The 55,410-nt window shown below is 62.0% G+C and carries 56 protein-coding genes, 1 tRNA gene and 1 pseudogene (2 of these 58 running past the window's edge); 23 read left to right on the forward strand and 35 right to left on the reverse strand.

The window, feature by feature from the left end; all coding sequences use genetic code 11:
* The 7 genes from pheT to QU481_RS04210 all read right to left on the reverse strand — a co-directional run.
* A protein-coding gene (pheT, locus tag QU481_RS04180) for a phenylalanine--tRNA ligase subunit beta (RefSeq protein ID WP_289828631.1) crosses the window boundary here: on the reverse strand, positions 1-14 show its 5' portion. It extends 2,344 nt beyond the left edge of the window; 14 of the gene's 2,358 nt are visible here — the first part of the coding sequence; its start codon is at positions 12-14; its stop codon lies off the left edge, out of view.
* 20 nt (positions 15-34) lie between these two features.
* The gene (pheS, locus tag QU481_RS04185) at positions 35-1,018 is read right to left on the reverse strand and encodes a phenylalanine--tRNA ligase subunit alpha (RefSeq protein WP_289828632.1); all 984 of its coding nucleotides are present in this window, start codon (positions 1,016-1,018) and stop codon (positions 35-37) included.
* A 127-nt stretch (positions 1,019-1,145) separates the two neighbouring features.
* A complete protein-coding gene (gene rplT / locus QU481_RS04190; protein ID WP_289828633.1) occupies positions 1,146-1,502 on the reverse strand; it encodes a 50S ribosomal protein L20 in 357 nt (118 codons plus the stop codon).
* A gap of 11 nt (positions 1,503-1,513) precedes the next feature.
* On the reverse strand, positions 1,514-1,711 hold the full coding sequence (rpmI, locus tag QU481_RS04195) for a 50S ribosomal protein L35 (RefSeq protein ID WP_289828634.1): 198 nt from the start codon (positions 1,709-1,711) through the stop codon (positions 1,514-1,516).
* A gap of 152 nt (positions 1,712-1,863) precedes the next feature.
* Positions 1,864-2,388, reverse strand: a complete 525-nt coding sequence (infC, locus tag QU481_RS04200) for a translation initiation factor IF-3 (protein WP_289828635.1) — start codon at positions 2,386-2,388, stop codon at positions 1,864-1,866.
* A gap of 33 nt (positions 2,389-2,421) precedes the next feature.
* Entirely contained in the window at positions 2,422-4,323 is a 1,902-nt protein-coding gene (thrS, locus tag QU481_RS04205) for a threonine--tRNA ligase (RefSeq protein ID WP_289828636.1), read from the reverse strand.
* A gap of 188 nt (positions 4,324-4,511) precedes the next feature.
* A tRNA-Val gene (locus QU481_RS04210) sits at positions 4,512-4,588 on the reverse strand.
* 141 nt (positions 4,589-4,729) lie between these two features.
* On the opposite strand from QU481_RS04210, the gene tgt reads away from it, so the two are divergent.
* From tgt to QU481_RS04245, 7 genes are all read left to right on the forward strand, one after another.
* Positions 4,730-5,842 (forward strand): tRNA guanosine(34) transglycosylase Tgt, encoded by a 1,113-nt coding sequence (gene tgt / locus QU481_RS04215; protein ID WP_289828637.1) that lies wholly within the window; start codon positions 4,730-4,732, stop codon positions 5,840-5,842.
* A 141-nt stretch (positions 5,843-5,983) separates the two neighbouring features.
* Positions 5,984-6,301: a preprotein translocase subunit YajC gene (gene yajC, locus QU481_RS04220; protein WP_289828638.1), complete on the forward strand. Its 318-nt coding sequence runs from the start codon at positions 5,984-5,986 to the stop codon at positions 6,299-6,301.
* 59 nt (positions 6,302-6,360) lie between these two features.
* Positions 6,361-8,202, forward strand: a complete 1,842-nt coding sequence (gene secD / locus QU481_RS04225; RefSeq protein WP_289828639.1) for a protein translocase subunit SecD — start codon at positions 6,361-6,363, stop codon at positions 8,200-8,202.
* Between the two features lie 48 nt (positions 8,203-8,250).
* Positions 8,251-9,186, forward strand: a complete 936-nt coding sequence (gene secF, locus QU481_RS04230) for a protein translocase subunit SecF (protein WP_289828640.1) — start codon at positions 8,251-8,253, stop codon at positions 9,184-9,186.
* 96 nt (positions 9,187-9,282) lie between these two features.
* Positions 9,283-9,933 (forward strand): DedA family protein, encoded by a 651-nt coding sequence (locus QU481_RS04235; protein WP_289828641.1) that lies wholly within the window; start codon positions 9,283-9,285, stop codon positions 9,931-9,933.
* The gene (mutL, locus tag QU481_RS04240; RefSeq protein WP_289828642.1) at positions 9,930-11,813 is read left to right on the forward strand and encodes a DNA mismatch repair endonuclease MutL; all 1,884 of its coding nucleotides are present in this window, start codon (positions 9,930-9,932) and stop codon (positions 11,811-11,813) included. Before QU481_RS04235 ends, mutL begins: the two co-directional genes overlap by 4 nt.
* Before the next feature lie 1,084 nt (positions 11,814-12,897).
* Entirely contained in the window at positions 12,898-13,599 is a 702-nt protein-coding gene (locus QU481_RS04245; protein WP_289828643.1) for an ion channel, read from the forward strand.
* Between the two features lie 132 nt (positions 13,600-13,731).
* Here QU481_RS04245 and QU481_RS04250 read toward each other — a convergent pair whose 3' ends face one another.
* The 7 genes from QU481_RS04250 to QU481_RS04280 form a co-directional block, all read right to left on the reverse strand.
* On the reverse strand, positions 13,732-14,934 hold the full coding sequence (locus QU481_RS04250; protein ID WP_289828644.1) for an ammonium transporter: 1,203 nt from the start codon (positions 14,932-14,934) through the stop codon (positions 13,732-13,734).
* Positions 14,935-15,296: 362 nt separating this feature from the next.
* Complete coding sequence (locus QU481_RS04255; RefSeq protein ID WP_289828645.1) at positions 15,297-15,983, reverse strand: glutathione S-transferase family protein; 687 nt, start codon at positions 15,981-15,983, stop codon at positions 15,297-15,299.
* Positions 15,984-16,008: 25 nt separating this feature from the next.
* Positions 16,009-16,548, reverse strand: coding sequence for a cysteine hydrolase family protein (locus QU481_RS04260; protein WP_289828646.1), 540 nt, complete (start codon positions 16,546-16,548; stop codon positions 16,009-16,011).
* Between the two features lie 69 nt (positions 16,549-16,617).
* Positions 16,618-17,082, reverse strand: a complete 465-nt coding sequence (locus tag QU481_RS04265; protein WP_289828647.1) for a GyrI-like domain-containing protein — start codon at positions 17,080-17,082, stop codon at positions 16,618-16,620.
* The gene (locus QU481_RS04270; protein ID WP_289828648.1) at positions 17,079-17,474 is read right to left on the reverse strand and encodes a DUF488 domain-containing protein; all 396 of its coding nucleotides are present in this window, start codon (positions 17,472-17,474) and stop codon (positions 17,079-17,081) included. The genes QU481_RS04265 and QU481_RS04270 overlap by 4 nt, the downstream gene beginning before the upstream one ends.
* A 214-nt stretch (positions 17,475-17,688) precedes the next feature.
* Complete coding sequence (locus QU481_RS04275; RefSeq protein WP_289828649.1) at positions 17,689-18,126, reverse strand: nucleoside deaminase; 438 nt, start codon at positions 18,124-18,126, stop codon at positions 17,689-17,691.
* Positions 18,127-18,396: 270 nt separating this feature from the next.
* Positions 18,397-18,579, reverse strand: a complete 183-nt coding sequence (locus QU481_RS04280; RefSeq protein WP_289828650.1) for a hypothetical protein — start codon at positions 18,577-18,579, stop codon at positions 18,397-18,399.
* Positions 18,580-18,737: 158 nt separating this feature from the next.
* On the opposite strand from QU481_RS04280, the gene sbcB reads away from it, so the two are divergent.
* The 3 genes from sbcB (at position 18,738) to mprA (ending at position 21,786) form a co-directional block, all read left to right on the forward strand.
* The gene (gene sbcB / locus QU481_RS04285) at positions 18,738-20,159 is read left to right on the forward strand and encodes an exodeoxyribonuclease I (protein ID WP_289828651.1); all 1,422 of its coding nucleotides are present in this window, start codon (positions 18,738-18,740) and stop codon (positions 20,157-20,159) included.
* 107 nt (positions 20,160-20,266) lie between these two features.
* Positions 20,267-21,205 (forward strand): tRNA (adenosine(37)-N6)-dimethylallyltransferase MiaA, encoded by a 939-nt coding sequence (gene miaA / locus QU481_RS04290; RefSeq protein WP_289828652.1) that lies wholly within the window; start codon positions 20,267-20,269, stop codon positions 21,203-21,205.
* A gap of 59 nt (positions 21,206-21,264) precedes the next feature.
* Positions 21,265-21,786: a transcriptional repressor MprA gene (gene mprA, locus QU481_RS04295; RefSeq protein ID WP_289828653.1), complete on the forward strand. Its 522-nt coding sequence runs from the start codon at positions 21,265-21,267 to the stop codon at positions 21,784-21,786.
* Between the two features lie 168 nt (positions 21,787-21,954).
* On the opposite strand, the gene QU481_RS04300 is transcribed toward mprA, so the two are convergent.
* From QU481_RS04300 to QU481_RS04315, 4 genes are all read right to left on the reverse strand, one after another.
* Positions 21,955-23,928, reverse strand: coding sequence for an APC family permease (locus QU481_RS04300; RefSeq protein ID WP_289828654.1), 1,974 nt, complete (start codon positions 23,926-23,928; stop codon positions 21,955-21,957).
* A gap of 366 nt (positions 23,929-24,294) precedes the next feature.
* Complete coding sequence (locus tag QU481_RS04305) at positions 24,295-24,555, reverse strand: hypothetical protein (protein ID WP_289828655.1); 261 nt, start codon at positions 24,553-24,555, stop codon at positions 24,295-24,297.
* A 271-nt stretch (positions 24,556-24,826) separates the two neighbouring features.
* The gene (locus tag QU481_RS04310) at positions 24,827-25,171 is read right to left on the reverse strand and encodes a RidA family protein (protein WP_289828656.1); all 345 of its coding nucleotides are present in this window, start codon (positions 25,169-25,171) and stop codon (positions 24,827-24,829) included.
* Between the two features lie 138 nt (positions 25,172-25,309).
* Positions 25,310-26,491 (reverse strand): DesA family fatty acid desaturase, encoded by a 1,182-nt coding sequence (locus QU481_RS04315; RefSeq protein ID WP_289828657.1) that lies wholly within the window; start codon positions 26,489-26,491, stop codon positions 25,310-25,312.
* Between the two features lie 134 nt (positions 26,492-26,625).
* Between QU481_RS04315 and QU481_RS04320 the strand changes: the two genes are divergently transcribed.
* Positions 26,626-28,206 (forward strand): YdgA family protein, encoded by a 1,581-nt coding sequence (locus tag QU481_RS04320; RefSeq protein ID WP_289828658.1) that lies wholly within the window; start codon positions 26,626-26,628, stop codon positions 28,204-28,206.
* Positions 28,207-28,294: 88 nt separating this feature from the next.
* On the opposite strand, the gene bfr is transcribed toward QU481_RS04320, so the two are convergent.
* Together bfr and QU481_RS04330 are read right to left on the reverse strand one after the other, a co-directional pair.
* Positions 28,295-28,765, reverse strand: a complete 471-nt coding sequence (bfr, locus tag QU481_RS04325; RefSeq protein ID WP_289828659.1) for a bacterioferritin — start codon at positions 28,763-28,765, stop codon at positions 28,295-28,297.
* 162 nt (positions 28,766-28,927) lie between these two features.
* A complete protein-coding gene (locus QU481_RS04330; RefSeq protein ID WP_289828660.1) occupies positions 28,928-29,128 on the reverse strand; it encodes a (2Fe-2S)-binding protein in 201 nt (66 codons plus the stop codon).
* Positions 29,129-29,221: 93 nt separating this feature from the next.
* Between QU481_RS04330 and QU481_RS04335 the strand changes: the two genes are divergently transcribed.
* The 3 genes from QU481_RS04335 to mnmA all read left to right on the forward strand — a co-directional run bounded on the left by QU481_RS04335 (position 29,222) and on the right by mnmA (position 31,447).
* A complete protein-coding gene (locus tag QU481_RS04335; protein ID WP_289828661.1) occupies positions 29,222-29,668 on the forward strand; it encodes an NUDIX hydrolase in 447 nt (148 codons plus the stop codon).
* A 157-nt stretch (positions 29,669-29,825) separates the two neighbouring features.
* Positions 29,826-30,374, forward strand: a complete 549-nt coding sequence (locus QU481_RS04340; RefSeq protein ID WP_289828662.1) for a hypothetical protein — start codon at positions 29,826-29,828, stop codon at positions 30,372-30,374.
* A complete protein-coding gene (gene mnmA / locus QU481_RS04345; protein ID WP_289828663.1) occupies positions 30,371-31,447 on the forward strand; it encodes a tRNA 2-thiouridine(34) synthase MnmA in 1,077 nt (358 codons plus the stop codon). Before QU481_RS04340 ends, mnmA begins: the two co-directional genes overlap by 4 nt.
* A gap of 121 nt (positions 31,448-31,568) precedes the next feature.
* Here the strand turns inward: mnmA and QU481_RS04350 are convergent, their stop codons facing one another.
* Together QU481_RS04350 and QU481_RS04355 are read right to left on the reverse strand one after the other, a co-directional pair.
* Positions 31,569-32,288, reverse strand: coding sequence for an intradiol ring-cleavage dioxygenase (locus tag QU481_RS04350; protein ID WP_289828664.1), 720 nt, complete (start codon positions 32,286-32,288; stop codon positions 31,569-31,571).
* Positions 32,289-32,307: 19 nt separating this feature from the next.
* On the reverse strand, positions 32,308-32,817 hold the full coding sequence (locus QU481_RS04355) for a Spy/CpxP family protein refolding chaperone (protein ID WP_289828665.1): 510 nt from the start codon (positions 32,815-32,817) through the stop codon (positions 32,308-32,310).
* A 217-nt stretch (positions 32,818-33,034) separates the two neighbouring features.
* Between QU481_RS04355 and QU481_RS04360 the strand changes: the two genes are divergently transcribed.
* Entirely contained in the window at positions 33,035-33,721 is a 687-nt protein-coding gene (locus tag QU481_RS04360) for a response regulator transcription factor (protein WP_289828666.1), read from the forward strand.
* Between the two features lie 61 nt (positions 33,722-33,782).
* Complete coding sequence (locus tag QU481_RS04365) at positions 33,783-35,180, forward strand: sensor histidine kinase (protein WP_289828667.1); 1,398 nt, start codon at positions 33,783-33,785, stop codon at positions 35,178-35,180.
* 117 nt (positions 35,181-35,297) lie between these two features.
* On the opposite strand, the gene QU481_RS04370 is transcribed toward QU481_RS04365, so the two are convergent.
* The gene (locus QU481_RS04370; RefSeq protein WP_289828668.1) at positions 35,298-36,239 is read right to left on the reverse strand and encodes a LysR substrate-binding domain-containing protein; all 942 of its coding nucleotides are present in this window, start codon (positions 36,237-36,239) and stop codon (positions 35,298-35,300) included.
* A 126-nt stretch (positions 36,240-36,365) separates the two neighbouring features.
* On the opposite strand from QU481_RS04370, the gene QU481_RS04375 reads away from it, so the two are divergent.
* From QU481_RS04375 to QU481_RS04390, 4 genes are all read left to right on the forward strand, one after another.
* Positions 36,366-37,517: a methionine aminotransferase gene (locus QU481_RS04375; protein WP_289828669.1), complete on the forward strand. Its 1,152-nt coding sequence runs from the start codon at positions 36,366-36,368 to the stop codon at positions 37,515-37,517.
* Positions 37,518-37,528: 11 nt separating this feature from the next.
* Entirely contained in the window at positions 37,529-38,359 is an 831-nt protein-coding gene (locus QU481_RS04380; protein ID WP_289828670.1) for a carbon-nitrogen hydrolase family protein, read from the forward strand.
* A gap of 62 nt (positions 38,360-38,421) precedes the next feature.
* Positions 38,422-39,195 carry a transporter substrate-binding domain-containing protein gene (locus QU481_RS04385; RefSeq protein WP_289828671.1) on the forward strand — a complete coding sequence of 258 codons (774 nt, stop codon included), beginning with the start codon at positions 38,422-38,424 and terminating at the stop codon, positions 39,193-39,195.
* 108 nt (positions 39,196-39,303) lie between these two features.
* The gene (locus tag QU481_RS04390) at positions 39,304-40,686 is read left to right on the forward strand and encodes an FAD-binding oxidoreductase (protein ID WP_289828672.1); all 1,383 of its coding nucleotides are present in this window, start codon (positions 39,304-39,306) and stop codon (positions 40,684-40,686) included.
* A 113-nt stretch (positions 40,687-40,799) separates the two neighbouring features.
* Here the strand turns inward: QU481_RS04390 and QU481_RS04395 are convergent, their stop codons facing one another.
* Together QU481_RS04395 and uvrA are read right to left on the reverse strand one after the other, a co-directional pair.
* The gene (locus QU481_RS04395; RefSeq protein ID WP_289828673.1) at positions 40,800-41,240 is read right to left on the reverse strand and encodes a VOC family protein; all 441 of its coding nucleotides are present in this window, start codon (positions 41,238-41,240) and stop codon (positions 40,800-40,802) included.
* A gap of 77 nt (positions 41,241-41,317) precedes the next feature.
* Positions 41,318-44,143: an excinuclease ABC subunit UvrA gene (gene uvrA, locus QU481_RS04400; protein WP_289828674.1), complete on the reverse strand. Its 2,826-nt coding sequence runs from the start codon at positions 44,141-44,143 to the stop codon at positions 41,318-41,320.
* A gap of 229 nt (positions 44,144-44,372) precedes the next feature.
* Here uvrA and QU481_RS04405 point away from each other — a divergent pair, with 229 nt between their 5' ends.
* Both QU481_RS04405 and QU481_RS04410 read left to right on the forward strand, forming a co-directional pair.
* Positions 44,373-45,734 carry an MFS transporter gene (locus QU481_RS04405; protein ID WP_289828675.1) on the forward strand — a complete coding sequence of 454 codons (1,362 nt, stop codon included), beginning with the start codon at positions 44,373-44,375 and terminating at the stop codon, positions 45,732-45,734.
* On the forward strand, positions 45,735-46,244 hold the full coding sequence (locus tag QU481_RS04410) for a single-stranded DNA-binding protein (RefSeq protein ID WP_289828677.1): 510 nt from the start codon (positions 45,735-45,737) through the stop codon (positions 46,242-46,244).
* 110 nt (positions 46,245-46,354) lie between these two features.
* Here the strand turns inward: QU481_RS04410 and QU481_RS04415 are convergent, their stop codons facing one another.
* The 4 genes and pseudogenes from QU481_RS04415 to QU481_RS04425 all read right to left on the reverse strand — a co-directional run bounded on the left by QU481_RS04415 (position 46,355) and on the right by QU481_RS04425 (position 47,143).
* Complete coding sequence (locus QU481_RS04415; RefSeq protein ID WP_289828679.1) at positions 46,355-46,525, reverse strand: type 2 periplasmic-binding domain-containing protein; 171 nt, start codon at positions 46,523-46,525, stop codon at positions 46,355-46,357.
* Positions 46,522-46,647 (reverse strand): hypothetical protein, encoded by a 126-nt coding sequence (locus QU481_RS04420; protein ID WP_289828680.1) that lies wholly within the window; start codon positions 46,645-46,647, stop codon positions 46,522-46,524. The genes QU481_RS04415 and QU481_RS04420 overlap by 4 nt, the downstream gene beginning before the upstream one ends.
* An 80-nt stretch (positions 46,648-46,727) precedes the next feature.
* Positions 46,728-46,934: pseudogene (locus tag QU481_RS23830) on the reverse strand (LysR substrate-binding domain-containing protein); the annotation flags it as partial.
* A complete protein-coding gene (locus tag QU481_RS04425) occupies positions 46,889-47,143 on the reverse strand; it encodes a hypothetical protein (protein ID WP_289828681.1) in 255 nt (84 codons plus the stop codon). The gene QU481_RS04425 and the pseudogene QU481_RS23830, both read right to left, overlap by 46 nt.
* Before the next feature lie 344 nt (positions 47,144-47,487).
* Here QU481_RS04425 and QU481_RS04430 point away from each other — a divergent pair, with 344 nt between their 5' ends.
* Entirely contained in the window at positions 47,488-48,228 is a 741-nt protein-coding gene (locus QU481_RS04430) for a CDP-diacylglycerol diphosphatase (RefSeq protein ID WP_289828683.1), read from the forward strand.
* A 198-nt stretch (positions 48,229-48,426) separates the two neighbouring features.
* Here QU481_RS04430 and QU481_RS04435 read toward each other — a convergent pair whose 3' ends face one another.
* The 6 genes from QU481_RS04435 to tssM form a co-directional block, all read right to left on the reverse strand.
* Positions 48,427-48,891: an OmpA family protein gene (locus QU481_RS04435; RefSeq protein ID WP_289828684.1), complete on the reverse strand. Its 465-nt coding sequence runs from the start codon at positions 48,889-48,891 to the stop codon at positions 48,427-48,429.
* Between the two features lie 75 nt (positions 48,892-48,966).
* A complete protein-coding gene (locus tag QU481_RS04440; protein WP_289828685.1) occupies positions 48,967-49,464 on the reverse strand; it encodes an Hcp family type VI secretion system effector in 498 nt (165 codons plus the stop codon).
* A gap of 56 nt (positions 49,465-49,520) precedes the next feature.
* Positions 49,521-51,005: a type VI secretion system contractile sheath large subunit gene (gene tssC / locus QU481_RS04445; protein ID WP_289828687.1), complete on the reverse strand. Its 1,485-nt coding sequence runs from the start codon at positions 51,003-51,005 to the stop codon at positions 49,521-49,523.
* A gap of 3 nt (positions 51,006-51,008) precedes the next feature.
* Positions 51,009-51,521 carry a type VI secretion system contractile sheath small subunit gene (gene tssB / locus QU481_RS04450; RefSeq protein ID WP_289828688.1) on the reverse strand — a complete coding sequence of 171 codons (513 nt, stop codon included), beginning with the start codon at positions 51,519-51,521 and terminating at the stop codon, positions 51,009-51,011.
* Between the two features lie 39 nt (positions 51,522-51,560).
* The gene (gene tagF / locus QU481_RS04455; protein ID WP_289828689.1) at positions 51,561-52,580 is read right to left on the reverse strand and encodes a type VI secretion system-associated protein TagF; all 1,020 of its coding nucleotides are present in this window, start codon (positions 52,578-52,580) and stop codon (positions 51,561-51,563) included.
* A 14-nt stretch (positions 52,581-52,594) separates the two neighbouring features.
* Positions 52,595-55,410: the 3' portion of a type VI secretion system membrane subunit TssM gene (gene tssM / locus QU481_RS04460; protein ID WP_289828690.1), read on the reverse strand. The gene runs 967 nt beyond the window's last position; only the last 2,816 of its 3,783 coding nucleotides appear in the window; its start codon lies beyond the right edge, outside the window — the gene reads right to left on this strand; the stop codon is at positions 52,595-52,597.

Raw genomic sequence — 55,410 nt, forward strand, 5'->3', positions numbered from 1 at the left:
TCAGAAAATTGCATTGTTCTTTACCCTGCCGCGCTCAGTTGAACTGTTTCAGGAAAGTGAGATCGTTGTCGAAGAACAGGCGCAGGTCGTTGACCCCGTAGCGCAGCATCGCAAAGCGATCGAGGCCGAAGCCGAAGGCGAAACCGGTGTATTTTTCCGGATCGATGTTGACGTTGCGCAGCACGTTCGGGTGCACCATGCCGCAGCCGCCGATTTCCAGCCAGCCGCGCTCGCCCAGCACGTCCACCTCGGCCGACGGCTCGGTGAACGGGAAGAACGATGGACGGAAGCGCACCTGGAGGTCGTCGCGCTCGAAGAAGCGGCGTAGCCAGTCGGTGATCACCGCCTTCAGGTCGGCGAAGCTCACGCCCTCTTCCACCCACAGACCTTCCATCTGGTGGAACATCGGCGAATGGGTCGCGTCCGAGTCGACGCGGTAGACGCGGCCTGGGGCTACGATCTTGATCGGCGGCTCGTTGTTGAGCATGTAGCGCACCTGGATCGGCGAGGTGTGCGTGCGCAAGAGATTGCCGCCCTCGACGTAGAAGGTGTCGGCCATCGCGCGGGCCGGGTGATTCTCGGGGATGTTCAGCGCCTGGAAGTTGTGGAAGTCGGTCTCGATCTCCGGACCGTCAGCCACTTCGAAGCCCATCGAGCGGAACAGCTCGCTGATGCGCTCCAGCGTCAGCGTCACCGGGTGCAGGCCGGACGGCAGGCTACCACGGCCCGGCAGGGTCACGTCGAGCGCCTCGGCGGCGAGCTGCGCTTCCAGCTTGGCGCTGTTGATCGCGTCGCGGCGGGCATTGTGCGCGTCGGTAAAGCGCTCCTTAGCGACGTTGATGGTGGCGCCGGCGGCCTTGCGTTCCTCGGCCGGCAACTTGCCCAGCTGCTTCAGTAGCTCGGTCAGCTCGCCGCTCTTGCCCAGATAGCGAGCCTTGACTTGTTCCAGTTCGACGAGGTCGGTAACGCCGGAAAGCGCCGCCAGACCCGACTCGACAATTGCGTCCACGTTCTGCATGAGTCGTTCCATATAGTGGAGAAGGCTTGCCACAAGCGCGTACGCCTCGAGCAAGCCATCTCGGTCAAATCAGGGTCAAACCAAAAAAAAGGGAGGCGACAAGGCCTCCCTTTTTAATTTCCAGCGATTAGGCGAGGCTTGCTTTGGCTTTTTCCACGATTTGGGCAAAAGCCGGCTTGTCGAACACTGCCATGTCAGCCAGGACCTTACGGTCGAGTTCAATCGCGGCTTTCTTCAGGCCGTTCATGAACTTGCTGTAGCTCAGACCGCACTCGCGAGCCGCCGCGTTGATACGGGCAATCCACAGTTGACGGAACTGACGCTTGCGCTGACGACGGTCGCGGTAAGCGTATTGACCCGCCTTCATCACCGCCTGTTTGGCGATGCGATAGACGTTCTTGCGACGGCCGCGATAGCCTTTCGCCAGGGCCAGGACTTTCTTGTGACGAGCGCGAGCGGTTACACCGCGTTTAACACGTGGCATTGTTTAACTCCTTAAGCGTAGGGCAGCATTTTAGCGACAGACGCCATATCGCAAGCACGTACCATGGTGGTACCGCGCAGCTGGCGTTTGGTCTTGGTGGTCTTCTTGGTCAGAATGTGACGTTTGAAGGCGAACGAACGCTTCACACCACCATTGCCCAACACTTTCAAGCGTTTTTTCGCGCTCGACTTGGTTTTCATCTTCGGCATGGAAAAGCTCCTGCAGAATTTTCTTAGATTCGGCGCTGGGTGATCTTGCGATACTTGAAACCCATGCACCACGCTTTTCGCCGCCCGAATCGGGCAGCACAAAATCAACACGGCAGGTCACCCTGCCGTGCCAAGTCGATGATTATACCCGATTATTTCTTCTTCGGGGCAACCATCATTACCATCTGACGACCTTCCAGGCGCGGGAACTGCTCGACCGTGCCGATCTCGGCCAAGTCGGCCTCGACACGCTTGAGCAGCGCCAGGCCGATGTCCTGGTGAGCCATCTCACGACCGCGGAAGCGCAGCGTGATCTTGGCCTTATCGCCGTCGGTCAGGAAGCGGACCAGATTGCGCATCTTGACGTTGTAGTCGCCATCGTCAGTGCCCGGACGGAATTTCACTTCCTTGATCTGGATCTGCTTCTGCTTCTGCTTGGCTTCGTGCTTTTTCTTGGACGTTTCGTACTTAAACTTGCCGTAGTCCATCAGCTTGGCCACCGGAGGCTGCGCGGTCGGGGAAATCTCCACCAGATCGACATCCTTCTCTTCGGCCAACGCCATTGCTTCACGCAGACTCACGATACCGAGCTGCTCGCCTTCTGTGCCTACCAGACGGAGTTCGCGGGCGGTAATTTCGCCGTTGATCCGTGCTTCGCGTTCCTGAGCTATAGCCAAATCTCCTATTACTTATTCATCAAGCCTGCCGCCTTACGCTGCGGGCAATTCTGCCTTAAGACGCTCAACAAAGCCGTCCAGCGTGAGTTGCCCGAGGTCCTCGCCGCGGGCACGTACGGCAACCAAACCGCCTGCCTTTTCCTTGTCGCCCACGATGATCTGGTACGGCAGCTTTTGCAGGCTGTGTTCGCGAATTTTATAGCTGATCTTCTCGTTTCTCAAGTCGAGCTCGACGCGGAAGCCTTGTTTTTTCAGCGCTTCCGCAATGCTGGTGGCGTAATCAGCCTGCGCTTCAGTGATATTCATCACCACCAACTGCACCGGAGCCAGCCATACCGGGAAGGCCCCGCCGAAGTTCTCGATCAAGATACCGAGGAAGCGCTCCATCGAGCCAACGATCGCACGGTGCAGCATCACCGGCGGCTTGCGGGTGTTGTCTTCGGCGACATATTCCGGCCCCAGGCGTTCCGGCAGCACGAAGTCGAGCTGCAGAGTGCCGCACTGCCAGGAACGGCCGATCGCGTCCTTGATGTGGTATTCCACCTTCGGACCGTAGAAGGCGCCCTCGCCCGGCAACTCCTCCCACTCCACGCCGCAAGCGGTCAGCGCAGCGCGCAGGCCGGCTTCAGCCTTGTCCCACACCTCTTCGGAACCGGCACGCTTTTCCGGACGCAAGCTCAGCTTCACCGCCACATGCTCGAAGCCGAAATCGTCGTAGACGCTCATCGCCAATTTGTGGAAGGCCTTCGCCTCGTCGATCAGCTGATCTTCGGTGCAGAAGATGTGCGCATCGTCCTGGGTAAAACCGCGCACACGCATCAGGCCGTGCAGCGCCCCGGACGGCTCGTTGCGGTGACAGGCACCGAATTCGGCCAGGCGCAGCGGCAGGTCGCGGTAGGAACGCAGGCCGCTATTGAAGATCTGTACGTGGCCCGGACAGTTCATCGGCTTCACCGCGTAGTCACGCTTTTCCGACTCTGTGGTGAACATGTTGTCGCGATAGTTTTCCCAATGACCGGACTTCTCCCACAGACTGCGGTCCATCATCAGCGGGGTGCGCACTTCCTGGTAGCCGGCCTCGGTCAGACGGTTGCGCATGTACTGTTCGACCGACTGCCACAGCGACCAGCCCTTCGGATGCCAGAACACCATGCCCGGCGCCTCGTCCTGCATGTGGAACAGGTCAAGCACCTTGCCGAGGCGACGGTGGTCGCGCTTCTCGGCCTCCTCCAGCATGAACAGGTACTGCTCGAGGTCTTCCTTCTTGGCCCAGGCAGTGCCATAGACGCGCTGCAGCATCTCGTTCTTGCTGTCGCCGCGCCAGTAGGCACCAGCCACCTTCATCAGCTTGAACACCTTCAGCTTGCCGGTGGACGGCACGTGCGGACCGCGACACAGGTCGGTGAAGTCACCCTCCTTATAAAGGGACAGCACCTCACCCTGCGGGATCGACTCGATGATCTCGGCCTTGTAAGCCTCGCCGATCGATTTGAAGTAGGCGATTGCCTCGTCGCGCGGCAACTCGTAACGCTCGACCGGAATGTCCTTCTTCGCAAGCTCGGCCATCTTCTTCTCGATCGCCAGCAGGTCTTCCGGGGTGAACGGACGCTTGTAGGCGAAGTCGTAGTAGAAACCGTTTTCGATTTCCGGCCCGATGGTCACCTGCGCCTCAGGGAACAGCTCCTTCACCGCATAAGCCAGCAGGTGGGCAGTGGAGTGGCGGATGATCGACAGACCGTCGGCGTCCTTGTCGGTGACGATCGCGAGGTCGGCATCGTTCTTGATCAGGTATGAAGTGTCGACCAGCTGGCCGTCGACCTTGCCGGCCAGCGCAGCGCGGGCCAGACCAGCACCGATCGAGGCGGCAACATCGTGGACGGTGACCGGTTGCTCGAAGGAGCGGATGGAACCGTCGGGCAGGCGAATGTCAGGCATGTCAAACTCCAGCTATCAATGAGCACGTTGTCGCACGCGCTAGCAAAAAGGGCAAAAAAAAAGTGCGGCACGAGCCGCACTTTTTCGTCTTTCAGGGTCTTTGGAGCAAAACCCCGCATGGCTCGTCACCGGGCGATACGGGTAGTGGTAGTTCGGAATTTCATTCCGCTTGCTCCATCGATAATGTTTGGTAGGCACGATTGGACTCGAACCAACGACCCCCACCATGTCAAGGTGGTGCTCTAACCAGCTGAGCTACGTGCCTGCAATCAGCAGAGGACGCCATCTTAAACACGCCACAGAACAAATGCAAGCCCTTTTTCACAAGACAGGCGATGCCCGGCGCATTCGGTTATACTAGCACGCTGATTTTCTTCACCAATTCTCGAACATTTCAACGTCAAACATGTTGCAGTTTACCGTACACAAGACCTCCGGCGGTGCCCGCCGTGGCACGCTGGTGCTCAATCATGGCGTCGTGGAGACCCCGGTTTTCCAGCCGGTGGGTACCTACGGCTCGGTCAAGGCGATGAGCCCGCTGGAGCTGAACGAGATCGGCGCGCAGATCATTCTCGGCAATACCTTCCACCTGTGGTTGCGTCCGGGCCTGGAAATCGTCGAGCAGTTTGGCGGTCTGCACGAGTTCATCGGCTGGGACAAGCCGATTCTGACCGACTCGGGCGGCTTTCAGGTGTTTTCGCTGACCGATATGCGGAAGCTGACAGAGGAAGGCTGCACCTTCCAGAGCCCGGTGAACGGCGACAAGCTGTTCTTGTCGCCAGAGGTGTCGATGAAGATCCAGACGGTGCTCAACTCGGACATCGTGATGCAGCTGGACGAATGCACGCCGGGCCAGGTCGACCACAAGACCGCACGCGACTCGTTGCAGATGAGCCTGCGTTGGGCCGAGCGCTCGCGCCGCGCCTTCAACGATCTGAAGAACCCGAACGCGCTGTTCGGCATCGTGCAGGGCAACCTTTACACCGATTTGCGTCAGGAGTCGCTGGAGGGGCTGATGCAGATCGGTTTCGACGGCATCGCGATCGGCGGGCTGTCGGTCGGCGAGCCGAAGCCAGAGATGTACCGCATGCTCACCGAGCTCAAGGACATGCTGCCGCCCGAGAAGCCGCACTATCTGATGGGCGTGGGCACGCCGGAGGACTTGGTGCACGGCGTCGCCAACGGCATCGACATGTTCGACTGCGTGATGCCGACCCGCAATGCGCGCAACGGCTGGATCTTCACCCAGTGGGGCGACGTCAAGATCAAGAACGCCAAGCACAAGGACGACAAGCGTCCGCTCGACGAAGCCTGCGGCTGCTACACCTGCCAGCACTTCAGCCGCGCCTACCTGCACCATCTGCATCGCGTCGGCGAGATTCTCGGCGCGCGCCTGAACACCATCCACAACCTGTACTACTACCAGGAACTGATGCGCGAGATTCGTCAGGCGATTGAGGATGACCGTTTCGAGGACTACCGCGCCGAGTTTGCGATGAAGCGCGCGCGCGGCGCATAAGGCATCCGAACCATCGTCGCCGATCACAGTCTGACAAGGCTTTCGGCCAACTTTCAGGCTGGTTGGAAAACCCGGGGCCGGTCGCTACAATGCTCGGCTCCGGATCATCGACAACGACGAATCAATAAGAGAGGGATACACATGTTTATTACCCCGGCATTCGCCAACACCACCGTGGGTGGCCTCGACCTGATGGGCTTCCTGCCGATGGTCGTGATCTTCGTGCTGTTCTGGTTCCTGCTGGTGCGCCCGCAGCAGAAGCGTGCCAAGGAACATCAGAAGATGCTGTCCGAGTTGCTCAAAGGCGACGAAGTGATCACCCAGGGCGGCGTAGCCGGCCGAGTCACTAAGTCGGGCGAACAGTTCATCACCGTTGAAATCGCCAATGGCGTCGAAATCAACGTACAGCGCGGCGCGATCACCGCCAAGCTGGAAAAAGGCACCCTCAAGTCTCTGTAACCCGCGCCGGGGTCGCCGACAAGATCGGCGACCCCGTGCCTTATGGATATCCTTAATCCATGAACCGCTACCCGCTCTGGAAATACATCGTCATCGTGGTGGCGCTGATCGTTGCGACGATCTACACGCTACCGAACTTCTTTGGCGAAACCCCGGCGGTCCAGATCTCCAGCTCCCGACAGTCGATCCCGGTCGACACCGCGCTGATGGGCCGCATCGAAGACGCACTCAAGGCCAACAAACTGACCCCGGATGGTATGTATCTGGATGGCAGCAGCCTGAAGGTCCGCTTCAAGGACACCGACACCCAGATCAAGGCACGCGATGTGATCCAGCAGACGCTGGGGGACAACTACATCATCGCGCTGAACCTGTTGGCCGCGTCGCCGACCTGGATGTCGCAGATCAAGGCCAACCCGATGTTCCTGGGCCTGGACCTGCGCGGCGGCGTGCACTTCCTGCTGCAAGTCGACATGAAGGCCGCGCTCGACAAGACGATGGAGCGCTACTCCGGCGACATCCGCCGCGAGCTGAAGAACAAGCAGGTACGCTATGGCACGATCACCCGCGCCGGCAACACACTGGTGCTGCAGCTGCGTGACAAGGAAACGCTGAACAACGCGGCCGACATCATCGCGCGCCAACTGCCGACCCTGACCCAGAACAGCGACGACACCAGCTATAAACTGACGCTGACGCTGAAGCCGGAAGAGATCACCCGCCTGCAAAGCGACGCGGTGAAGCAGAACATCACCACCCTGCACAACCGGGTGAACGAGCTGGGCGTGGCCGAGCCGATCATCCAGCAGGCTGGCGCCGACCGCATTGTGGTGCAATTGCCGGGCGTACAGGACACCGCCAAGGCCAAGGACATCCTCGGCCGCACCGCGACGCTGGAAGTGCGCATGGTCGAAGACGACCCGGCCAAGATGGCCGAAGCGATGGCCGGCAATGTGCCGGTGGGCTACGACCTCTTGGACGAGCTGACCCCGCGCGGCCCGACCAAGATTCTGGTGAAGAAGGACGTCGAGCTGACCGGCGACAACATCAACGACGCGCAGCCTGGCTTCGATCAGAACGGCGCGCCGGCGGTGAACATCAACCTCGACTCGGCCGGTGCGTCGATCTTCCGCCAGGTGACTGGTGAGAACATCGGCAAGCGCATGGCGATGATCCTGGTCGAAAAAGGCAAGAGCGAAGTGGTGACCGCGCCGGTGATCCGCAGTGAAATCGGCGGCGGTCGCGTGGAAATCTCCGGCAGCATGAACGCCGCCGAAGCCAACGACGTGGCGCTGCTGCTGCGCGCCGGTTCGCTGGCCGCTCCGATGCAGATCATCGAAGAGCGCACCATCGGCCCGAGCCTCGGCAAGGATAACATCGACAAGGGCTTCCACTCGACGATGTGGGGCTTCGCGGCGATCGCGGTGTTCATGTTCATCTACTACCGCGTGTTCGGCGTGATCTCGGCACTGTCGCTGGGCTGCAACCTGCTGTTCCTGGTGGCGATCCTGTCGATGCTGCAGGCGACGCTGACGCTGCCTGGTATCGCGGCGATCGCGCTGACGCTGGGTATGGCGATCGACTCGAACGTGCTGATCAACGAGCGGATCCGCGAGGAACTGCGCCATGGCTTCCCGCCGGCATCGGCGATCCAGGCCGGCTACCAGCACGCGTGGGCGACCATCATCGACTCGAACGTCACCTCGCTGATCGCGGGTCTGGCACTGTTGATCTTCGGCTCCGGCCCGGTGCGCGGTTTCGCCGTGGTGCACTGCCTCGGCATTCTGACCTCGATGTTCTCGTCGGTGTTCGTGTCGCGCGGCCTCGTCAACCTGTGGTACGGCCGCAAGCGCCGACTGGCCTCGATCTCGATCGGCCAGATCTGGAAACCGCAACAGTAAGCCAACGGGGCCGGCTCCATGCCGGCCCGATGTAGCGCAGAGGACATCATGGAGTTTTTCCGCATCAAACGGGACATCCCGTTCATGAGCTACGGCCGGCTCACCACCACGATCTCGCTGGTGACCTTCGTGCTGGCCGTGGTCTTCCTGGTCATCCGTGGCCTGAACTTCTCGGTGGAATTCACCGGCGGCACCGTGCTCGAGGTGCAGTATGCGCAGGCCGCCGAGCTAAGCGACGTGCGCCACCGCCTCGACAAGCTCGGCATGGGCGACGTTGCCGTGCAGAACCTCGGCACCAGCCGTGACGTGATGATCCGCCTGCCGAACAAGGGCAACCGCTCTTCGGCGCAGCTGTCCGAGCAGGTGATGCAGTACCTGAAAGACGGCAACACCCAGGTCGACCTGCGCAAGGTCGAGTTCATCGGCCCGCAGGTGGGCCAGGAGCTGGTCACCCACGGTCTGACCGCGGTGATCCTAGTGTGCATAGGCATCATGATCTATCTCGCGGTGCGCTTCGAATGGCGCTTCGCAGTGGCAGCGATCATCGCCAACATGCACGACGTGGTGATCATTCTCGGCTGCTTCGCGTTCTTCCAGTGGGAGTTCTCGCTGACCGTGCTGGCCGGTGTGCTGGCGGTACTGGGCTACTCGGTGAACGAGTCGGTGGTGGTATTCGACCGGATCCGCGAAAACTTCCGCAAGCCGGCAATGCGCGGCAAGACCGTCGCCCAAGTGATCGACAACGCGATCACCTCGACGATGAGCCGGACCATCATCACCCACGGCTCGACCGAGGCGATGGTGCTGTCGATGCTGATCTTCGGCGGTGCGGCGCTGCACGGCTTCGCCACCGCGCTGACCATCGGCATCATCTTCGGCATCTACTCGTCGGTGCTGGTCGCCAGCCCGATCGTGATGTGGCTGGGCCTGTCGCGCGAGAATCTGATCAAGCCGCCAAAACAAAAACAGGAAGCGGTTGTCTGAGCTTCCAGGGCGTCACTGGCCGGCTTGTCCGGCCAGTTTTGCATCCGCCGCCCTTTCGGCCAACATAACAATCCTCACCGTCATCCACGCGAGCCTATGGACGCCATCACCTTTCTGATCGACTTCATCCTGCATATCGACAAGCACCTAGCCGAGCTGGTCTCCTCCTTCGGCTCGCTCACCTACGCGATCCTGTTCCTGATACTGTTCTGCGAAACGGGCCTGGTCGTGACGCCATTCCTGCCGGGCGACTCGCTGTTGTTCGTCGCCGGCACCCTATCGGCCACCGGCGCGCTGGACGTGCACCTGTTGGTCGGCCTGTTGATTGCCGCCGCGATCGTCGGTGATACCGTCAACTACACCATCGGCCGCAAGCTCGGGCTGAAGCTGTTCGCCAACCCGAACTCGAAGATCTTCCGTCGCGAATACCTTGACAAGACCCACGCCTTCTACGAGCGCCACGGCGGCAAGACCATCATCCTCGCCCGCTTCGTGCCCATCGTGCGCACCTTCGCGCCGTTCGTGGCCGGCGCCGGCGAGATGAGCTACGGTCGCTTCCTGTTCTTCAACGTGATCGGCGCAGTGGCATGGGTTGGCAGCTTCACCTACCTCGGCTTCTTCTTCGGCAACCTGCCGGTGATCAAGTCCAACTTGTCGCTATTGATCGTCGGCATCATCTTCGTGTCCATCCTGCCTGGCCTGATCGAGTTCGTCCGCCAGAAGCGCAAGGCACGCGTTGCCGCATGAAGCGCATCCAACGCCTGCCCGACCACCTGGTCAACCAGATCGCCGCCGGCGAGGTGGTGGAGCGCCCGGCGTCGGCGCTGAAGGAGATGCTGGAAAACAGCCTGGACGCCGGTGCCGGCAAGATCAGCGTCGACCTGGCGCAGGGCGGCATCAAGCTGATCCGCGTCACCGACAACGGCAGTGGTATCGCGCCGGACGACCTGCCGCTAGCGCTCGACCGCCACGCCACCAGCAAGATCCACAGCCTGTCCGACCTGGAGTCGGTCGCCACGCTGGGTTTTCGTGGTGAGGGGCTCGCCAGTGTCGCCTCGGTGTCGCGGTTGACGCTGACTAGTCGCCCACAGGACAGCGCGCACGCGCACCAGATCGTCGCGATCGACGGCACACTGCACCCGGTCGAGCCCGCTGCACATCCGGAAGGCACCAGCGTCGAGGTGGTCGACCTGTACTTCAACACCCCGGCGCGGCGCAAGTTTCTGAAGAGCGAGGCGACCGAGTACGCACACTGCTCGGCCACCTTCGAGCGCATCGCGCTGGCGCACCCGCACGTCGAGTTCCTGCTGCGCCACAATGGCAAGGTGGTGCAGCGGCTGCCGGCGCAAACGTTGGCCGAACGCATTGGCGCCATCCTCGGCCGCGACTTCGTCGACGCGGCGCTGACCGTGGATGCCGAGGCCGCCGGCTTGACGCTGCGCGGCCTGGTGGCCAGCCCGACCTATTCCAAGGCCAGCCGCGACGCGCAGTACTTCTACGTGAACGGCCGCTTCGTGCGCGACAAGCTGGCGCAGCACGCGATCCGCCAGGCGTTCCGCGATGTACTGCACCACGAGCGCCACCCCTGCTACGCGCTGTTCCTAACGCTGCCGCCGGAGGGCGTCGACGTGAACGTGCACCCGACCAAGATCGAGGTGCGCTTTCGCGAGTCGCAGGCGATCCACCAGTTCGTATTCCACGGCGTCAACAAGGTGCTGGCGAACACCGTGGCCGGCAGCACGCCGCAGCAGGTCGGCTTCGGCCAGCCTCCGAGCGATGGCGCCGCCCCTGCACCGAGCCTGGCTCCGAGCGCCGCGCCGACGCTGACCGCGCGGCCGATCTACCAGCAGCAGTCGTCGCTGCCGCTGTCGGTGGCGCGCGAGGCCAGTGCAACCTACGCGACGATGTTCGCAGGGGTGCGCGAGGACGAGCAAAGGTTGGCCAACCGCCCTGCCCTGCCCGAGGCTTCGGCCAACGTCGGCAGCCTCGCTGCATTCGCACCGGCAACGGCCGCGGCCCTGCCGGCCAGCGACCCGGACGGCCTGCCGCCGCTCGGCTTCGCGCTGGCGCAGTTGCACGGCGTCTACATCCTGTCGCAGTGTGCCGAGGGGCTGATCCTGGTCGACATGCACGCCGCGCACGAGCGCATCGTCTACGAGCGACTGAAAACAGCGCTGGAAGCCGACGCGATCCCATCGCAGCCACTGTTGCTGCCGGTGTCGTTCGCCGCCGATAAGCTGGAGGTTGCCACCGTGCACGACGAGGCAACCGGCATGCAGCGGCTCGGCCTGGATCTCGCGCCACTCTCCCCCACCCAGATCGCGGTGCGGGCGGTGCCGATCTGGCTGAAGGACGGCGACCCGGTGGAGCTGGCGCGCGCGGTGATCAAGGACGTGCGCGAGGCGGGCATGACCCGGGTGCTGACCGAACGACGCAACGAGCTGTTGGCAACGATGGCCTGTCACGGCGCGGTTCGCGCCAACCGGCAGCTGACCCTGGCCGAGATGAACGCGCTGCTGCGCGACATGGAGGCAACCGAGCGCTCCAACCAGTGCAATCACGGCCGCCCGACCTGGGTGCGGCTGAGCATGAAGGAGCTGGACGGGCTGTTCCTTCGCGGGCGCTAATACCCCTTATTTGGCCGGTCCCATCGATATAAGGCCGTGTTCTCAACTGGGAACACGGCCCTTTGTTTTTCGGTTCTGTCCCCATCAAGTCCAGGACCGAGCACCCGCCTGTATGCACCGTTCCACGTGGGCCAGGGCACACAGCGCAACGTGAACGTGCCAGCCACCGCCGCCACACCCGCGACGTGGCCTCGCAACGCTGCGCCCACCTCGCCCTATGGCAAGTAAGCTCTGTTCAAATCGACCCGCGCCAGGACTTCTGCGCAACCGCAGCCATAGTGATCGAGCCGCGCCAAGTCACGTCGGCACAGTTCTCCCATGAGTGCGTCAGGCCAGGCGAGTTCCAGTAATCAGTCGAGGCGGGACACTATCCGGCACTCCACTGAAGCCCCTATCACAGCGGCCGACAAAGGGCCGTTCATCATGCGATGCGTCACTTGCTACTCAGAAGAAGCCCCATCACGCGAGGTCCCATCGCAATAAAAGCCGCTAACAAAATTCAGTACAACGTCTGCGACAAGGCGCGCCGACGCAGGCAGGACAAGTAGTACGGAGCAAGGAGACAGCAACGCTGCAGCAGGATTTTTGTTAGCGGCTCCAAACGCAGATTGCGAGACAAGCCATCAGGCTTCGACATGATAGACAATCATCAAGTCAGTAGAATTGATAAAAAACAAAATATTGATTTACATACCAAGTTGGTAGAAATTCAGATGGCCTGTCGCACTCAATAATATGACTGGCATATTACTAGATAATTTAGCATAAAATCTGCTGATATTTAAAAAATAGCTTATCAAAAGAGTGATGGCTCTACCACTACCCTTCTCATTACTAAATGAGCCGTCTCTAGAACCGTGGACATCACTGCTCGCAGCTGATGTCAAAAGGATAGTGCCGCTGCCTCGTCTTCCAAGCAATGCACGGACTTCAAACAGCCTCTAAAGATCACGGTAGCGCTTTGAAAGCACCGATGAGGGAGACCATGGCCCTATTGCTATCGCGCTGCGTCTAGCCTAAATTTCATTAATTGAAATGCTCGCGCAACGAATAAAATGCCCGCATTCGTTTGAGGTGAGAAGTGATGTCATACGCACAGCAAATAGCAGACCGCCTCGCACCGCTACGCAAGGCCAGCATGGCCGTACTTTTAGTGTTCCTTGTCATCTCTGTGTTCGTCATCCCGTTCTTCACGGTGCGGAGCAGCCTGGTCAGCCGACTTGTGCAGGATCTGCTTCTCTCGTTGATCCTTCTGGCCGGCATGATAACGGCATCAGAACGACCCAAAGCCTTCCCGCCGATCTCGCTGCTCGCTTTCGTCGCTATTATCGTACGCTGGGCCAGTTGGTTGTTTCCTGCCGATCTTACGCAGACAATACGTGAAGAAACCACCCTCGTCGCCGTTGCACTAATTAGCGCGGCCGTTGGGGTTAATGTGTTCGGCCCTGGCAAAGTAACAGCTGACCGGATTAACGGAGCTGTCGTTCTTTACATATTGATGGGCTTAATCTGGGCAAAGGCTTATCAGCTTCTCAGCATCTTCGTTCCCAACGCTTTTCATGGCGCCACACTCAGCCAGGATTCAAACAACCCCGCAACTTGGGTCTACTTCAGTTTTGTCACCTTGAGCACGGCAGGGTATGGCGATATTTTGCCCCTTGTCCCCCAAGCGAGATCGCTCACAAATCTCGAGGAACTCATTGGCCAACTCTATCCAGCAATCGTACTCGCGCGGCTCGTGTCATTGCACTTGGCGGGTGGTGACTCCGATACAAACAAATCGTGACCGCATGATCTGCGAGTGAGTCGCTGCGAAACCCCTAGAGGTCATGTGAGGCTTACCCTAATAAGAAAAGGGAGCGCTCGCCCCCTCTCTGAATACTATCTCGACAGACCTAATTATTGCCTATCAGCAACGTCACCAGCTTGTCTCCCGCTCCGGTGAAGCGGTGATCTTGTGGATGGACAAGTCGGCCCCATTGAACTCCTCCTCCTCGCCCAGTCGCAACCCCACCGCCTTCTTGATCACACCGTATACGACGTAACCACCGACAAAGGCGATCGCCACCCCTAGCAGGGTACCGATCAACTGCGCGACGAAACTCACTCCGCCCAAACCGCCCAGCCACGACTGGCCGAACACCCCAGCAGCAAGACCGCCCCAAACACCACCAACGCCATGCAGTGGCCACACGCCGAGCACGTCATCGATCTTCAGCCGGTTTTGCGTGACGGTAAAAAGCCAGACGAACAGCGCACCAGCCACTGCCCCAACCACCAGCGCACCCAATGGATGCATCACATCCGAACCCGCACAGACTGCGACCAGGCCGGCGAGCGGGCCGTTATGGATAAAGCCCGGATCGTTCTTACCAAGCAGCATGGCGGTGATGGTGCCGCCGACCATCGCCATCAGCGAGTTAATCGCCACCAGTCCCGAAATGCCACCGATACGCTGCGCACTCATCACGTTGAAGCCGAACCAGCCAACAATCAGTATCCATGCACCTAGTGCCAAGAACGGGATCGACGAGGGAGGATGCGCTGCGATATGACCGTCACGATGGTAGCGACCGCGCCGGGCACCAAGATGCAGCACGGCGGCCAGACCGATCCACCCCCCCACTGCGTGCACCACCACCGAACCAGCAAAGTCATGGAACCCTGCCCCAAATGTGCGCACAAGCCAGCCTTGCAAGCCGAAATGACCGTTCCACGCTATCCCCTCGAAAAAGGGGTAGACCAGGCCGACCAGGAAGAAGGTAGCGGTCGACTGTGGATGGAACTTGGCGCGCTCAGCGATACCACCGGACACAATGGCTGGAATCGCGGCGGCAAAGGTCAGCAGGAAAAAGAAGCGCACCAATTCATAGCCGTTGTGCGCGGCGAGCGTCTGTGCCCCGCTCCAAAAGTCGACGCCATAGGCAAGCGGGTAGCCGACGAAGAAGTAGGCCAGACCGGAGACGGCAAAGTCGGTAAGGATTTTTACCAGGGCATTGACTTGGTTCTTCTTGCGCACCGTGCCGAGCTCGAGAAAGGCAAAGCCGGCATGCATGGCAAGAATCATGATCGCGCCAAGGAGGATAAAGAAGACGTCATTCGAGGTGGGGGTGGGAGTCATGCGGGGCGCTTTCAGTGCAGAAAAAGTATCCTCGCACCATAAGCAAGCATAATGCCAAAGAACATAATGCACTGATTTAATTCAGTTGATTCTGAAAAAGCACAAAAATGGCGCGCATCAACCTGTCAATGTGTCGCTTTGGCGTCGACAATCCGCGCCACATCAGTGCACGCCCTCAGCCCTCATGTCCCATTCTGGTGCAGCCTCGCTATGCCAGCCACCTTCAGGCCAATATCCCCGCCTCTCCTGGCCGCAGGATATCGTGGCCGATCAGAACCCCCTCCGCCCTCCTACTGCAGCGGCCGCACTTCACTGCAACCGGCCATGCTTCGGCGGGCTGCAGAAAGCGCGGCGCCCGTCGATCACGTCGCCGCCCGCTTATCCTCGAGCCAGGTGCCGACATTCCGGGTCTCTTCCTCGTGACCGGGCTCACGCCAGGTCTCGCGCAGCGCCTCGTCCTGCCAGCGCTGCAGCGACGGCAGGGCAAGCAGCCGCGCCGCATAGGCCTGCGCCGGCGCGCCCAGCGTCAGCCCGTAGGTCTGCACCCGGAACGCCACCGGGGCGAAGAAGGCATCGACGGCGCTGAACGCCGAACCGGCCAGGAACGGCCCACCAAAACGCTCCAGCCCTTCCGACCACAGCGCATCGAGCCGCGCCAAGTCACGCTGCAGCGCCTCCGGTATCGTCTCCAGGTTCACTCTCACCCCACAGTTCATTGGGCAATGCTGGCGCAGTGCGAAGAAGCCGGCATGCATCTCGGCGGCGGCACAGCGTGCCCAGGCCCGCGCTGCGACATCGGCCGGCCAGACACCAACATGGTGTTCGGCCAGGTATTCGATGATGCCCAGCGAGTTCCAGAGCACCGTGCCGCCGTCGTGCAGGCACGGTACCTGACCGGTCGGTGAAAAGGCCCGGAAGGTCTCATAGCTCGAGCCGTTGGCGAACGGCACCAAGCGCTCCTCGAACGGGATGGCAAGCTCGCGTAGCAGCACCCACGGCCGCAGTGACCAGGACGAGTAGTTCTTGTTGGCGATGTAAAGTTGGTACACGCGTCAGGCTCCTGTCAGAAAGAAATCAAGCATCGAACACGATCTCGGCTGCCGGCAACGCCTGGATCGGCACGCCAAAGCTGCGGATCGCCGACAGCGTGGCATTGTGGTGTGTGCGGATCTGCGCGGCACTGGCGTGTGTCTTGTCGTGGGTGGTATGTGCGTCGGCGGCCAAGGTCAGCTGATAACCGAGCCCGGCGGCTCGGCGCGTAGTGGTATCGACGCACACCTCGGTCGCGTAGCCGCACAACACCAGCCGGGTGGCACCCAGCACCGCCAGCCGTTCGGCCAGATCGGTGCGTAGGAACGAATCCGGTGTAGTCTTGCGCACCACCGGGTCATCCGGGCGCGCGTCCAGGCCGGCCGCCAGCGCCCAGCCGGGTGAGCCGTATTCGATCGGCGTGCCCGAGCTCTCGTGCTGCACGAACAGCACCGGCACCTTGGCGGTACGGGCGCGGGCAATCAGGCCGTTGATGCGGTCGATCACCGCATCGGCCTCATAGGGGCGCGGCTCGGGCTCGAACAGCACGTTTTGCACATCGATCACGATCAGGGCGGAACTCATCGGGACATCCTTTGCACGGGGGAAGCGTCCCATATTACGCGCATGGCATGACGTGTACAGTCCCTTGCCTCAGACGATGGCGACCCAGATCTCGATCTCGCCGTCCGGTCTGGCCGGCTCCTGCCCCGCGCCATACAACTCGAAATCAGGCCTGTGCGCCGACCGGTAGCTCGAATTCGGCAGCCAGTCGAACAGGATGGCCCGCCAGGTTTTGCCCAGAGTGGCCGCAGTGCCACGATGCGCGAACACCGCATAGCGCTGTGGCGTGATCCGCATCCGCCCCAGGCCAGGGTCGTGTTCGTCGAAGGCAATCACCTCGACCGCACACCTATATTCGAAGCTCTGCGCATCTGCACCGCACATCACCCCATAGCGCCGTTCCCCAACCTGACCGGGCAGCGGCCCCAGCTCCTCAAATCGGCGCCACTGTTCGCCCAAGCCGGCGTCATTCTCGGTCAGCGCATGCCGCTGGCGCAGCCCGGCCAGCAGCATCAGTCGGCCATCCTCGAAACGCAGCGGCGTCAGCGCGCTCATTGCACGTCGGCACCGCGCTGCAGCAGTTGCTCGCGCAGGATGGAGCGATGACAGTGCCGCTCATCCTCGCAATAGCAGCCGACCGACAGATTAGTCTGGTGCGACAGCGCGGCAAGCAGGTCCAGCTCCCGGCTGGCCGCCGGCTGTTTCAGCTCGGCGACGAACTTGCGAGTGAACGCGGCCCAGGCCTTGTCGTCCTGAGAGGCTTGGGCCGCCTGCGCCTCCTTCACCAGCTCATCCGTCGGCGACAGATTCGGGAACCAGACGTCGTAGAAATCCTTGGCGGCAAAATCCTCCTTACGCACGCCGCGCGGTGGGCGGCGCACCGTGCCGATGCGTAGGCCCTCCCCTTCGGCCCTTGGGCTACCCAGTCTGACGATTCGGATGGTCATGACGACTCCTATTGGCAATATGGAATCGGCCAGGCTGCCGGCCCCGTTCCATCGGACTGCACCGAGGGCTGTGCAGGCTAGCCGGTCCCGGCAGAATGATGAGCAGGCAGCGGCACGCCCGGCCCATCATTACTGCGTCCATTGGCGCAAAAGATGAGCATGTCCTGGTATAAACGCCGCTCGATAGCTCGCGACAACGCGCGGGCGGGGCGGCTCAGACACCGATATCCTCGTTCCATAACGTTGGATTCGCCGCAATGAACTGGCGCATCATCTCGATGCAGCGTGGGTCCTGCACCACGTCGACCCGCACACCACGCTCGCGTAGCAGTGTCTCCTCACCGCGAAAGGTGACGTTCTCGCCGACCACGACATGACGGATGCCATAGAGCAGGATCGCCCCCGAGCACATCGCACACGGAGACAGGGTCGTATAGAGCACGCTCTGGCTGTATACCGTGGCAGGGAGACGGCCGGCATTCTCCAGCGCATCCATCTCTCCGTGGAGGATGGCGCTGCCGCGCTGGACCCGGAGGTTGTGGCCACGCCCGATGATCTTGCCCTCGTGGACCAGCACGGAGCCGACGGGTATCCCCCCCTCCTGCAGTCCTGCTGCTGCCTCGGCAACAGCCGCGTCCAGAAACTCGTCCATGCATACCTCCCTCTGTGATCACGATAGGGTGTCAACGAATCAGCATACTGGCAACGGGCCGTGTCACGGCTCGGCGCGGGCCCGCAGCTAACAGAACCTCAGTATTATTCAATGGTCTCCACAAGATGCCGACGGTTTTCCGGTGCAGCATTGGGCTCGGGCCAGAACTCAAGCATATGGCTGATCTTGCCATTGATGTCCATGGGAAACAAAATGTCCCTCGCATTTTGAACCCCATCAAGTATCGCCCGACATAGACCAGCCGAACCATCACGCCACTGACAAGGCCTTGATGGCCAGCAGGAACAGGACCATCGCATGCCAGTACCGCGAACGTCTCAGCTTGATCGATATCCAGCGCCGCTCGCCATTGCGGTCGAGATTGAGCCAGGCGAAGAGGCTGTGCTCCTTGGCGGTGAGCCGCACCACCAGCCCGATGATCAACAGGATCATCTGAGTTTGTTCGGTATAGGATGACGGGGCAACGGACCGTGGCCAGCATCGGGCATGCTTGTCACACCCCACTTCATGACAAAAGCTTAGTCACTCGCCAGGTTGGCCGAACCCCGTCCCGGTGCGACAATCACGCCATTGCATCGACACCCTTGCCCATGCTCAACCACACCTTCTTCTGGCACGACTACGAAACCTTCGGAGCCGAACCACGCCGCGACCGGCCATCGCAGTTCGCCGGCGTGCGCACCGACGCCGAGCTCAACGAGATCGGCGAGCCGGTGATGCTGTACTGCAAGCCAAGCCCGGACTATCTGCCCTCGCCCGAGGCCTGCCTGCTCACCGGCATCACCCCGCAGCACTGCCTGGCGCATGGCGTGGCCGAGCACGAATTCGCCGGCGTGATCGAGCGCGAGCTGTCACAGCCGAACACCGTCGGCGTCGGCTACAACTCGATCCGCTTCGACGACGAGGTGACCCGTTTCCTGTTCTGGCGCAACCTGATCGACCCATACGCGCGCGAATGGCGCGACGGCTGCGGCCGCTGGGACCTCTTGGACCTGGTGCGCGCCACCTATGCGCTGCGCCCGGACGGCATCGAGTGGCCGACGCACGAAGACGGCCGGCCCAGTTTCAAGCTGGAGCACCTGTCCAAGGCCAACGGCCTGGTGCACGAGGCCGCCCACGACGCTCTGTCCGACGTGCGTGCCACCATCGCGCTGGCGCAGCTGATCCGCACCAAGCAGCCCAAGCTGTTCGACTATTACTTTTCCCTGCGCAAAAAGGACGAGGCGCGGCTGCAGCTGTCGCTACACGCACCGAAACCGGTGCTGCACGTGTCGGGTATGTACGGGGTGGAGCGCGGCAACCTGGCGCTGGTCTGGCCCTTGGCCGAACACCCGAGCAACAAGAACGAGGTGATCGTCTGGGATCTGGCCTACGATCCGCAGGAACTGGTCGGCCTGGGCCCGGAGGCGATCCGCGAACGCATGTTCACCCGCGCCGACGAGCTGCCCGAGGGCGTGGAGCGGCTGCCGATCAAGACCATCCACCTCAACAAGTCGCCGTTCGTGGTCGGCAACCTGAAAGTGCTGTCGGCCGAACGCGCCGCCCACTGGGGCATCGACCTCGACCAGGTGCAGCGCCATGCCGAGCGCGCCGCGCGACTGCCCAATCTCGCCGGGGTCTGGCGCGCGGTGTACAACCGGCCGACGCTGGAGATGCCGGACGTGGACGAGAACCTGTACGGCGGCTTCGTCGGCGGCAACGACCGGCGCACGCTGACCCGGCTGCGCGGCTTGGCGGCGCCGCAGCTAGCGCTGGAGCAGCCGTATTTCGACGACGTTCAACTGGCCCGGCTGGTGCAGCGCTATCGGGCGCGCAACTTCCCCGAATCGCTCAGCGGCGAGGAGCTGGGCCACTGGCAAGGCTGGTGCCGCAAGAAGCTCTTGGACGGCGAACCGGCCGGCCGCACCCGAGCGCAGTGCCTCGCCGAGGTGGCGGCGCTGGAGGTCGACGCCGACGAGCGCGGCCGAGCCATCCTGGCGGCGGTGCGCGATTATGCCGAAACGCTGATCTAGCCCCCTGCCCGCCCCATTCGGCCAACCTTGCGCCCATGATGCGCCGCAAGGTTGGCCGAAAGCCCCACCGATGCGACAATGCGCGCATTTTCGACCCAGGCAAGCTCATGACCGCCCCCCTTCCCGCGATATTCCTGATGGGCCCGACCGCCTCCGGCAAGACCGGTCTGGCGCTCGAGCTGGCACGCCGCTATGACATGGAAATCGTCAGCGTCGACTCGGCGCTGGTCTATCGCGACATGGACATCGGCACCGCCAAGCCCAGTGCCGACGAACTGGCCCAAGTGCCGCACCACCTGATTGACATCATCGCCCCCACCGAGTCGTACTCGGCCGCCGAATTCCACGCCGACGCGTTGCGGCTGATCGCTGACATCCACGCGCGAGGCAAGATCGCCATGCTGGCCGGCGGCACCATGCTCTATTACAAGGCGTTGGAGGAAGGGTTGTCCGATCTGCCGCAGGCCGACCCGGCCACCCGTGCCGCGCTCGACACCGAGGCAGCCGAACAGGGCTGGCCGGCTTTGCACGCACAGCTGGCCGCCGTCGACCCCACCACCGCCGCTCGGCTGGCGCCAAACGACTCGCAGCGCATCCAGCGCGCGCTGGAGATCTACCGGCTGACCGGCGAGCCGATGTCGGCGCTGCTGGCGCGCGAGCACGACAGCAAACCGGCCCTGAATCTGTTGAAGCTGGCGCTGCTGCCGGACGACCGTGCTTGGTTGCACGAACGCATCGCGCTGCGCTTTAAGCTCATGCTGGAGGCTGGCTTCGTCGACGAGGTACGCACGCTGCGAGCCAAGTACCCGACCCTGTCGCTGGAGCTGCCGTCGATGCGCTGTGTCGGCTACCGTCAGGCTTGGCAGTATCTGGACGGAGAACTGACCGAGACCGAATTCTTCGAGAAGGGCGTGGTTGCCACCCGCCAGCTCGCCAAGCGCCAGCACACCTGGATGCGCAGCATGGCCGACCTGACCGTGATCAACTGCCAGCAGGCCGATCTAGTGACACCGGCCTGCCGCGCGATCGACGCCTGGCAGCACTAATGTTGACTTCGTGTTACGATGACGTTGACTGAAGTGATAACTGCCGTTATAGTTTCGTTATGGACAAGACCCTCAACGCTCCGATCATCAACGAATCGTTCAGCCGAAGCGAGCAAGCGCTCGATCGCATTGCTCGCCAACTGCCGCACATGCCGCGCCAGGAAATCATCCTCACGCGGCTGTACTACCATGTGCTGGGCTACCTGAGCGACTACTTCAATGCCGAGCTCAAACAGCATGGCCTCAATGAGACCATCTGGATGGCCCTGATGGTGCTCTACACCCGCGACAACGAGACGATCTTCCCGTCCGATCTGTCTGAAGCGTTGTCATTCTCGCGCACCAATGCCACCCGTGTAGTCGACGATCTGGTCGAACAAGGCTGGGTAGAACGCATCCCCTGCCCGGTCGACCGTCGCAAGACCCGCCTCGCGCTGACCGAAGCCGGCCGCGAGTTCATCAACGGCATTCTGCCGGAGCGCCACCGCCAGCTGCGCACTCTGTGGGACGAGTTCAGCACGGACGAAAAGAACAGCATGGAGCACCTGCTGCGCAAACTGCTGGCTCGCCTCGGCGGCTAACACCCGATCACAAACGGGGATGAACACCTCATCACCTTGCTTAAACACCCGCAATTCTGCGGGTGTTTTTCCACGCGCGCCCGATCCAAGGGCCCATCACCGGGCCAACAAGCGAAGAGCCCCTTATCACCCGTCAGGAGCCGATTTGCGCTTGCGCGATCGGATCAACTAAGTACTGACCTGCATCGGCAGCAGCACCATGTGCCGGCCACTCAGATGGAGTCGCTCCTGAATATCCTGTGGTGCGCTGTTGTGCAGCCAAGCGTTGAGGAAGTTCACCTTGCGGAAAATCAGCTTGCTGGCAAAGCAGACGCTACCGGGGTAATCATCCATCGCTTTTTCGACCTGCTGGGCGAACTCCGTTATCGTATCGGTACTGAACCCCATGCGTGCTTCAGCCGCCAGGCCATGATGGTGGCAGAAACTGGTGTAGTAGTTGAGCGCCTTCTTGATCGAATCTTGCAACGCGTGCAGCTGCTCCTGCCCCTCATAACTTTGCGCATCCACTTCGCCCACTGCGATAAACACGAAATTCTTGAAATGATCGGGGAACAGCCGCTGCACCCACAAGAATGCGTGCATGCTGGCACCACGATGCTTGCCGACCAGCACGATCGCGGTCGGCTTGCTCTTGTCGATGGCAGGGATGGCATCGGGCGGCAGGTCTTCCAGCTCGCCAGCGAACATGGCATCCGATTCGGCCAGCTGAGCGCGAGTCTGGTCGTAATGGCGCCGGATAATGAAACACAGCCAGATCACACTGCTGGTGACCAGCAGCGTCAGCCAGCCGCCTTCAACAAACTTCACGGACACGGTGATGACCAGCACAATAGAGGTGACGGTAAGGCCCAGTGCCGACAGGCAGAAATGATGCAGCCATTGCTTCGACTCGTGCCGGTTGCGCCACCAATAGGTACACAAGCCGAGTAACGACAGGCTGAAAGTCAGGAACACGTTGATGCTGTAAAGCACGACCAGCGCGGACACCTCGCCGCGGGTCCACAGCAGAATCGCTACGCTTGCGATGCCCATCACCATGATGCCGTTTTGCCTTACCAGCCGGGTGGACAGATCGCGAAAATGGCGCGGCACCCAGTAATGACCCGCCATATTGGATAGTACGGTCGGGCCGTCCAGAAAACCGGTTTGGGCACCGACCAGCAGCAAGCCGGCTTCGAAAGCCAGCACCAGAGCGAGCAGACCATGGTTGAACCATGGCGTGCCGACGCCCATGTGCTCGATAACGCTGCGAAAGACCACGGCATTGAGCGTCTGCCCTTCCACCTGCCTAGCGTCCCAGAGCACATAGAGCAAAATGATGCCACCAGCGGTGAAGGCGAGTGACAGCGCCATATAGAGCATGGTGCGCCGACCATGCCTCACCTTCGGTTCGGCCAGCATATTGACGTTGTTGGATACCGCCTCAAGGCCGGTATAGGTACCGCCCCCCATCGAAAAGGCCCGCAACATCAGCGCGATGACAAACAGGCTACCCATGTCATGCGACAGGCTGCGGGTTTGCTGCACGGTGTCGGGCACCAGCGTGGGTAAATGGCTGGCATGCGCCAGCACGCCATACACAATCAGCCCGACGTGCAACACAACAAAGCCCATGAAGATGGGCAGCAGCACCATGATCGACTCCTTCATGCCGCGAAAATTAAGAAAACTCAGCAGCACGATCAGCCCCAGTTCCGTCGCGAGCTTGAAGGTCTGCACTCCGACCGGCAGCAGGCTGAAGAAGGCATCCACCCCGCTGGCTGTCGATGTAGCGATGGTCAGCACATAGTCCACCAGCAAGGCGGCCCCCGACACCAGGCCCACGCGAGGCCCGAGCAGTGCCGTCGCCACCTTGTAGCCGCCACCCCCGGTGGGGAACAGCTCGATCACCTGGTTGTAGCCGAGCGAAATGATGAACACCGTCAGCGCGGTAGCGAGAGCCAGATACAGGCCGAGATGGGTGTGCGTACCTAGCGTCAGGAACGCCTCTTCCGGACCGTAACAGGATGACGACAAGCCGTCCGCCCCCAGCCCCACCCAGGCCAATAGTGGTGCGACCGCAATGGCATGGCGCGTTTTGGGGTCGAGCGGATCAAGCGGGGCACCAAAGGTGATTTCACGGAGCTTGGCAAGGGTGACCATCGCAACCTCGTAGTGAGCTGGATGAACTTGAGCAGGATGCACTGAAGTATATGAACAACCGCAGCAATAAGGCCCCGCTTTCCCCCTTCATACCAGCCGCCGCCCAGCAAAGTTTGCGAGCGGTTGACGGGGTACTTGCCACCAAGATGCTGAGCGCAGCGAAGACGGCTATTTCGGGCCATTGCCCGACACGGAGCATGCCCCTGCTCCCTCCCCATCCCACGCCGAGCCAATTCAACGGACGCGCTCCCCGACTGCAGCGCAACCGGCAAGCCATAGCAAACAGGGCCAAGCAATGCTTGACCCTGTTTGTGGTGCTGGTGCGGCGTTGCCGAATAGCTCGCGCCCTAACCGACAACGCTCACACTACACTTCTTTCATGGAATAGAACGCCTCAAGCCGCCGCAGCTGGCCACTTCCCGAGTCGAGATGACCGTCGATCAATTGATACCCCCTGGAAATCGCATCGGCTTCCGCTTGCTCCCTAGTCGGAGAGTGTCCGAAATCGAACGCCTGCTCCATCGCCGTCTCCAGATTGTGGATGGTCACCCTGACCAAATGAGTCGAATCCTCCAACTGGTATCCGCTGTACGACATCAAATAATCTCGGTGCTCATGAATCGCCATCGTCAGTCTCCTCTCATTGCGCTCACGGCGCTTTTTTGGTGTGCAACTACCTGACAATCTTGAACAAGCTACGTGGTGAACCAGGCCAAAATGAACCTTGCGCGGCACAACCCAGCGCATTAGCAACCAGTTTAGGACACAAAACAGACTGAAGCCAAAACCCTCATAATAATTTGATTTTTATCAAATTATTCATGATCTTAACCTCCGCAGCAGGCAAAACAAAGCCCTCCCACATGGGGAGGGCGAGTTCGCAACAGGCAGGGCCCGGTCAGCGCACCGCAATCACCTTGATCTCGATCTTCCAGTTCGGATCGACCAGCTTGGCCTGCACGGTAGCACGGGCCGGGGTGTGACCCGGCACCACCCAGGCATCCCACGCTGCGTTCATCTCGGCGAAGTCAGCCAGATCGGGCAAGAAGATGGTTACGTCGACCACCTTGCTCTTGTCCGACCCCAGTTCGGCGAGCACCAGATCGGTCTGCTCCAGCACATCGGCGGTCTGCGCACGCGCATCGGCGTTGCCGTCGCGCGGCACCTGAGTGGTAAAGATGAAACCGTTGGCGACGACGGCCTCGGACAGACGGTCGCCCGGCAGGTGGCGGTGTAAGGACATGGGGACTCCCTATAGCGGTGGTTATCGGTGATGAGCGGGCTCATCGACCGGCTATTATCGCCCGGCAGGCCAGCGCCGGGCATGAAAAACGGCGGGACTCGCCCGCCGTTGCGTTCATCGGCCATTCGGCCAAGCTGATCAATGCGCCGTGGTGGCGCGGCGCAGCTGCATCGAGAAACGCTGCAACGATTCGATGCCGCTTGCTTCGGCACGGGTGCACCAGTCCTGCAGCTCCTTCAGCAGCTCGTCGCGGGTCAGCGTCGAGCGCTCCCACAGACGGGTCAGCTCCTGGCGCATGCTGTACACGGTGGTCAGCACCGGGCTCTTCTCCAGCACGGCGCTCAGCGCGGCGCGCTCGCTCTCCGGGGTGTCCTTGGCGTCCTGCTTCAGCCAGATTTTCATCTTGCGCTTCAGGTTAGGGCTGGCCACGTCCTGGGTGAGCTTGTCCAGCTCGCCACGGTACACCGCCTTCAGCTCACGGGCGTAGCGAGCCGCCACCGCGTAACGGTTGGCGATGATCGCCTGCAGGTGATCGACACTCAGTTGCGGGCCTGCATCGCCTTCCTGCAGCTTCGGCGCCACGCGCAGCACCTTGGCGAGGCCGACCATTTCCAGCGCACGGATGTAGCCCCAGCCGATGTCGAACTCGTACCACTTATACGAGAACTTGGCCGAAGTGCCGAAGGTGTGGTGGTTGTTGTGCAGCTCTTCACCACCAATGATGATGCCCCACGGGATCAGGTTGGTGGCAGCGTCCTCGTTCTCGAAGTTGCGGTAGCCCACGTAGTGGCCCAGACCGTTCACCACGCCGGCGGCCCAGAACGGGATCCACACCATCTGCAGCGCCCAGATCGACAGACCGACCGGGCCGAACAACGCGAGGTTGATCGCCAGCATGATGAAGATACCCTTGCCGCTGTGGCGGGTGTAGACATTGCGCTCCAGCCAGTCATCCGGGGTGCCGCGGCCGAATTTCTCGACCATCTCGCGGTCCTTGGCGGCGGAACGGTACAGCTCGGCGCCTTCCCACAGAACCTTATTGATGCCCAGCACTTGCGGGCTGTGCGGATCTTCCTCGGTTTCGCAACGCGCATGGTGCTTGCGGTGGATTGCGACCCACTCCTTGGTCACCATGCCGGTCGTCAGCCACAGCCAGAAGCGGAAGAAATGGCTGATGGCCGGATGCAGATCGAGACCGCGATGGGTCTGGCAACGGTGCAGGAAGATGGTAACCGAAGCGATGGTGATGTGGGTGAGCGCCAGCGCCACCAGCACATAGCCCCACCAGGGCAGATCGATCAAGCCGTTAAGCCATTGCATTCGCTAAACCTTTTTCCGTTTTGAGACAAAGATCTATTGTAATCTAATCCCCCGGTCAACGCACAGTAATACATGCACGGCGGCTCTGGTGTAACATAGTCTTTCTATTTTCAACCGGAATCTCCACTCCGACCGTGTTGCGTAAACAACATCTGATCGTGGCCGGCGCTTCGCTCGCCGGACTGTTCGTCCTGTACGGCGGCGCCTCCTACTGGGCCGGCGTCGAAGCTGAAAAGACTTTGCAGCAGCAGCACCAGATGCTGGCCGACCTGCCGCTTTTCAAGGTGAAGTCACACACCTATCAGCGCGGCTGGTTCTCGTCGACCGAAACCACCGAGCTGACGTTCAACCGCCGACTGATCGGCCCCTACGAAAACATGCTGCCGGACAACGTCAAGCCGCTGCTCGGCGCGACGATCCGCTATACCCAGCACGTTCAACACGGCCCCTTCCCCGGCATCGGCCACTTCGACCTTCGTCCGGGCCGTGCGCTGGTGACTACCCAGTTCATCATGAGCGATGCCACTCACCAGACGCTGAAGCGCTTCTTCGGCGACGCCGAGCCGATCACCGTCACCAACCGGCTCGGCTTCGGGGGCGGCGGCGAGCTGCAGGTCCAGGTACCGCCGTTCGACTACGAGGAAACGCTGTCCGGCGTGAAGATGAAGTGGCAAGGCTTCAAGCTCAACGTCGACTACAACGCGGGCTTCAAGGAATACAAGACCGAAGCGTTGTCGCCAGGCTTCATGCTGGCAGCGGCGACCAAGGGCGGCGTGACCTTCAACGGCGTGCGCTACATCTCCGATGTGCGCCCGGGCAATACCGGCGTCAAGCTTGGCACCAGTGAGCTGACCGTCGGCGACGTGGCGCTCACCTGGAAGGACAGTATCCCCTACAGCATCAAGCTGAACGAGCTGATCTACCTGCTGACCCGCATGCGCGTCGGCGAGTTCGTCAATCCGAGCGGCGAGTTCAAGCCGTCCAATGTGACGCTGAAGGGGCTGCGCTACCAGATCGTCACCAGCGAACAGGACGAGTTCATCAACAGCCGCGGCAAGCTTGATTTCGACAAGTTCGGCTACAACGACCGCATCTACGGCCCGATGCGGCTCGACATCTCAGCAAGCCACCTGCACGGCCCGACGCTGATCAAGCTCGACCAGGAGCTGAGCAAGATCCCGTTCGAGGGAGTGGACCCGGCGGTGCTGCGCAAGCAGTACATCGACACGGTGAAGCGTTACGGCGTGCCGCTGCTGACCAACAACCCGAAGCTGACCGTCAACGACTTCTACCTGAAGATGCCGGCCGGCGAGGCGACCCTGACCGGCCAGCTGGGGCTCGAGGGCCTGAAGGAAGCCGATCTGAATGACCCGGTGACGTTCATCAAGCGCTTTGACGCCGAAGCCAAGGTCAACCTACCACGGCAGACGCTGGAGGACCTGGTGGTGGCGCAGGCCCGCAACCTGTTCACCGTCGATGCCAGCGCCGAGGACCAGCCGGACGTCGGCGAGATCGACAGTCTGGCCAAGAGCCTGCTCGACTCGCAACTGTCCGAATGGTCGAATCAAGGCTTCATCAAGATGGCCGGTGGCCAGGTCTCGACCGAGATGAGTTTCAAGAAGGGCGAGCTCGACATCAACAAGAAGAAGGTGCCGCTGCCGTGGGAGGAAAGCGGCGATCTGGAAAACCCTGCCGCAGCAAGCGCGGCAAAGTAAGCCAGATACCACCATGCAAAAAGGGAGCCTCCGGCTCCCTTTTTTTCGGCCCCCTCCGGCGATGCCGGCGGGAGATGACGAGAACGACTTACTCGTCCATCTGGCTTTGCAGGTAATTTTGCAGGCCGATCTTCTCGATCAGGCCCTGCTGGGTTTCCAGCCAGTCGACATGCTCTTCCTCACTCTCGAGGATGTCCTCGAGCAGGTCGCGGGTCACGTAGTCCTGCACCGTCTCGCAGTAGGCGATCGCTTCGCGCAGCACCGGGATCGCGGCCATTTCCAGCTGCAGGTCACAGCCGATCATTTCCTGAGCGTTCTCACCGATGTGCAGCTTGCCCAGGTCCTGTAGATTCGGCAGCCCCTCGAGGAACAAGATGCGCTCGATGATACGATCGGCGTGCTTCATCTCGTCGATCGACTCTTCATACTCGTGCTCGTTGAGCTTCTTCAGCCCCCAGTTCTTGTACATGCGTGCATGCAGAAAATACTGGTTGATCGCGGTCAGCTCGTTCTTGAGAATGGAATTGAGGTATTTGAGGACTTTCTTGTCACCTTGCATCGCCGTCTCCTGGTGGCGCACATGTCAGGCATGCGTCATTAGCGGGCACTCCGTCTCAGTACGGATGCGAATCGGTGGAATTATGGCATAGCGAGGGGTGGAAACAAGCGAGGCCAAAGAAAAAGCCGCCTCGAGGGCGGCTTGTGCGGTGCCGACGGCGAGTCAGGCCGCTTCGCGCAGCAGCGACTGGCTGGATGCCTGCGCGATGGTGTCCTTCATGATCTGGCAGGCGCAGCCGGCACATTTGCCGCATTCACCGGCCACGCCCAACTCGCGGTTCAGATCGCTCATGCGGGTCGCACCGTTTTCTACGGCATGACGGATCTGGCGGTCGGTGACGGCGTTGCAAAGGCAAACGTACATACTGCACACTCCCTATAAATAGGAACGGTTATCGTTGTTAGATTCTATTTACGAACAATAACAATTGTCAATTACCGCTCATCGGGAGTGACCATGCGCTGGAAACCCAATGTCACCGTCGCCGCCATCATTGAGGCCGACGGCCGCTTCCTCATCGTCGAGGAGGATACCGAGCGAGGCCGCCAGATCAACCAGCCGGCCGGCCATCTTGAGCACGGCGAGAGCCTGGTTGATGCGGTACGCCGCGAGGTGCTGGAGGAAACCGGCTACGAGTTCGAACCGGAAGGACTGGTCGGCATCTACCTGTCAGACAAGGCCGACTCGACCGACATCAGCTATCTGCGCTTCGCCTTCTTCGGCCGTGTCATAGCCCACCATCCGGAGCGGCCGCTCGACGTCGGTATCGTCGCCGCGCACTGGCTGAGTGCCGAGGAGATTCTGGCGCACCACTACCCACACCGCAGCCCGCTGGTGGCCCGTTGCCTGGCCGACTGGCAAGCCGGCCAGCGCGCTCCGCTGTCGCTGCTTGACCGCGTCTAGGCACGCGTCTCTGGAATGCCACAGCCGTCAAGATTTATTAACACAATCCAGGCTGCATGACGGCACTGCTCGACCATTCTGCTGCTACTGTCAGGACAGGATAGCGGCCGGCCCACTGTCCGCACCGCTTTCCATCCCGTCCCACGGAGCGTAGCCTATGCGTCGACTGTGCGTCCTGCTGCTGTCCCTGCCCATCTGGTTCGCCTCCCCGGCGTGGTCGACGACGCTAAAGGTCTGTTATCATTACGGATGTCAACGGCAGGCTGCATTTCAGGTCAGCGAGCGGGACGAAATCTCCCTGGCGGCACTGTTCTCCTCCACCCACAGCGACGTCGAAGAACGTATCGCGGTGGTGCAGGCAGTGCAGCAGCTCTACCAGGTGGCAGCGACGCAGTTTGCGCCGATTGCCGAGGACCGTGGTGGCAATTTCCGTGATGGCACGGCCGAGGGCAAGATGGACTGCGTCGACCACAGCACCAATGTGCAGGGCTTTCTCGACTACTTCATGGCGCAAGGCTGGCTGCGTTTTCACCAGTTGATGGGCCGGACCTGGCGGGCGCCCTGGGTGCTCGACCTGCACTACGCCGCGCAACTGCACGACATCGTCGACGGCAGCGATTGGATCGTCGACAGCTGGTTCAAGGATTTCGGGGCACCGCCTTTGATGGTGCCCCTTGCTATTTGGATGGAAGGATACTCCCCGTGACGGGCAAGAAACGGATCGTCGTCGGCATGTCCGGCGGCGTGGACTCGTCGGTAACCGCGTGGCTCTTGAAACAGCAGGGCCACGAGGTGATCGGCGTGTTCATGCAGAACTGGGAAGACGACAACGACAGCGAATACTGTTCGATCAAGGAAGACGCGCTCGACGCAATGAGCGTGGCCGACATCGTCGGCATCGACATGGAAGTAGTCAACTTCGCCAAAGAATACAAGGACAGGGTGTTCTCGTACTTTCTGAAGGAATACTCGGCCGGCCGCACCCCGAACCCGGATGTGCTGTGCAACGCCGAGATCAAGTTCAAGGCTTTCCTCGACTACGCGATGGAACTAGGCGCCGACTGCATCGCCACCGGCCACTATGCGCGCAAGCACGTCGAGAACGGCCGCCACTACCTGATGAAGGCGGTCGACCACACCAAGGACCAGAGCTACTTCCTGTACCGGCTGAACCAGTCGCAGCTGTCGAAGGCGATGTTCCCGCTCGGCGATATCCGCAAGACCGAGGTGCGTCAGTTGGCCGAACAGGCTGGCCTACCCACCGCGGCGAAGAAGGACAGCACCGGCATCTGCTTCATCGGCGAGCGGCCGTTCCGCGACTTCCTGCAGCGCTACCTGCCAACCTCGCCGGGCGAGATGATCACCCCGGACGGCAAGGTGGTCGGCAAGCATGTCGGGCTGACCTTCTACACGCTCGGTCAGCGCAAGGGTCTAACCATCGGCGGTTCGCGCGATGGCAACGGCGAACCCTGGTTCGTCGCCGGCAAGGACATCCCGGCCAACAAGCTGATCGTGGTGCAGGGGCACGACCATCCGCTGCTGCTCAAGCCGACGCTGAGCATGAGCGACCTGTCCTGGACGCTGGACGAGGCCCCGGCACCGGGCGACTACGCGGCGAAGAACCGCTACCGCATGACCGATGCGGCCTGTTCGCTCAGCCCGGTGGTGGATGGCGCCGCCACGCTGACCTTCCGTGACAAGCAGTGGGCGGTGACGCCGGGCCAGTCGGCCGTGCTGTACGACGGCGATATCTGCCTGGGTGGTGGCATCATCCAGTAAGCCCCTCCTCGCTCCGAATAAACCGGCCACGGGCGGTTTTTTTGCTCCATACCTGCCGCCCAAAAAAGCGGCCAACGAGCTTCCGCAAGTTGGCCGAAAACACTTCTCTGGAGGGAAAGCGTCAGGTGGCTTTCAGCCCCACCTCATAAAAGGTGGAAAAGCCATTGGGGGTGCTCCGTACGTCGAGCAACAGCCGCTCGCCGCCACGGCGAAAGATCCCATCGTCGGCGTTGCGCATCGTGCGCTGACCACGTCGCACGTAGGGCGCCAGCGCATGAACGCGGTCAGTCAGCGCATCGTCGAAATATAGTTGCGAGGTGAACTCGCCGCCCTCACGCGGCCTGATCTTGAAATGGATGTGCACCGTCCGGCCGTCGTACCAGCCTGGGTAAATGGTCAGGAACCTTACCCGGCCATCGGCTCCGCTGCGCTGGAAGCCGCGCAGGAAACGCGTGCCGCGGGTATTGAAACCTGGGTCGTTAGCATCGGAGTAGACACCGTCGGCATCGCAGTGCCACAGGTCGACCTGCGCGCCGACCAGCGGGTGGCAACCGCCGCCGGCCAAGCGAGACACCTGTAGCGTCAGCTGCAGCGGCACCCCGGCCGCCACCCTGCCCGTGGCCGGATCGCTGCGTAGATCGGCGCGCTCCAGCCGCTCGTCGACGAAGTACGGCCCTTCGGTCTGCGCGGGTGTCAGTACACAAGCCGGGACACTCGTCCCGACGCTACCGAGCGCCTGGGCCAGCGGCGTGGCCATCGCGCGATCAACCAGGAGACTTGCGCCGGCGGCACCGCATAAGGTCAGCACGGTACGCCGATTGAATGCGAAGCGATCGTTCATCTCATCTCCCAAGCCGGGCTCAACCCTGCCGGTGGGCTCGCCATTGCTCATGCTGCTTCAGCCGCTGCTGTTGCTCCGGCGTCAACAGCCCATAGAGCTTGTGGCGCAACTCGCTACGGAAGGTAATCAGGTCGGCCATCTGGCGACCCTGCTGTTCGGCCAACTTGCGCACCTGGGCCGGATCGTAGGCACTGAAGCCGGCGGCGCTCGCCAGGCTCTCTCGGGTGGTGCGCAGGGCCTTCATCTTTTGATATAGCGCCGGCTCGGCGTCGTGCATCAACTGGAACACCTTGTCCTGCTGGGCGCTGCTGAGATTCAGCTCATGCAAAGGCAGCATTCCCCGCATCGACATGCTGAAGCCGAGCCCGCCGTGCCCCATGTCATGCCATTCACCGTGCGGCGAGTCGTCGCCCATGGGGGCATGGTCCGACGGAGGGGGTGCGATCGGTTCGGCAGCGGACACGCTGCCGACACCGAGCAGGAACGAAGCGAGTGCCATCGCACTCAGAAAGCGTTTGGTTCGGGTCATAGCGGCCTCCGGTTCAAATGGATTTCGAGGCACCGCAAAGAGCGGCGCATTGGGTACTCGAACTATGCGCCGCAGCGCCGTAAACCGGGGTTAGCAAACTGTAAAGATTGCGAAAATCCCCGCTGCAGCCACCTTCACACTGTCTGTGGCCGGTATCATCGCCCTATCTGATTGAAGCGTCGCAATCGATGCGGCGCATGCCACGAGGAGAACGAAGGTGCGTGTCCTACTGGTCGACGACGATGCCGAACTGGTTTCAATGCTGAGCGATTATCTGCGCTCGGAGGGCTTCGAGGTCGACAGCGCCAGCGACGGAGAAAGCGGCGCGGCAGCCGCGCTGACAGGCCAATACGCGCTGGTGGTACTCGACGTGATGATGCCGCGGGTCGGTGGGCTGGAGGCGCTACGGCAGATCCGCCAGCACAGCCGCGTGCCGGTGCTGATGCTGACCGCCAAAGGCGACGATATCGATCGCATCATCGGGCTGGAGCTGGGCGCGGACGACTACGTGCCCAAGCCCTGCCTGCCGCGCGAATTGGTCGCACGGCTACGCGCGATCCTGCGCCGCACCACCAGTCAGGCCGAACCAACCTCGTCGAACCAGCCACTCACCGCCGGTGAGCTGACGCTGTTCCCGGACCGGCACCGGGTCGAGTGGCGCGGCAGCCCGGTCGAACTGACCAATGCCGAGTTTCAGCTGCTAGCTGCACTGTTGCGCGCCGGCGGCCGTGTACTGAGTAAGCAGGAACTGAGCGAACAGGCACTGGGCCGGCCACATACCCGCTACGACCGCAGCGTCGACGTGCATATGAGCAATATCCGCCAGAAGCTCGGTGCAGGCTCGGGCCCCCATGCGCCGATCCTAACCGTGCGCGGGGTCGGCTACCGGATCATCCTGGAATGACGCGTCACCCCCTGGCTCCTCCGCCCTCATCCCCGGCAACCCATTACCGAGGACACTGATCGTGGGCCGCTTATTCTGGAAGATCCTGTTCGGGTTCTGGTTGACCCTGCTGACCGTGGCGCTGATCAGCGGCACGCTGTCCTACTTGTACGTGTCAAACCGCTTGAGTCGCATGGCCGACGTGGCGGGGGGCCCACGTGCCGCCGTCACCAGCTCGGCAGCGGCGGCGGCCTTGCACTACGGCGGGCTGCCTGAGTTGAATTCGATGCTCGACGCCTGGCCACCGTTCGTGCGAGATCATTTGCGGGTGGTCGATGCACAGGGCCGCGACGCATTTGGCCTGTCGGTGCCTCCGGCCTCGCTGGCCGAAGCCCGTCGCCGGGCCTCCCAGGAAGGCGAACCGCCGAAAGAGCGCAGCGTGCAGACCGCTCTCACCCCAGCTGGTCAACGCTATCTGGTGTTCATACTGGCCGAGGGGCCAATGCCTCACCCACTGGCCGGCAGCAACCACCTACACCCGCCGGCGCCGCTGTGGCCCGGCCCGCCGTTCGGCACGATACTCATCGTCTCGCTAGGCAGCTTGCTGTTCAGCGCCGTGCTCGCCTGGTATCTGACCCGGCCATTGCGCCTCTTGAGCGGCGCATTCACCCGGCTTGCCGATGGCGACCTCGAGACCCGCGTCGCGCCGGCAATCGGTCGGCGCCGCGACGAGATCGCCGACCTCGGTCACGACTTCGACCGGATGGCCGAACGACTGAAAGCGCTGGTCACCGCGCAGCGCCAGCTCTTGCATGATGTCTCGCACGAGCTGCGCTCCCCGCTCGGTCGCCTGCAGGTCGCGGTTGGACTGGCTCGCCAGCAGCCGGACAAGCTCGACGCCTCGCTCGACCGAGTCGAGCGGGAGGCCGGACGACTCGACCAGCTGGTCGGAGAAATCCTGACGTTGTCGCAGCTGGAGGCGAGCAAGCCGACCGAGTCGGACGAGTTCTTCGACCTGATCGAACTGCTGCACAGCATCGTCGACGACGCGCGTTTCGAGGCCGCCGGACGAGCGATCTCGATCGACTTCGCTCCGGCCGGACGCGAAGCGCTGATGCGCGGGCGCGCCGAACTGCTGCACCGCGCGCTGGAAAATATCGTACGCAATGCGCTGAAGCATTCCCCAACGGGCCGGACTATCGACATCGACCTGCTCTGCGACGTTGATCAGGCCATCGTCCGCGTCCGCGTCAGCGACCGCGGTCCGGGTGTTGACCCGGGCCAGCTTGCGGCGATGTTCGAGCCCTTCGTGCAGCTGGACACCAGCCGCACCACGCCTGGCTGGGGCCTCGGCCTGGCAATCGCTCAGCGTGCCATCACGGCGCATCACGGCACGGTCAGCGCCGCCAACCGCCCGGGTGGCGGGCTCACCGTCAGTGTCACGCTACCATTGCAGCCGGCACTGCCCGACACCGACTGAGAACCGCTGACATAGCGCTCCTGACGTTGTTGCACTGCTTTGCTGTACGACTTTGTACTGGCGGCGAAAATACGCCTGGTCAGAACCGCTGCGCGGGGCTTTGTCAGTAGCGCTATCTCAGCCGGCCACGGTCGCGGCCAAGCTGACCAACCCGCTCTTCATCGCTTCCGGCTCGACCCGGTGACGCGCCAGCAGCCAGTCGTGCATCAACATCGCCGCCGCGCTCGCCTTATCGGCTGGCGGGCGCGCCAGCGCATAGCCGCAACCAGTCAACAGCAGCTGGTCGAAAGGCGCCAGCACCGCGCCGTGCGCCAGCTCGTCCTTCAACAGCGTCACGTCGGCGATCGACACGCCGAAGCCCTGCAGCGCCGCACTCATCGCCTGGTCGAGCGTCTCGAAGATCTGCCCCGACGCCACTCCAATTTCGCTCGCTCCCACTGCCTCCAGCCACTGCGTCCAGTCACGCTTGTCGCGCGATGGGTGCAGCAGCGGGTAATGCGTCAGCGCGCTGGGAGTGGTCAGCGGCACGCCGACCTGTTCGGACAACGCCGGGGTCAGCACCGGGGTCAACTGCTCGATAAATAGCGGGGTCAGGCTCAGGTTGGCCGAAGGCAGCGGCACGAACACCACCGCCAAGTCGAACGGCTCGCGCGCGAAGTTGATGTCGTGCGCGTGAGCACTGGTCACTTCCACCTCGATCTCCGGATGCTCGCGCGCAAACTCGCGCACCTCGCCCAACAGCCAGCGCGACGCACAGGATGGCGCCTTCAACCGCAGCCGGTTCTTCACGCTGCGCCCAGTCGCCTCCAACCCCTTCTCTAGCGTAGCCAGCGCCCGCGTCACATAGGGCAGCAACACCTCACCCTGTGCCGACAGCGTCAGTTTGCGCACCTGGCGGTGGAACAACGGGTAGCCCAGCTGCGTTTCGAGCTGGCTGATCTGCTTGCTGACTGCGCTTTGCGTGATAAACAGCTCCTCCGCGGCACGGGTGAAGCTGAGGGTGCGCGCGGCCACCTCGAATACCTGTAGCGCATAGAGCGGCAATACCGGTCGTGCCATGATCTGATCCTGAGAAAAACTCATGCATACGATGCCGATAATTCGTTTGCCGCACAAGTGGCAGGACTCGTTAAATGCGCCTAACCGCGCACGATCTGCGCCCCCAACGCCACCGAGGATTTCGCGATGAGCACACCCACCCTGCGCTCCAAACTGCCGGCCGTCGGCACCACGATCTTCACCGTGATCGGCCAGCTCTCCGCCCAGTACAAGGCGATCAACCTGTCGCAAGGTGCGCCGAACTTCCCCTGCGACCCGGCGCTGATCCGCTACGCACACGAGGCGATGCTGGCCGGCCACAACCAGTACGCGCCGATGACTGGCCTACCGGCACTGCGCGAGGCACTGGCCGCCAAGGCCGAGGCGCTGTACGGCCACACCTACGACCCGGCCGACGAGGTCACCGTGATGGCCAGCGCCAGCGAGGCGCTGTTCTCGGCGGTTACCGCGCTGGTGCATCCGGGCGATGAAGTGATCATCTTCGAGCCGGCCTTCGACAGCTATGCCCCGATGGTCGAGCTGCAGGGCGCCATAGTGGTGCCGGTGAAGCTGAACGCCCCCGAGTTCGCCATCCCCTGGGACGAGGTCGCTGCCAAGATCAGCCCACGCACCCGGATGATCGTGCTCAACACCCCGCACAACCCGACCGGCACGGTGCTCGGCGAGGCCGACATCGCCGCACTGACCCGGCTGACCGACAACACCGACATCGTCATTCTGTCCGACGAGGTGTACGAGCACGTGGTATTCGACGGCCAGCTGCACCACGGCATGAGCCGCCATCCGAAGCTCGCCGAACGCGCAGTGGTGGTCGGCTCCTTCGGCAAGACCTTCCACGTCACCGGCTGGCGGGTGGGCTTCTGCATGGCGCCGGCCGCGCTGATGGACGAGGTGCGCAAGGTGCACCAGTTTGCGATGTTCGCCGCCGACACGCCGATGCAGCACGCGCTGGCCAAGATCATGCAGCAACCGGACAACTACCTGGGCCTCGCGGCGTTCTATCAACAGAAACGCGACCTGCTGGTCGATGCGCTGAAGGACTCGCGGCTGAAGCTGCACCCGTCGGCAGGCAGCTTCTTCCTGCTCGCCGAGTTCGGCCACTTGAGCGACGAGACCGACAGCCAGTTCGTGCAGCGGCTGATCCGCGAGCACGGCGTATCGACGATCCCGGTGTCGGCCTTCTATAGCGACGGCACCGACGCGCGGGTGATCCGTCTGTCGTTCGCCAAGGACGACGCAACGCTGCTGGCCGCGGCCGAGCGGCTGTGCCGGGTGTGAGGAGCATGACGATGAGCCAAGCCGTCACCCACCTCACCGCCGCTGCGATCCAGATGGTCTCCGGCGGCGACCTGTCAGCCAACCTGGCCACTGCCCGCCGCCTCGTGCGCGACGCGGCGCTGGCCGGCGCCGAGCTGGTCGCGCTGCCCGAATACTTCTACCTGATGCCCGAGGACGAGACCGAACGCGTCGCCCTGGCCGAACCGGCCGGCGGCGGCCGCTTCGAGGCCTTTCTGTCCGAGCTCGCCCGCGAATTCGGCATCTGGTTGCTCGGCGGCACCATCCCCACCCAGAGCAACGAGCCGGGCAAGATGTACAACAGCAGCCTGCTGTTCGGGCCGGACGGCATCTGCCGCCAGCGCTACCACAAGATGCACCTGTTCGGCTTCGACAACGGCGTCGAACACTACCAGGAATCGGCGACGATGAGCGCCGGCGACTTGGTCGCCAGCGCATACACCCCGTGGGGGGCGCTGCGCATGTCGGTCTGCTACGACCTGCGCTTTCCGGAACTGTACCGTCAGGCACCGGCGCCGGTCTTGCTGACCGCACCGGCCGCGTTCACCTACGCCACCGGCGAGAAGCACTGGGAGCTGCTGTTGCGCGCCCGTGCCGTCGAGAACCTGGCCTTCATGATCGCTCCGGGCCAAGGCGGCCACCATCCCGGTGGCCGGCGCACCTGGGGACACAGTATGATCGTCGACCCCTGGGGCGACGTTCTGGCCTGCCATGCCGAAGGGGAAGGCATGGCCCTGGCCAAGCTCGACCTGGTTTACCAGGCCGAGCTGCGGCAACGTCTGCCAGCCCTGCAACACCGCCGGCTGTTCAACACCGATGCATGACTGATAGATAACTACAACCCCACAACACATCCTGTACGTCTACATATCGAGAAGGAATTGCCATGAACCGCCGTACCCTGTGTGCCGCCCTCGCCTGCCTCGCCCTGCCGCTGACCGGTCATGCTGCCGAGCCCCTGCGCATCGCCGCCGACGCCACTTACCCGCCGTTCGAGTACACCGACGCCAGCGGCGCGGTGGTTGGCTTCGACATCGACGTGACCCGTGCCGCCTGCGCCGAGATGAAGACCGAGTGCGTGCTGGTCAACCAGCCGTGGGATGGCCTGATCCCAGGCGTGCAGGCCCGCAAGTACGACGCGGTGGTCGGCATGAACATCTCGGCCGAGCGCCTGAAGGTGGTGTCGTTCAGCCAGCCGTTCTACTACATGTACAACAACTTTGTCGGCCACGTCGGCACCAAGCCGGACGTATCGCCGGTCGCGCTGAAGGGTAAGATCATCGCGGTGCAGCGCGGCTCCACCCAGGACCGCTTCATCACCGACACCTACGGCAAGACCGCCACTATCAAGCGCTACGTCAACGCCCAGGATCCGATGATGGAAATGGCCAACGGCCGTGCCGACTTCACCTTCGGCAACACCGCGCAACTGAAGCGCGGCTTCCTCGACACCCCGAAAGGCCAGGGCTTCGGCTTTATCGGCCCGACCTTCGACGGCCGCAAGGATAAAGTGCTGGGCGAAGGCCTGGCCTTCGTGGTGCGCAAGGACAACACCGACCTGGCCAACCGCTTTAGCCAGGCCATTGCCGCACTGAAACAGAAGGGCGTAATCAAGCAACTGGCCGCCAAGCACAATCTCACCGGCCTGATCGGCGAATAAGCCCCTCCTGACGGCCCGGCCTCTCACGCTGCCCTTAGGGGCGGCCGGGGCCGGGCCGCTCTCATTTCTGCTCGCCCCTCTTCCCGCGATTTCTAACGGATAGACGACATGGACTCTTTGATTAGCACGCTGCGCACGGCCCTCGGCGACGACTCGGTCCTCACCGGAGAGAGATTGGCCGAACGGGCCCGCTCGTTCTGGGATCCGCGCCCGCTCGAAGGCCGCGCGCTGCTGTTGCCGCGCGACACCGCCGCGGTATCGGCTGCGCTGCGCCTGTGCCACGAGGCGCGCCAGCCTGTGATCCCGCTCGGCGGCGGCACCAACATCGCCAATGCCACCGCCAGCGGCGAGAACGACGTGCTGATCTCTTTGGAACGCATGCGCGGCATCGGCCCGGTCGATCTGGCCCAGCAGACAGTAACGGTGGAGGCCGGCGCGCCGCTGGAGACGGTACAGGAGCACGCCGCCGCCGCGGGCCTGAAGGTGCCGGTCGACCTGGGTGCCCGCGGCAGCTGTACCATCGGCGGCATGATCGCCTGCAACGCCGGCGGCAACCAGGTGCTGCGCTACGGCATGACCCGCGACATGGTGCTGGGCCTGGAGGCGGTGCTGGCCGACGGCACCGTGCTGAACGGTCTGACGCCGTACCTGAAGAACAACACCGGCTATGACTTGAAACAGTGGTTCGTCGGCTCGGAAGGCACACTCGGCATCGTCACCCGTGCAGTGCTGCACCTCTACCCGGCACCACGCTCGCGCCACACCGCGCTGTTGGCGGTCGACGACTTCGCCGCCATCGCCCCACTGCTGCTGCGGCTGCGCGCCCGCCTCGGCGGCCTCTTGACCAGTTTCGAGGGCATGTGGCAGAGCTTCTACGAACTCAACAGCGGCGAGCACGCTACGGCCTTGCCGATCTTCGATGCAGCACCGCCGTGGAGTGTGCTGCTCGAGATCGAGGGCCAAGACGCGGAAGCCGATGGCGCACTGTTCGAGCAGACGCTGGCCGAAGTCTGGGAGGCCGGCGGCCTCGCCGACGCGGTGATCGCAGGCAGCGAAGCGGACCGGCTGGCGATGTGGGCGATCCGCGAGGGCTGCGAGGCCGAAACCAAGCTATATGCCCGCACCGACCAGTTTGACATCAGCCTGGCGATGGACGCGATGCTGCCGTGCACCGAAGCGATCCGCAGCGCGCTTACCGAGCTGGCACTGGACAGCGACCTGCACGTGTTCGGCCATCTGGGCGACGGCAACCTGCACCTCGTGGTCGGCCATCGCCGCGGCGAAATCGATTCGGCCCACGTCAAACAGCTGGTCTACCAGCGGGTGGCCGAATGGCGCGGCTCGGTGTCGGCCGAACACGGCATCGGCCTCGACAAGAAGGCCTACCTGCCGCTGTCGCGCAGCACCGCCGAGATCCAGGCAATGCGCGCGATCAAGCAAGCGCTAGACCCGCACGGCATCCTCAACCCCGGCAAGATCTTCGACCTGTAGCCCCTTTCCGGCCGCCGTCAGCACCTGTCACTCGCCAAGTCCCGCCGACAAGCGCCAGTAGCCCAAACAAAAAAACCCGCCTTCTGGCGGGTTTTGTCGTTGGCCGGACCGAATCAGACGCGTGCCTTGAACTTCAGCTTGCCTGCCAGCCAAGTGTGATCGTAGCTGATGATCTCGAACGGATTGCCATGCGGATCAACAAAGGAGATAGCGCAGAAGAAGCCATGATCGGCCACCGAATCGCGTGCGATGGTCAGACCTTCACGGTTGGCGACACGCTCGCCGGCCAACTGGTCGATCCACTCGAGAAAATCCTGCCCGCTGACCACAAAGGCGATCGTCCCGGAATCGTCATTGGGGACGGAGGTCTCGCTCAGTGCAATGCGCACCGAACCACTCTGGTTGGCCAACATGGTCACACCATGCGGAGCGTCATTCATCTGGTGGTAGCGGGTATCCGGCACCATGTTCAGTACTCGCTCATACCAGGCGATTGCTTTTGGTATATCGCTTACCTTGACATGGATATGGTCGATTTTTCCTAGCGAAAGCATTCGTTCCTCGTAATTTCCAGACGCCGGCGCAACACCGCGTTTAAATACTCATTACTGTAAAGGATAGCGGTATTTCATCAGCCGCGTGACTGCAGCATCGGCTTCAGATAACGGCCAGTATGGCTAACCGGGTTATCGGCCACTTGCTCCGGTGTTCCAGTGGCGATGATCTGACCGCCCCCGGCTCCCCCTTCCGGGCCGAGGTCGATCAACCAGTCTGCCGTTTTGATGACATCGAGATTATGCTCGATCACCACCACCGTATTGCCGTGTTCGCGCAAGCGATGCAGAACCTTCAACAACAGGTCTATATCATGAAAATGCAGACCTGTGGTCGGTTCATCGAGAATATACAGGGTCCGCCCAGTATCGCGCTTGGAAAGTTCCAACGCCAGCTTCACCCGTTGCGCCTCGCCCCCCGATAGCGTCGTCGCACTCTGCCCCAATCGAATATAGCCGAGACCGACGTCCATCAGCGTTTTGAGCTTGCGCGCGATGGTCGGCACCGCACCGAAGAACTCCAGCGCCTGCTCCACCGTCATCTCGAGCACCTCGGTAATGTTCTTGCCCTTGTACTGCACCTCCAGCGTCTCGCGGTTGTAGCGCTTACCGTGGCAGACATCGCAGGGCACGTAGATGTCTGGCAGGAAGTGCATTTCCACCTTGATGACGCCATCACCCTGGCAGGCCTCGCAGCGGCCGCCCTTCACATTGAACGAGAAGCGCCCAGGGCCGTAACCGCGCTCTCGCGACAGCGGCACGCCGGAATACAGTTCGCGGATCGGCGTGAACAGGCCGGTATAAGTGGCCGGATTCGAGCGCGGCGTGCGGCCGATCGGGCTCTGGTCGACGTTGATCACCTTGTCCAAATGCTGCAGACCGGCGATGTCGACGAACGGTGCCGGCTCTTCGCTGGCACGGTTCAGTTCGCGCGCAGCGATCTTGTACAGGGTGTCGTTGATCAACGTCGACTTGCCCGAGCCGGACACGCCGGTAATGCACACCAGCATGCCCAGCGGCAGGTCGAGGGTGACGTTCTTCAGGTTGTTGCCGCTGGCGCCGATCAGACGCAGCATCCGCTCCGGATCGGGCTCGCGGCGACCGCCCGGCATCGCGATGCGGCGCCGACCGGACAGGAAGTCACCGGTCACCGAGTTCGGCGCCGCTGCGATCTCTGCCGGCGTGCCTGCCACCAGCACCTCGCCGCCGTGTTCGCCCGCACCAGGCCCCATGTCGACCACGTAGTCGGCGGCGCGGATCGCATCCTCGTCGTGCTCGACCACGATCACGCTGTTGCCGATGTCACGCAGCCGAACCAGCGTCGCCAGCAGCCGGTCGTTGTCGCGCTGGTGCAGACCGATCGACGGCTCGTCGAGCACATACATCACCCCGGTCAGACCCGAGCCGATCTGGCTCGCCAGGCGAATGCGCTGCGCCTCGCCGCCGGACAGCGTGTCGGCAGAACGGGATAGGTTCAGGTAATCGAGACCGACGTTGTTCAGGAACGACACCCGCTCGCTGATCTCCTTGACGATCTTCTCCGCCACCGCCTGCTTCTGGCCGGTGAACGCCAGTTGGTCGAAGAACTGCGCGGTCTCCTTCAGCGGCATCTGGCTGATGCCGTGCAGCGTCTGGTCGCCGACCAGCACATGGCGCGCCTCCAGGCGCAGGCGTGAGCCTTCGCAGCTCGGGCAGACCTGGTTGTTCTGGTACTTGGACAGCTCCTCGCGCACCGCCGACGAATCGGTCTCGCGGTAACGGCGCTCCAGGCTGGGGATGATGCCCTCGAACGGATGGCTGCGGGTGAACTTGCTGCCACGCTCGTTCAGGTAAGTGAACTCAATGCTCTCGCGCCCCGAACCGTGCAGCACCGCATGCTGCACCTTCTGCGGCAACAACTCGAACGGCAGATCGACGCTGAAGGTGTAATGCTCAGCCAAGCCCAGCAGCATCTGGAAGTAGAACTGGTTGCGCTTGTCCCAACCCTTGATCGCACCGGCAGCGAGCGAGAGTTCCGGATGGGCGACCACTCGCTTCGGATCGAAGAAGGTCATTTCGCCCAAGCCGTCGCACTTGGGACAGGCACCCATCGGGTTGTTGAATGAGAACAAGCGCGGCTCCAGCTCCGGCAGGCTGTACGAGCAGATCGGGCAGGCAAACTTGGCCGAAAACCAGTGCTCCTTGTTGCTGTCCATCTCCACCGCGATCGCACGCCCCTCGGCGTGGCGCAGCGCAGTCTCGAAACTTTCAGCCAGGCGTTGCTTGGCGTCTTCGCGCACCTTCAGGCGGTCCACTACCACCTCGATGGTGTGCTTCTTGTTCTTGTCGAGCTTGGGCACATTGTCGAGTTCGACGACCTCGCCATCCACTCGCACCCGCACGAAACCCTGCGCACGCAGATCGTCGAACAGGTCGAGGTTCTCGCCCTTGCGGCCGACGATCACCGGCGCCAGGATCATCACCCGGCTCTCTTCCGGCAGCGCCAGCACATGATCGACCATCTGGCTGACCGTCTGCGACGCCAGCGGCACATGATGCTCCGGGCAGTGCGGATCGCCAACGCGGGCAAACAACAGGCGCAGATAGTCGTGGATCTCGGTAACGGTGCCGACGGTGGAGCGCGGGTTGTGGCTGGTCGCCTTCTGCTCGATCGAGATCGCCGGGCTCAGCCCCTCGATCAGGTCAACGTCCGGCTTCTCCATCAGTTGCAGGAACTGACGTGCGTAGGCCGACAGGCTCTCCACATAGCGACGCTGCCCCTCGGCGTACAAGGTGTCGAACGCCAGCGACGACTTGCCCGAACCTGACAGACCGGTGATCACGATCAGCTGGTGACGCGGCAGATCGAGATTGATGTTTTTCAGGTTGTGCGTACGGGCGCCGCGGATGCGGATGGTGTCCATGCCTTGCTCACGATTCGGTGAAGTAACCTGTTACTATACCGAAGTTTGCCCATTGAACTCTACCGTCCGTCCCGCCTCAAACCGCTTGCGCGGTTGGCAGGGCGGGCGTTCCGGCCGTTTTACCGGCCGCTGCGGGGACGCCGGCCCTCACCAAGACAGAGTCTTGTCATCGGAACCGGCTTCCATCGCGTTAAAATCGATCGATTCGCATTACCCCACTGACAACCAGATGAACTCTCTCGAATTGCGGGCCAGTCTTGGCCTGGCGGGCGTCTACGCCCTGCGCATGCTCGGCATGTTTCTGATCCTGCCGGTGTTCGCGCTCTACGCCAAAACCCTACCTGGCGTCCACAGCTACACGGCCATCGGCATGGCCTTCGGCGCCTACGGCGTCGCCCAGACGCTGTTCCAGCTGCCGCTCGGCATACTGTCCGACCGCATCGGTCGCAAGAAGGTGATCTACGGCGGTCTCCTGGTGCTGGCTGCCGGCAGCTTCCTCGCCGCCTGGGCGCCCACGCTCGCCTGGCTGATCGTCGCTCGCGCCATTCAGGGCGCCGGCGCCGTCTCGGCCGCGGTGATGGCACTGCTGGCCGACCTGACCAAGGAAGAAAACCGCACCAAGGCGATGGCGATGATCGGCATAAGCATCGGCACCACCTTCGCGGTCAGCCTGGTGCTGGGGCCGCTGCTCGGGCACTGGATCGGTGTCAACGGCATCTTCGCGCTGACCGGCGTGCTGACGCTGGCTGCCATCCTCGGCGTGAAATTCCTGGTCCCTAACCCCACCATCTCACGCTTTCACTCCGACGCCGAAGCCAAGGCTGCCAATCTGCCGACCGTGCTGAAGAACGGCCAGCTGCTGCGCCTCAACTTCGGCATCTTCGTGCTGCACGCCGCCCAGATGGCGATGTTCGTGGTGATGCCCTTCGCGCTGATCAAGATCGGCGGCCTCGACAAGGCGCACCACTGGCAGGTGTACCTCCCGGTCGCCGTCACTGGCTTCATCCTGATGGTCCCGCCGATCATCTACGGCGAGAAACGCCACCAGCTCAAGCGCGTATTCGTGCTGTCGATCGCGCTGATGGCGCTGGCCCATTTCGGCATGGCCTTCGCGCTCAGCTCGCTGTGGATGATCGTACTGTGGCTGACCTTCTACTTCATCGCCTTCAACACCCTCGAGGCGACCCTGCCCTCGCTGGTTTCCAAGATCGCGCCGGCCGGTGCCAAGGGCACCGCGATTGGCGTGTATAATATGTCCCAATCGTTTGGCCTCGCCCTCGGTCCCATGCTGGGGGGCTGGCTCTACACCCATTACGGTAGCATCGGCGTGTTCAGCTTCAGTGGCGCCCTGATGCTTGTCTGGCTGGTCATTGCCATGACCATGCGTCCGCCGCTGCCGGTGAAGACCGCCATGTTCCATATTGGCGACAGCTGGAAAGGCAATGCCGCCACCCTCTCCGACCGCCTCGCCCAAGTGCGTGGCGTGCGCGAAGCGGTGGTGATGGCGGACGAACGCGTGGCCTATCTGAAGGTCATGCAGCAGGACTGGGACGAGCCCGCCGTACAACAACTCATTCAGGAGACTTATTGAATGTCAGTCAACAAGGTCATTCTCGTCGGCAATCTGGGTCGCGATCCGGAAATCCGCTATCTGCCGAACGGTGAGGCCGTGGCGAACTTCTCCATCGCCACCAGCGAAAACTGGAAGGGCAAAGACGGCCAGCGTCAGGAACGCACCGAGTGGCACAACATCGTGATGTACCGCCGACTGGCTGAAATCGCCGGCCAGTACCTGAAAAAAGGCCGTACCGTCTATATCGAAGGCCGCATCCAGTCGCGCAAGTACACCGGCAAGGATGGCGTCGAGCGCACCGCCTACGAGATCGTTGCCGACCAAATGCAGATGGTCGGCGGCCGCGACAGCAGCGGCAGCAGCGCCTCGATGGACGACGACAGCGGCTACAGCCGTGGTGGCAGCAGCAACTACAGCCGCGACGACTCGATGGGCAGCGCCCCGTCCGCTCCGCCGGCCGCCCCGCGCCGCATGGAGCCGAAACCGGCACCGAAGTTCGACGACATGGATGACGACATCCCGTTCTAGAAACGGGGAAACGTACTTAGCCCAAGCGGAGCCGCATACCGGCTCCGCTTTTTCTTTGCCCGGTCTGGACCCGCGCACACAGTGTAGTCGCCACGACCTATACACAACGCTCAACACAGACCGGCGCTACCGGGAAAAACCTGTTCCCGCACCACGATCAGCCATGCCTTGAGCCGCTGTGCCGCCGGTCGCAGCGGCGTCCTGTGCGAATGCACCAGGTAATAGCCCTGCGTCAGCGGCAACCGGCAGGCAAACGGCTCGATCAGCCAGCCCTGCCTCAACTCTCCTCGACTAGCAGCGCGCTGCACAGTACCACGCCCTGGGCACGCCGGGCCGTCTCGATGGCGAGCAGGGTCTGGTCGAAATGCAGCGCCGGCATCGCCACCACTCGGTCGGCATCCAACCCGGCAAAGCGGGCCAGCCAGGCCGGCCAGAATGGCTGCAGCGTCGAGTACAGCAGCGTGGCGCGGCCAGGTCGGGCGGTTCGGCCAAGCCCAGCCGCGCGGCGTAGTCGGGGCTGCAGAAGACCCTGGCCTCGTCCGGATGCAGCAAGGTCACGTCGAGCGATGCGTCCCGGCCGTCGAAATAGCGGATTGCCAGGTCGATCGCCTCGCGCTCGAAATCAACCAGCGTGCTCGAAGCGCTCAGATGCAGCGCGATATCGGGATGTTGGCCCAGCAGCCCCGCCATGCGCGGCGCGAACCATTTGGCGGCCAGCGTCGCGGCAGCGACAACCACACCGTGTTACTGCTACGCTCGCGCAAGGGTCGGCTAGCCTGCTGGATGCGTGCCAGCGCTGGCTGGATCGCGGCCCAGGACTCCAGTGCCTCGGGTGTGGGCTGGATTTGTCGGATACCACGTACGAACAGCGGCACACCCAGCCACTCTTCTTCTGCCATGAAATCGCTCGTCTATGCCGCCTTTGCCCTGCTTGGGCTGATCTGGGGCACCAATTTCCTGTTTATGAAATGGGCGGCGGCCTGGGGTAAGCTGTCAGCCAAAGATGGAACACGATAAAAGGCAAGAGAGAGTCGGCGTTCAAGCCAAACATGCACTGGAATTAAGAATAGCGTGCGGCTACATGGCTAGCTGCCGCGCTAGCCGATGAAGGCGTAGTGGATGCTGGACAGTACCGAGCGATGTCGAAATGCTCATGTTTCCAATAGCATGACACTCCGTCACCTGGCTAGGCTATCTTACAGACAACGCCACAGTGGGACTGCGTCTGACCATTGGAGCCTGCATGAACCGCGTGCGTTATCTGCTCAACTTTGTAGTACTGCTGGCGAGCCTGCCAGTCGCCCACGCGGCCAATCCCAACAAGCTGTGGGAAATCGTCAGCCAGTCCTGTCTGCCTGCATTCGCCGCCGGCCACGGTGCCGGGCAATGTCGCCTTGTGAGTTCCGAGGGCTATGCACTGCTGAAGGACAAGGTCGGCCCGGCGCAATACATCCTGATCCCCACTATCCCGGTAAGCGGCATCGAGAGTCCTGCTGTATTGCAGCCCGGCCTCCTGAACTACTGGCGCGCTGCCTGGGACAACCGAGACTGGGTCGGTGCCACACTCGGCCGGCCGCTGCGCGACGATGAGATAGGCCTTGCCATCAACTCGGCCAATAGCCGCACACAACAGCAATTGCACATCCACATAGACTGCTTGGACCCAAAGGTCGCCACTGTTCTGGCTACGCAGTCAACGACCGAACCGGGACGATGGAACGACCTGACCTTGAAGGGGCACCGCTATGCCGTGACCCGAGTCGCGGCTAGTTCGGCAACATCCGTCAATCCTTTCGACCTGGTACTACGCCGGACGGTGTACCAGCACCAGGAGATGAAAGATCACACTATCCTGATGACGGCCACTACCGGCGGCTTCCTGATCGTCGACGGCCATTACCAGCCAGATGGGCCGGACACCAATCCAGGTGCAGCCGAGGAGCTGCAAGACCACTCCTGCCGCATCGCCTCGCCCCTATCCTGATTGGTCTCACAAGCAGGCCGAACAGATCCTTCAGCACCAGCAAGGTGTGTCTAGCGCAGCAACTGAACGGGTACGGCAGCAGACCAACAACTTCTCCTTGCCGTCGCGCCCAGCCTGGAGAGGGGTGCGAAGTGTGCAAGCGGGAACCTATATCCAGATCAACAATCGTTCCGCAGCCAATGAATTGACATTTTAGCTTTAGCCGCTGAACGTGATACGAACAGCGTGCATTGGTCGCACAGTATCCGTACGCGTCTTAATCCGTGACTCGGGAATACCGGCTTTCACGAGCAAACTCTTGACGGCCTCGGCACGAGCGGTAGCAGCTGCTTTGGCATTGCCAACCTCCTTGCGATTGCAATACCCGAGCACCGTGATCGATTTGGCCACGACCAGACCGCTCGCCAGCGCATTCACTTGTGCTTCGGCAGCAAGGCTCAGTTTTACGCTCATTTTCTCGAACGAAACCAGCGTTGGGTCAGTTACCACCGACTGAGAACCCGATGGCAATGCGGCGGCACGAGCCAAAGCAGAATCGATATTTGCAGCGGCTTGGGCGGCCCCCCCTTTGGCTGACACCGCTGCCGCAGGGGCAACGGGTTTTTGTGCACAACTGGCGCACAATAGCGAAAAGAGTGCGACGATCAGCAAACGTTGGCGCATAGCGAAATATCCTGATAAAGCATGTAAAAATACGCCCGCCAAGACGGGCGCATTACTTGCTAACAACCAATGGCGTTAGGCAATAGTCTTGTTGGCCGTCAGGTCCCAGCCTGCGCTGACGTTACCGCCACCGGCACCGTCTTCACGTTTCTGCTGGGTGTAGGTCCACTTGATCTTGCCGTAGCTGAAGTTCACCTTTTCACTAGGAAAGCCGCTGTCGTTGGCCGAACCATTCGGCTCCACCTTGGAAATCAGCACTTGTTCCATCTTGATTTCCATGTATTTCACCTTGTCACCGCCGGCACGACACAGTTCGATGGTGACGTCCTTGATATGCTTACCGGTGCAGCACGCTTCGTAGATCTTCGGGCTGGCCTTGTCCAAAAAGTGGGTGATCTCGTAGGCAGCGTGGTTTACACGCTCGGCAGTAGCACCACCGGCCGAACTGGCGGTGGCCTGAGCCGGCTGTTCCAGCTTGTGCGCAAACGACTGGATTTCGATCCAGTCTTTGTGTTTATCGTCGGTGCTTTCGCCAGGAATACCATCAATTTTCAAGAAAGCATCAAAAGCCATTTATTACCTCTCTTTTACTTCATGGGAAAACAGGGATTACTCCCCGTGCTAGAGCATTAGCCCGCCGGCTGTGGCAAGTCGGCGACCAGACGCAATGAGATGGTGAGTTCGTCCAGCTGGAAGTGCGGACGCAGGAAAGCCGCGGCGCGATAGACACCCGGCTTGCCGGGCACTTCGACCACGTCGACGCGCGCTTCGCGCAGCGGGTACTTGGATTTGGCTTCCTGGCTGGCCGAATCGTCGAGCAGCACGAACTGGGCGAGCCAGGTGTTCAGGTAATCCTGAACGTTCTGGCGACTGGCGAAGCTGCCGATCTTGTCGCGCATGATCGACTTCATGTAGTGCGCGATGCGTGACACCGCAAAGATGTACGGCAGCTGGGTGGAGAGGCGAGCGTTGGCGTTGGCCGAATCGGTATTGTAGGTCTTGGCCTTCTGCACCGACTGGCCGCTGAAGAACGCCGCATAGTCGGTGTTCTTGCAGTGCACCAGCGAGATCAGCCCCAGGTCGGACAGCAGCTTCTCGGAGCGGTCAGTGATGGCCACCTCAGTCGGGCACTTCAGTGCCACCTCGCCGTCGTCAGTTTTGAAGGTATGCACCGGCAGCCCCTCGACCAGGCCGCCACCCTCTACCCCGCGGATCGCCGCCAGCCAACCGAACTGGGCGAAGGCGCTGGTCAGACGCGCGGCATAGGCATAGGCAGCGTTCGACCACAGGTACTTGCCATGGTCGGCGCCGTCGACGTTTTCCTCGAAGTCGAACTCCTCGACCGGCACGTTGTCACGGCCATAGGGCAAGCGGCCGAGCACGTGCGGCAGCACCAAGCCGACATACCGTGAGTCTTCCGATTCTCGGAAAGATTTCCATTTGACATATTCGACGGTGTCAAAAATCTTGGCGAGGTCGCGCGGCTTACCAATATCCGTGAAACTCTCCAGGCCAAACAGGCCTGGAGCCGCAGCCGAAATCAACGGCGCATGCGCGGCAGCCGCCACGTGCGACAGCTCGTCCATCAGGTAGAAATCTTCCGGATGGCGGGTGAACTCGTAGTCACCGACCAGAGCGGCATACGGTGCACCGCCGAAGGTGCCGTATTCCTCTTCGTAGATCTTCTTGAACAGCGCACTCTGGTCGAATTCCGAGGCGGACTTGAAGTCCTTGACTAGGTCCTTCTTCGAGACATTCAGCACCTTGATCTTCAGCATGGTGCTGGTTTCGGATTCCGCGATCAGGTACTTCAGGCCACGCCACGATGCTTCCAGCTTCTGGAATTCGCCGTGATGCATGATCTCGTTGAGCTGTGCCGAGATCAGCGAATCGATCTCGGCGATGCGCGCATCCATGCTGGCAGTCAGGTCACGGGACACCGTCACCGTGCCTTCCAGCACCTGATCGACCAGTTCGCCGATCAGGTCGCGGGTGTGGCCCTTTTCCTGGTCGTTAGTGGCAATGCGGCTCTGCTCGATGATCGAGTCGAGCAGGCTGATGCTTTCACCGGCGGCCTGAGCACTGCTCTCGGCGACAAGTTGTTCGGTGCTCATCGTTTACTCCTCGGTTTTGGCCGGATGGGCGGCTTGGCTGATTTCGCGCAGCTTCTCGGTGTCGCGCACCACCTCATCAAGCAGCTCTTCCAGCTTGTCATTGCCCACCATCTTGTTGCGCAGGTCGGCCAGACGCTTGCGGGCATCCAGCAGCTTCTTCAGTGGCTCAACCTGGGCCACCACGTTCTGCGGCTCAAAATCCGACAACGATTCAAAGTTGAGTTCGATCGACATCTGACTGCCATCTTCCTTCAGCTTGTTGTCGACCTTCATCGCCAGGCGCGGCGCCATCCCCTTGAGCACTTCGTCGAAGTTATCTCGGTCGATCTGCACAAACTTGCGTTCCTTCAGCTTCGGCAGCGGGTCCTTGCTGTGGCCCGAGTAGTCGCCCAGCACGCCCATCACGAATGGCAGCTCTTTGGTTTCGATCGCGTCGCCGATTTCGACGTCGTAGGTAATCTGCACGCGCGGCGGACGCACCCGCGACAGCTTCTTCTGTGTACTTTCCTTGCCCATGGCACCCTCTGTCTGTTCTAAGGAATTGGAATAAATGAATTAGCCGATGCTGCCCGACAGGCTGCGCACGACATCCCGCAGCTCGGCGACGGATAGGGACGGATCGTTCAACCGCCGACCCAGCACATAGGCTGCTTCGGCATAGGACTGATGGTTCCGCCACGGCGCACTCGGCTCGGCCACATCCACGACATAGCGCGGGTCGATCTGCCGCCCCCAACACAAGGACGCGATCTGCTCGGTGAACAGCCCCGGCAGCAAGGCGAGGAACCGCCCTTCGGGATGCATGACGATCAGGCACTGCTCCACGCTTTCGCCCTGCTCCGCTGTCGCCGCGTGGTAAAGCGACAGCCAGGTCACGGCCGCCAACATCCCGTCACCATCGCCCTCGGGTAGCGGCAACAGGTACACCTGCGGCGGCAGGCTACCGGCATAACGGCGCAGCAGTTGGCGATGGAAGGTGAAAGCCAGCAAGAGCGACTCCAGATCGCCACGGCCGCTGGCATGCAAGGCATCGTCCAGCACTCGTGCCGGCGTCCGCGCCATATGCTTCTCCAGCAACTGGTGGGCCAGTTCCAGGTCGGCCTGCGAACGCCCGCCAAACGACGCCTGCTCTTCTAGGAACTGGCGGCAGGCCAGCATCTCAACCGAGTTGGCGATAGCACTGCTCAACTGCTCCTTCAGCCCGCCGAAGAACAGCTCGTTCGCCAACATGGCTGCCGCCAACGGGGCGCTGGCCACTTCGGCCGACAACAAAAAGCCGGCCACCAGCGGGTAGTGGCGACCCGACTGGTCATGACTCGGCTGCATCGCACCGAGAAACTGCCAGCGCTGGTCACGGGTGCGCAGCACAAACGTCGAGGCGGGCATCTGTTGATAGCGCACCGGCCAGTCCGGCTGTTGTTCCATCTGCCGCAGGCTGTCCGCGATCAAACCGTCGATCTCGAGTGCGGCCGGATGCGTCGCATTGATCCGGACAAAGTCGCCGCGCAGCGGCAGCTTACCGAAGATGCAGAACGGCACTGGGTTCTCTTGTGGGCGTCGAAAATTGAACGACATGACATAGATCTCCGTTAATTCGTCACGCGCTCAGGCAGCGTCAGCTTGGATAGCCGGGTCAGCTGCAGTGGGTTTACCCCGCCGACCACCCGGTAGTTGAAGCGAACGGAATCGGCATCACCGGCATCGCCCTTGCGGATCCGCCAGGACAGCACTGCCGAGCCGGCATCCTCCTGTTCGACCTTGGCCTGGGCCAGTAGGCGCATCCACGCCATGCGTCCCTGTTGGCTACCGACCACGCTGGTCGCACCGTTGTAGGCCACCACCTGGATGCGAGCCCCGGCCTGCCCATTGCCCGGCCAGGTGAACGACTGCCACTGTTGCGGGCCGTTGCGGTAGCGCAGCTCCTGGCCGTCGATACCCAGTGAAATCTCGGACAGACCCGGCGTCGGCAACGGTTGCAATTCGAAACGGGTGTTTTCGCCATCCTGCAGCTGGTTATTGGCCAACGCCGAAAGTTTGCTGACCGCCGACAGGAACTCCGGATTGAAGCGCACCCCTTGGTTGCCCCAGCTACGCGGAACCAGTTCATCGCCCTTCTTCTGCACCAGACCGTTCAGATACTTGTTGATGAACTTGTCGAGCGTGCCGTCGTTCGGCTTTACGAAACGGTTGATCTCGGCGATCGACGCGGTATTGGGCGAGTCGCTGAACGGATACTTGCTGGCCAATTGCTTCCACTGCGGCAGCACTTCGCTGGCCCAAGCCTGATTGATGTCCGTCGCCAACGGCCCGACCATGCCGGAATAGGTCTGCACCAGCGGACGCACCAAGAGCGGACGCAGCGTCTCGCGCGATTCGGCCGACACCGAAGGCAGCAGGGAGTTGTCGACGTAGCTCAAGGCATCGGCCATTTCCGAGCCGGAGCCGTTCAGTGTCGCCTGCACCATGGCACGGGCCTGCCCGCCGGCATCATCGCTGGTGGCCGCTACGGCCAGCTTGGCCTTCAGCTTGCCCAACTGGGTCAGATAGCCGTCAATAGGCGCAGCGCCCTTGTCGGCCTTGACCAGTTGGGCGACACCGGCAAACTGACCACCGACCACGCCGTAGGGGTTAGCCTGCTGCTGTTGCTGCAACTGACTGTCACCGCCCTTCAGGAATTCGGCAGTCTTCTCCAGCACCGACTGCTTGGCGGTCTCCAGCGAGCGGTGCAGTTCGGATGGATTGTCCCAAGCCGTTTCGAAGGCGGCGCGCGACAAGAGCAGTTTGATCGGCGAGGTCTGCAGGTCAGCCAAGCGGCTCATCGCCGACGCCGACTGAGCCGGACCGCTGAAGTCGCGGATCGTGACGCCCAGCAGGAATTTCTTCCACTCGGTGACATATTCGTTGCGGTACAGGGTTTCGAGTGCGGCGCGGTTCTTTTCGACATTGCCGTCCTGGCCCAGGTTGTCCTGCATCGATGACGCCAGCACCCAGTCGTCACTGCGGATCTCGCCTTTGCTGGCCTCGACGATGGCGCCACGTACATACTTGTCCCAGGCTTCACGGGTGAACGCGCCATTGACCATCTGACTGCCCGCCATGATGTCAAGATCGCGGTTTTCGAGGATGCGCGCGACGGTCAGCGGGGCGAAGCGCGTGTTGGCGCGGGCCTTGATCTCGTTGTAGACACGCTCCTGCGCCGACAGGCGCTTGAGCGAGCCGCGCAGCACATCGCGGGCTGCGGCCACGACCTGCGGGTTGTTGTCGATGGTCGGCAAGTCCGGTGCCTTGATCTGGCTGACGTAGAACGCCACCAGCCTCTCGGCCACAGCCATCACCTCCGCTGTCGAGTACTGGCCGCGCTGGCTCTCCAGCCAAGGCCGCCAGTAACGTGGCAACTGGTCGATCAGGTGCGCCTCGTCCATCCGCTTGCGGTCGTGCAGCATCAGATAGGTCTTCAGCGCGTTGTAGCCTTGGTCGAGGCGCGGCGACGGTGCTGCCGCCATCGGTCCGGCCGAGGTTGGCAGGGCCGGCTTGCCAATCACAGCCGACGTCGCATACTGCCGCACCTCCAGATAGCTCAGATTGATGTTGGGCAGGCTGCGATGCGGAGCCGGGCGGTGCTTGGGGCGCGGAGCCGGCTTGACTTCCGGTTTAGCGACCGGTGCGGCCGGCGTCGTGACGACTGGAGCGGGAGTCGGTGCCTGCAGCGAGGTCTTGCCGAGTTCGGTCAGCGTCGTTTCCAGATTAGCCTGCACGGGCTTGAGCATTACTTCCTTCAGACCGGCAAAGTATTCCTGGCGCAGCGCCTGCTCAAGGCGCTCGCCCTGATAGAGCCCCAGCCCTACTTGCCATGGCGCGCCGTTCTTACGGTAGGCCTGCAACTCCTCCAGACGCCGCTGACGCAATTCGAGAGCCTTCAAGCGATCGTAAAGTTGCCCGGAACTCGCCAGCTTCTGGGCCTGCACCCGCTCGGCCTTGACCTGATCCAGCAAGGCCTGATTGCCAATAAAGGACCAGGTCCACACCCCGGCGATGACCGCCAGCGTCACCAAGCCCGCCAACATGCCAAACAAGCGCCAGCGGCCGCCACTCGGCCGGGTCTGGTTAGCGATCAAGTGCTGGTCCGGGAACACCACTTCGCGGAAGAAATCACGCAGGAAGTAACTGTACGAAGCCGGGGCCTGACGGGCTTCCTTGCTGGAAGCATCCAGATCAAACTGACCCTGAACTCGAACGGCGGTGACGATGCGCGGCACGCCCTCCTGCAAAGCACTGGTGAAATAGAAGCCACGTAGCAGCGGGCTACCGTGGTAGGGATCATCCTCGTGCAGCAGCTTGATGAATTTGACGACCGCTTCTTTCAGGCCATGAAACTCGATGGGGAAGGCGAAATGGGCCGGACGAA

The organism is Crenobacter oryzisoli, assembly GCF_030385785.1.
GTDB lineage: Bacteria > Pseudomonadota > Gammaproteobacteria > Burkholderiales > Chromobacteriaceae > Crenobacter_A > Crenobacter_A oryzisoli.

What these genes read in the sequence shown, in the direction of transcription:
- tgt (WP_289828637.1), top strand. Translation starts at nt 4,730, where the DNA reads ATGTTGCAGTTTACCGTACACAAGACCTCCGGCGGTGCCCGCCGTGGC.
- QU481_RS04245 (WP_289828643.1), top strand. Translation starts at nt 12,898, where the DNA reads ATGTCATACGCACAGCAAATAGCAGACCGCCTCGCACCGCTACGCAAG.
- QU481_RS04395 (WP_289828673.1), bottom strand. Translation starts at nt 41,240, where the DNA reads ATGCTTTCGCTAGGAAAAATCGACCATATCCATGTCAAGGTAAGCGAT.
- QU481_RS04355 (WP_289828665.1), bottom strand. Translation starts at nt 32,817, where the DNA reads ATGACCCGAACCAAACGCTTTCTGAGTGCGATGGCACTCGCTTCGTTC.
- QU481_RS04430 (WP_289828683.1), top strand. Translation starts at nt 47,488, where the DNA reads ATGAACCGCGTGCGTTATCTGCTCAACTTTGTAGTACTGCTGGCGAGC.
- thrS (WP_289828636.1), bottom strand. Translation starts at nt 4,323, where the DNA reads ATGCCTGACATTCGCCTGCCCGACGGTTCCATCCGCTCCTTCGAGCAA.
- QU481_RS04310 (WP_289828656.1), bottom strand. Translation starts at nt 25,171, where the DNA reads ATGTCCTTACACCGCCACCTGCCGGGCGACCGTCTGTCCGAGGCCGTC.
- QU481_RS04270 (WP_289828648.1), bottom strand. Translation starts at nt 17,474, where the DNA reads ATGACCATCCGAATCGTCAGACTGGGTAGCCCAAGGGCCGAAGGGGAG.
- QU481_RS04390 (WP_289828672.1), top strand. Translation starts at nt 39,304, where the DNA reads ATGGACTCTTTGATTAGCACGCTGCGCACGGCCCTCGGCGACGACTCG.
- QU481_RS04305 (WP_289828655.1), bottom strand. Translation starts at nt 24,555, where the DNA reads ATGGCGATTCATGAGCACCGAGATTATTTGATGTCGTACAGCGGATAC.
- QU481_RS04265 (WP_289828647.1), bottom strand. Translation starts at nt 17,082, where the DNA reads ATGAGCGCGCTGACGCCGCTGCGTTTCGAGGATGGCCGACTGATGCTG.
- QU481_RS04235 (WP_289828641.1), top strand. Translation starts at nt 9,283, where the DNA reads ATGGACGCCATCACCTTTCTGATCGACTTCATCCTGCATATCGACAAG.
- QU481_RS04335 (WP_289828661.1), top strand. Translation starts at nt 29,222, where the DNA reads ATGCGCTGGAAACCCAATGTCACCGTCGCCGCCATCATTGAGGCCGAC.
- secD (WP_289828639.1), top strand. Translation starts at nt 6,361, where the DNA reads ATGAACCGCTACCCGCTCTGGAAATACATCGTCATCGTGGTGGCGCTG.
- tssB (WP_289828688.1), bottom strand. Translation starts at nt 51,521, where the DNA reads ATGGGCAAGGAAAGTACACAGAAGAAGCTGTCGCGGGTGCGTCCGCCG.
- mprA (WP_289828653.1), top strand. Translation starts at nt 21,265, where the DNA reads ATGGACAAGACCCTCAACGCTCCGATCATCAACGAATCGTTCAGCCGA.
- tagF (WP_289828689.1), bottom strand. Translation starts at nt 52,580, where the DNA reads ATGTCGTTCAATTTTCGACGCCCACAAGAGAACCCAGTGCCGTTCTGC.
- QU481_RS04315 (WP_289828657.1), bottom strand. Translation starts at nt 26,491, where the DNA reads ATGCAATGGCTTAACGGCTTGATCGATCTGCCCTGGTGGGGCTATGTG.
- QU481_RS04375 (WP_289828669.1), top strand. Translation starts at nt 36,366, where the DNA reads ATGAGCACACCCACCCTGCGCTCCAAACTGCCGGCCGTCGGCACCACG.
- secF (WP_289828640.1), top strand. Translation starts at nt 8,251, where the DNA reads ATGGAGTTTTTCCGCATCAAACGGGACATCCCGTTCATGAGCTACGGC.
- uvrA (WP_289828674.1), bottom strand. Translation starts at nt 44,143, where the DNA reads ATGGACACCATCCGCATCCGCGGCGCCCGTACGCACAACCTGAAAAAC.
- QU481_RS04330 (WP_289828660.1), bottom strand. Translation starts at nt 29,128, where the DNA reads ATGTACGTTTGCCTTTGCAACGCCGTCACCGACCGCCAGATCCGTCAT.
- QU481_RS04300 (WP_289828654.1), bottom strand. Translation starts at nt 23,928, where the DNA reads ATGGTCACCCTTGCCAAGCTCCGTGAAATCACCTTTGGTGCCCCGCTT.
- QU481_RS04385 (WP_289828671.1), top strand. Translation starts at nt 38,422, where the DNA reads ATGAACCGCCGTACCCTGTGTGCCGCCCTCGCCTGCCTCGCCCTGCCG.
- QU481_RS04260 (WP_289828646.1), bottom strand. Translation starts at nt 16,548, where the DNA reads ATGAGTTCCGCCCTGATCGTGATCGATGTGCAAAACGTGCTGTTCGAG.
- QU481_RS04425 (WP_289828681.1), bottom strand. Translation starts at nt 47,143, where the DNA reads ATGGCAGAAGAAGAGTGGCTGGGTGTGCCGCTGTTCGTACGTGGTATC.
- pheS (WP_289828632.1), bottom strand. Translation starts at nt 1,018, where the DNA reads ATGCAGAACGTGGACGCAATTGTCGAGTCGGGTCTGGCGGCGCTTTCC.
- rplT (WP_289828633.1), bottom strand. Translation starts at nt 1,502, where the DNA reads ATGCCACGTGTTAAACGCGGTGTAACCGCTCGCGCTCGTCACAAGAAA.
- tssC (WP_289828687.1), bottom strand. Translation starts at nt 51,005, where the DNA reads ATGAGCACCGAACAACTTGTCGCCGAGAGCAGTGCTCAGGCCGCCGGT.
- sbcB (WP_289828651.1), top strand. Translation starts at nt 18,738, where the DNA reads ATGCTCAACCACACCTTCTTCTGGCACGACTACGAAACCTTCGGAGCC.
- QU481_RS04435 (WP_289828684.1), bottom strand. Translation starts at nt 48,891, where the DNA reads ATGCGCCAACGTTTGCTGATCGTCGCACTCTTTTCGCTATTGTGCGCC.
- yajC (WP_289828638.1), top strand. Translation starts at nt 5,984, where the DNA reads ATGTTTATTACCCCGGCATTCGCCAACACCACCGTGGGTGGCCTCGAC.
- QU481_RS04370 (WP_289828668.1), bottom strand. Translation starts at nt 36,239, where the DNA reads ATGGCACGACCGGTATTGCCGCTCTATGCGCTACAGGTATTCGAGGTG.
- QU481_RS04380 (WP_289828670.1), top strand. Translation starts at nt 37,529, where the DNA reads ATGAGCCAAGCCGTCACCCACCTCACCGCCGCTGCGATCCAGATGGTC.
- QU481_RS04275 (WP_289828649.1), bottom strand. Translation starts at nt 18,126, where the DNA reads ATGGACGAGTTTCTGGACGCGGCTGTTGCCGAGGCAGCAGCAGGACTG.
- QU481_RS04350 (WP_289828664.1), bottom strand. Translation starts at nt 32,288, where the DNA reads ATGAACGATCGCTTCGCATTCAATCGGCGTACCGTGCTGACCTTATGC.
- bfr (WP_289828659.1), bottom strand. Translation starts at nt 28,765, where the DNA reads ATGCAAGGTGACAAGAAAGTCCTCAAATACCTCAATTCCATTCTCAAG.
- QU481_RS04280 (WP_289828650.1), bottom strand. Translation starts at nt 18,579, where the DNA reads ATGATCCTGTTGATCATCGGGCTGGTGGTGCGGCTCACCGCCAAGGAG.
- QU481_RS04410 (WP_289828677.1), top strand. Translation starts at nt 45,735, where the DNA reads ATGTCAGTCAACAAGGTCATTCTCGTCGGCAATCTGGGTCGCGATCCG.
- QU481_RS04340 (WP_289828662.1), top strand. Translation starts at nt 29,826, where the DNA reads ATGCGTCGACTGTGCGTCCTGCTGCTGTCCCTGCCCATCTGGTTCGCC.
- mutL (WP_289828642.1), top strand. Translation starts at nt 9,930, where the DNA reads ATGAAGCGCATCCAACGCCTGCCCGACCACCTGGTCAACCAGATCGCC.
- rpmI (WP_289828634.1), bottom strand. Translation starts at nt 1,711, where the DNA reads ATGCCGAAGATGAAAACCAAGTCGAGCGCGAAAAAACGCTTGAAAGTG.
- QU481_RS04250 (WP_289828644.1), bottom strand. Translation starts at nt 14,934, where the DNA reads ATGACTCCCACCCCCACCTCGAATGACGTCTTCTTTATCCTCCTTGGC.
- QU481_RS04405 (WP_289828675.1), top strand. Translation starts at nt 44,373, where the DNA reads ATGAACTCTCTCGAATTGCGGGCCAGTCTTGGCCTGGCGGGCGTCTAC.
- QU481_RS04440 (WP_289828685.1), bottom strand. Translation starts at nt 49,464, where the DNA reads ATGGCTTTTGATGCTTTCTTGAAAATTGATGGTATTCCTGGCGAAAGC.
- miaA (WP_289828652.1), top strand. Translation starts at nt 20,267, where the DNA reads ATGACCGCCCCCCTTCCCGCGATATTCCTGATGGGCCCGACCGCCTCC.